At 33.3% G+C, this 57,671-nt stretch carries 43 protein-coding genes and 1 tRNA gene (1 of these 44 running past the window's edge); 20 read left to right on the forward strand and 24 right to left on the reverse strand.

Features of this window, described 5'->3' with window-relative positions; translation table 11 throughout:
• From LBP67_07850 to LBP67_07895, 10 genes are all read right to left on the reverse strand, one after another.
• A partial coding sequence (locus LBP67_07850) for a hypothetical protein (protein MDR2084892.1) occupies window positions 1–929 on the reverse strand: 929 nt, incomplete at its 3' end.
• A gap of 546 nt (window positions 930–1,475) precedes the next feature.
• Window positions 1,476–1,862 (reverse strand): hypothetical protein, encoded by a 387-nt coding sequence (locus tag LBP67_07855; GenBank protein ID MDR2084893.1) that lies wholly within the window; start codon window positions 1,860–1,862, stop codon window positions 1,476–1,478.
• Complete coding sequence (locus tag LBP67_07860; protein MDR2084894.1) at window positions 1,855–2,406, reverse strand: sigma-70 family RNA polymerase sigma factor; 552 nt, start codon at window positions 2,404–2,406, stop codon at window positions 1,855–1,857. Before LBP67_07860 ends, LBP67_07855 begins: the two co-directional genes overlap by 8 nt.
• 75 nt (window positions 2,407–2,481) lie before the next feature.
• Window positions 2,482–2,556 (reverse strand) — tRNA-Pro (locus LBP67_07865).
• Between the two features lie 75 nt (window positions 2,557–2,631).
• A complete protein-coding gene (locus tag LBP67_07870) occupies window positions 2,632–4,401 on the reverse strand; it encodes a hypothetical protein (protein ID MDR2084895.1) in 1,770 nt (589 codons plus the stop codon).
• 95 nt (window positions 4,402–4,496) lie between these two features.
• On the reverse strand, window positions 4,497–5,027 hold the full coding sequence (locus tag LBP67_07875; protein MDR2084896.1) for an RNA methyltransferase: 531 nt from the start codon (window positions 5,025–5,027) through the stop codon (window positions 4,497–4,499).
• 39 nt (window positions 5,028–5,066) lie between these two features.
• Window positions 5,067–6,035, reverse strand: a complete 969-nt coding sequence (locus LBP67_07880; GenBank protein ID MDR2084897.1) for a hypothetical protein — start codon at window positions 6,033–6,035, stop codon at window positions 5,067–5,069.
• A 111-nt stretch (window positions 6,036–6,146) separates the two neighbouring features.
• Entirely contained in the window at window positions 6,147–6,884 is a 738-nt protein-coding gene (locus LBP67_07885) for a mechanosensitive ion channel (GenBank protein MDR2084898.1), read from the reverse strand.
• A 5-nt stretch (window positions 6,885–6,889) separates the two neighbouring features.
• Window positions 6,890–11,956 (reverse strand): AAA family ATPase, encoded by a 5,067-nt coding sequence (locus LBP67_07890; GenBank protein ID MDR2084899.1) that lies wholly within the window; start codon window positions 11,954–11,956, stop codon window positions 6,890–6,892.
• A gap of 37 nt (window positions 11,957–11,993) precedes the next feature.
• Window positions 11,994–12,719 carry a hypothetical protein gene (locus LBP67_07895; GenBank protein MDR2084900.1) on the reverse strand — a complete coding sequence of 242 codons (726 nt, stop codon included), beginning with the start codon at window positions 12,717–12,719 and terminating at the stop codon, window positions 11,994–11,996.
• A 314-nt stretch (window positions 12,720–13,033) separates the two neighbouring features.
• On the opposite strand from LBP67_07895, the gene LBP67_07900 reads away from it, so the two are divergent.
• The 8 genes from LBP67_07900 (at window position 13,034) to LBP67_07935 (ending at window position 20,963) form a co-directional block, all read left to right on the forward strand.
• The gene (locus LBP67_07900) at window positions 13,034–13,585 is read left to right on the forward strand and encodes a hypothetical protein (GenBank protein MDR2084901.1); all 552 of its coding nucleotides are present in this window, start codon (window positions 13,034–13,036) and stop codon (window positions 13,583–13,585) included.
• A gap of 7 nt (window positions 13,586–13,592) precedes the next feature.
• Entirely contained in the window at window positions 13,593–14,501 is a 909-nt protein-coding gene (gene dapA, locus LBP67_07905; protein ID MDR2084902.1) for a 4-hydroxy-tetrahydrodipicolinate synthase, read from the forward strand.
• Entirely contained in the window at window positions 14,491–14,754 is a 264-nt protein-coding gene (locus LBP67_07910) for a hypothetical protein (protein MDR2084903.1), read from the forward strand. Before dapA ends, LBP67_07910 begins: the two co-directional genes overlap by 11 nt.
• A gap of 289 nt (window positions 14,755–15,043) precedes the next feature.
• Window positions 15,044–15,742 (forward strand): hypothetical protein, encoded by a 699-nt coding sequence (locus LBP67_07915; protein ID MDR2084904.1) that lies wholly within the window; start codon window positions 15,044–15,046, stop codon window positions 15,740–15,742.
• A 10-nt stretch (window positions 15,743–15,752) separates the two neighbouring features.
• The gene (gene lpdA / locus LBP67_07920; protein ID MDR2084905.1) at window positions 15,753–17,138 is read left to right on the forward strand and encodes a dihydrolipoyl dehydrogenase; all 1,386 of its coding nucleotides are present in this window, start codon (window positions 15,753–15,755) and stop codon (window positions 17,136–17,138) included.
• Window positions 17,139–17,145: 7 nt separating this feature from the next.
• Complete coding sequence (gene rfbC, locus LBP67_07925; protein MDR2084906.1) at window positions 17,146–17,694, forward strand: dTDP-4-dehydrorhamnose 3,5-epimerase; 549 nt, start codon at window positions 17,146–17,148, stop codon at window positions 17,692–17,694.
• Between the two features lie 9 nt (window positions 17,695–17,703).
• Window positions 17,704–20,508, forward strand: a complete 2,805-nt coding sequence (gene uvrA, locus LBP67_07930) for an excinuclease ABC subunit UvrA (protein MDR2084907.1) — start codon at window positions 17,704–17,706, stop codon at window positions 20,506–20,508.
• 2 nt (window positions 20,509–20,510) lie between these two features.
• Window positions 20,511–20,963 carry an aspartyl protease family protein gene (locus tag LBP67_07935; protein MDR2084908.1) on the forward strand — a complete coding sequence of 151 codons (453 nt, stop codon included), beginning with the start codon at window positions 20,511–20,513 and terminating at the stop codon, window positions 20,961–20,963.
• Window positions 20,964–21,094: 131 nt separating this feature from the next.
• Here the strand turns inward: LBP67_07935 and LBP67_07940 are convergent, their stop codons facing one another.
• Window positions 21,095–23,083 (reverse strand): glycosyltransferase family 39 protein, encoded by a 1,989-nt coding sequence (locus LBP67_07940; protein ID MDR2084909.1) that lies wholly within the window; start codon window positions 23,081–23,083, stop codon window positions 21,095–21,097.
• A 297-nt stretch (window positions 23,084–23,380) separates the two neighbouring features.
• On the opposite strand from LBP67_07940, the gene LBP67_07945 reads away from it, so the two are divergent.
• The 9 genes from LBP67_07945 (at window position 23,381) to LBP67_07985 (ending at window position 32,274) form a co-directional block, all read left to right on the forward strand.
• Window positions 23,381–24,421 carry a PDDEXK nuclease domain-containing protein gene (locus LBP67_07945; protein MDR2084910.1) on the forward strand — a complete coding sequence of 347 codons (1,041 nt, stop codon included), beginning with the start codon at window positions 23,381–23,383 and terminating at the stop codon, window positions 24,419–24,421.
• A 142-nt stretch (window positions 24,422–24,563) separates the two neighbouring features.
• Window positions 24,564–26,111, forward strand: a complete 1,548-nt coding sequence (locus LBP67_07950; GenBank protein MDR2084911.1) for an NADH:ubiquinone reductase (Na(+)-transporting) subunit A — start codon at window positions 24,564–24,566, stop codon at window positions 26,109–26,111.
• A gap of 3 nt (window positions 26,112–26,114) precedes the next feature.
• Window positions 26,115–27,290: an NADH:ubiquinone reductase (Na(+)-transporting) subunit B gene (locus tag LBP67_07955; GenBank protein MDR2084912.1), complete on the forward strand. Its 1,176-nt coding sequence runs from the start codon at window positions 26,115–26,117 to the stop codon at window positions 27,288–27,290.
• 1 nt (window position 27,291) lies between these two features.
• Complete coding sequence (nqrC, locus tag LBP67_07960) at window positions 27,292–28,038, forward strand: NADH:ubiquinone reductase (Na(+)-transporting) subunit C (GenBank protein ID MDR2084913.1); 747 nt, start codon at window positions 27,292–27,294, stop codon at window positions 28,036–28,038.
• Entirely contained in the window at window positions 28,035–28,649 is a 615-nt protein-coding gene (locus LBP67_07965; protein MDR2084914.1) for an NADH:ubiquinone reductase (Na(+)-transporting) subunit D, read from the forward strand. Before nqrC ends, LBP67_07965 begins: the two co-directional genes overlap by 4 nt.
• Before the next feature lie 3 nt (window positions 28,650–28,652).
• On the forward strand, window positions 28,653–29,264 hold the full coding sequence (gene nqrE / locus LBP67_07970) for an NADH:ubiquinone reductase (Na(+)-transporting) subunit E (GenBank protein ID MDR2084915.1): 612 nt from the start codon (window positions 28,653–28,655) through the stop codon (window positions 29,262–29,264).
• Window positions 29,265–29,275: 11 nt separating this feature from the next.
• Entirely contained in the window at window positions 29,276–30,523 is a 1,248-nt protein-coding gene (gene nqrF, locus LBP67_07975; protein ID MDR2084916.1) for an NADH:ubiquinone reductase (Na(+)-transporting) subunit F, read from the forward strand.
• Between the two features lie 31 nt (window positions 30,524–30,554).
• Entirely contained in the window at window positions 30,555–31,229 is a 675-nt protein-coding gene (locus LBP67_07980; GenBank protein MDR2084917.1) for a CPBP family intramembrane metalloprotease, read from the forward strand.
• Between the two features lie 130 nt (window positions 31,230–31,359).
• The gene (locus LBP67_07985; GenBank protein MDR2084918.1) at window positions 31,360–32,274 is read left to right on the forward strand and encodes a radical SAM protein; all 915 of its coding nucleotides are present in this window, start codon (window positions 31,360–31,362) and stop codon (window positions 32,272–32,274) included.
• Window positions 32,275–32,300: 26 nt separating this feature from the next.
• Here LBP67_07985 and LBP67_07990 read toward each other — a convergent pair whose 3' ends face one another.
• The 13 genes from LBP67_07990 to LBP67_08050 all read right to left on the reverse strand — a co-directional run bounded on the left by LBP67_07990 (window position 32,301) and on the right by LBP67_08050 (window position 53,998).
• Complete coding sequence (locus LBP67_07990; protein MDR2084919.1) at window positions 32,301–34,241, reverse strand: OmpA family protein; 1,941 nt, start codon at window positions 34,239–34,241, stop codon at window positions 32,301–32,303.
• Between the two features lie 81 nt (window positions 34,242–34,322).
• The gene (gene folD / locus LBP67_07995; protein ID MDR2084920.1) at window positions 34,323–35,198 is read right to left on the reverse strand and encodes a bifunctional methylenetetrahydrofolate dehydrogenase/methenyltetrahydrofolate cyclohydrolase FolD; all 876 of its coding nucleotides are present in this window, start codon (window positions 35,196–35,198) and stop codon (window positions 34,323–34,325) included.
• Window positions 35,199–35,221: 23 nt separating this feature from the next.
• The gene (gene ffh / locus LBP67_08000) at window positions 35,222–36,556 is read right to left on the reverse strand and encodes a signal recognition particle protein (GenBank protein MDR2084921.1); all 1,335 of its coding nucleotides are present in this window, start codon (window positions 36,554–36,556) and stop codon (window positions 35,222–35,224) included.
• 172 nt (window positions 36,557–36,728) lie between these two features.
• On the reverse strand, window positions 36,729–37,823 hold the full coding sequence (locus LBP67_08005) for a hypothetical protein (protein MDR2084922.1): 1,095 nt from the start codon (window positions 37,821–37,823) through the stop codon (window positions 36,729–36,731).
• Window positions 37,824–38,052: 229 nt separating this feature from the next.
• The gene (locus tag LBP67_08010; protein ID MDR2084923.1) at window positions 38,053–44,760 is read right to left on the reverse strand and encodes a T9SS type A sorting domain-containing protein; all 6,708 of its coding nucleotides are present in this window, start codon (window positions 44,758–44,760) and stop codon (window positions 38,053–38,055) included.
• A 269-nt stretch (window positions 44,761–45,029) separates the two neighbouring features.
• Window positions 45,030–46,505, reverse strand: a complete 1,476-nt coding sequence (locus LBP67_08015) for a hypothetical protein (GenBank protein ID MDR2084924.1) — start codon at window positions 46,503–46,505, stop codon at window positions 45,030–45,032.
• Between the two features lie 22 nt (window positions 46,506–46,527).
• On the reverse strand, window positions 46,528–48,135 hold the full coding sequence (locus LBP67_08020; protein MDR2084925.1) for a DASS family sodium-coupled anion symporter: 1,608 nt from the start codon (window positions 48,133–48,135) through the stop codon (window positions 46,528–46,530).
• Between the two features lie 29 nt (window positions 48,136–48,164).
• Window positions 48,165–48,638 carry a CYTH domain-containing protein gene (locus LBP67_08025; GenBank protein MDR2084926.1) on the reverse strand — a complete coding sequence of 158 codons (474 nt, stop codon included), beginning with the start codon at window positions 48,636–48,638 and terminating at the stop codon, window positions 48,165–48,167.
• Window positions 48,639–48,648: 10 nt separating this feature from the next.
• Window positions 48,649–49,293, reverse strand: coding sequence for a hypothetical protein (locus LBP67_08030; GenBank protein MDR2084927.1), 645 nt, complete (start codon window positions 49,291–49,293; stop codon window positions 48,649–48,651).
• Between the two features lie 174 nt (window positions 49,294–49,467).
• Window positions 49,468–50,757 (reverse strand): lamin tail domain-containing protein, encoded by a 1,290-nt coding sequence (locus LBP67_08035; GenBank protein MDR2084928.1) that lies wholly within the window; start codon window positions 50,755–50,757, stop codon window positions 49,468–49,470.
• Window positions 50,758–50,794: 37 nt separating this feature from the next.
• The gene (locus LBP67_08040) at window positions 50,795–52,168 is read right to left on the reverse strand and encodes an OprO/OprP family phosphate-selective porin (GenBank protein ID MDR2084929.1); all 1,374 of its coding nucleotides are present in this window, start codon (window positions 52,166–52,168) and stop codon (window positions 50,795–50,797) included.
• Between the two features lie 85 nt (window positions 52,169–52,253).
• Window positions 52,254–53,267, reverse strand: a complete 1,014-nt coding sequence (gene gap / locus LBP67_08045) for a type I glyceraldehyde-3-phosphate dehydrogenase (protein ID MDR2084930.1) — start codon at window positions 53,265–53,267, stop codon at window positions 52,254–52,256.
• Window positions 53,268–53,275: 8 nt separating this feature from the next.
• Window positions 53,276–53,998: an FKBP-type peptidyl-prolyl cis-trans isomerase gene (locus LBP67_08050; GenBank protein ID MDR2084931.1), complete on the reverse strand. Its 723-nt coding sequence runs from the start codon at window positions 53,996–53,998 to the stop codon at window positions 53,276–53,278.
• A gap of 272 nt (window positions 53,999–54,270) precedes the next feature.
• Between LBP67_08050 and lepA the strand changes: the two genes are divergently transcribed.
• The 3 genes in view from lepA to hisS are tightly spaced (at most 2 nt apart) and all read left to right on the forward strand, a layout consistent with a single transcriptional unit that may run on beyond the window.
• Window positions 54,271–56,058 (forward strand): translation elongation factor 4, encoded by a 1,788-nt coding sequence (gene lepA, locus LBP67_08055; GenBank protein MDR2084932.1) that lies wholly within the window; start codon window positions 54,271–54,273, stop codon window positions 56,056–56,058.
• A gap of 1 nt (window position 56,059) precedes the next feature.
• Window positions 56,060–57,232 carry a glycosyltransferase gene (locus LBP67_08060; GenBank protein MDR2084933.1) on the forward strand — a complete coding sequence of 391 codons (1,173 nt, stop codon included), beginning with the start codon at window positions 56,060–56,062 and terminating at the stop codon, window positions 57,230–57,232.
• A gap of 2 nt (window positions 57,233–57,234) precedes the next feature.
• A protein-coding gene (gene hisS / locus LBP67_08065) for a histidine--tRNA ligase (protein ID MDR2084934.1) crosses the window boundary here: on the forward strand, window positions 57,235–57,671 show its start. The gene runs 931 nt beyond the window's last position; only the first 437 of its 1,368 coding nucleotides appear in the window; it begins with the start codon at window positions 57,235–57,237; its stop codon lies off the right edge, out of view.

Raw genomic sequence — 57,671 nt, forward strand, 5'->3', positions numbered from 1 at the left:
TTAATATCTCCGTTTACATCTAATTTCTTGGTAGGTGAAAGTGTGCCTAATCCTACATTGCCGTTATTTTCTATATACAAATTATATTTAGTAACATCAATAGCTCCGCCGGCTTCATAAATAAAATGTAAACCAGATGTCTCACGTTTTATATGCCAGCCTACATTTGATGCAGGATCAGCTGCCAACACAATTTCGTTTTTTGCTATTATTTTATCTTCTGACAAAATATTTCCGGTAACATGTAAACGTTCCGAAGGTAATATAGTGCCTATTCCTACTTTTTCATCATTACTTAAAAACAATATCTGTTTTGGTTTACTTCCAATTCCCTCTGTTCTATAATCAAAACGTAAACCGGTATTGTTTGAAAAAACAATCCAAGTGTCGTTTGCAATACTACTATTATACTTAAACTTTAATTCTCCCGAATTAGCAGATGCACTTTCTAATAATAAATTCCCGGCAACACTTAATAACTCTGTCGGTGCTGTAGTACCTATTCCAACATAACCCGGAAATGATGTATTGGATTGGCGTACTATTGTAAGCGACGGCACAGTAGTAACTCCAAGCATTATACTATTGGTAATATTATTTTGAAGATTGTTATACTTGTCGATTCCCAAACCTATAAGAATTGAGTTCGGCAAACCGACTTTTAGATTATTTCCTAAAGCCATACTACCGCCGGCAGTTGATTGTACTATTGCATAATTACCGTATGCAAAACTGTTGGAAGCCAATACTTGTGAGAACGCACCTCCTACAAATGAGTTTAATCCAGTAACTGAGGTTGATGTTCCTATAGATATGGAGGATAAACCTACTGCTTTATTTTCTGTCGGGCAATCCCAACAATTTTGGCCAAACAATTGCGAAACAAAAATAAAAAATAATAAATGGAGCGTTAAAGTTATTTTTTTCATTAGATTTTTTATAAAAGCTGAAAATAATCAAACATTTTTTGAATTTATTTTACTCTTATTTTTTTTAAACAGGGTAAAACATACTAAAATAAAAGAACGCGATTAAACTTAAATCCCCTTGATAAACATATATATATTGTGTATTACATTAAAAAAAAATCTTATATTAATAAATGTTAACGACGTCCGAAGATAACAATCTTATTCTAATAATTTCAATGATATTTAGAAAAAAGTTATCAACATATTGTTAACATTTTTCAAGGCAAAGGAGGAAGACTGCTAATTATTGCTCCCAATATTCACAATTTGCTATATAACAAGCACCTACAACAACATTATAATCCAAGAATAAAGCTGTTAAGACACTTCTTTGAATTATTAAATCATTAAATTTTTGAATTAATCATCAATCTGGAATTTGGGGGATTAGCATTTTGTTCAGCTTTTGAATCATAAATGGGATTTCAGAACTATTAAAAAATTATTGCAATGATTCAAAAGTTCTAAACATCAGGTTTAAGAACCTGATATTTATACATTATTCTAATTATTATTAGATGCTTCCCGTGATTTTCTAGCGAAGAATTGTACTAAGGCGAACATTAATGCCAGACAGGAGATAATTGTCATAATTAAAGACAGATTATTTATTTCTGGCCAGGTAATATTATTAAGGAAACGCATAGCTTTCAGAATATACGGAGCAATAAATTTTTGAATAAAGAAAAGTACATCATCTTTAAAAATTATTATCAATGATGATGACACAACAGCAGCAGCTCCTATTATCAAAACCATAAAAGTTTTTAAAGAAATTTTATTAGGTTGGGCTATATTCTCAACTTTATCCATGACTTTGGCGGAGAAATCAACACTTGGTTCATCCAAATCAATATTTTGAAACAAGTTATATAAATTATCTTTATTCATTGTCATTTTTGTTTAGTTTTGATAATAATTTTTTTCGTGTTCTGAATAGTTTAATTTTCACATTTGAAACACTGATATTCAGTATCTGAGATATTTCTTCAACCGAGTTGTTCATATTATAATATAAACTTAAAAGAAGAGCTTCATCCGCATTTAACAAGCTTAACTCTTTCTTAAGTCTGATTATCATTTCATCAGAATAAACCAAATCGGGATCATCAACATTTTCATCTAATTCATTTTCATTAATATTTTCGATAGGAGTAAAAAATTGCTTATTTTTTCTGGAGAAGGATATTGCTTCATGATAAGCGATACTATACAACCATGTTGAAAATTTCGATTCGAATTTATAACTACTAAGTGATTTAAATGCTTTCACAAAAACATCTTGCGAAACATCTTCGGCATCCTCAACAGCTTTAATTACTTTATGAACAATGGTATAAACCATATTTCGGTATTTTCCGACAATGAAAGAAAAAGCATTAACATCTCCTGAAAGTGTTTTTGCAATACAATCATTATCATCAACCGATCTCATACAAACTTTAGACGCAAATTTAGATTTTGGTTACAAAAAAAGGTCTGTCAAAGATTCTTTTCTGACAGACCTTTGTCGGGATGAGAGGATTTGAACCTCCGGCCTCTTCGTCCCGAACGAAGCGCGCTAGCCAAACTGCGCCACATCCCGATAAATTTTCGACTGCAAAAGTATAAGAATAATTTTTATTATGCAAATATTTTTGCAGTCGAAAACAAAAAAGTTTTATTTCAATATTGCTTTAAAATCGTTGTCGTTACGATATTTTATAAATTCCACATCATTAGCTGCTTTAGTCTTAAACGAGGAATTAACCTTAAACGCGTTGTTCAGATTTTCAATAACTGCGCTTTTCTTGTTATTACGAGCAGCAATAACAGCTTTCAGATAATGAGTTTCATTAGCATTTGCACAAGACAAAGCTTGTTCCGCTTTATTTGCATCACCGTTTGCCAAGAACATTAGAGCAGCATTATAATTACATTTTTCAGAAGCTAAATTCTTATTTGCTTCATTATAATTACCTTCCATTAAATTAAGTATTCCAGTATTATATCTTACATCGGCACCGACCAATTTAGCTTTATCATAATAATTTCTTGCGGTAGCAATATCGCCGGCTTGAGAATATCTTGCACCGAAATTATCAAGAACTATCGGATTGTTAGCCGATTGTTTATTTGCTTTATCCAAATACTCATGAGCCTCTTCACTCCTATTTTGTTTTAGCAGAACTGCCGCATAATTAACGTTTCCTTTCCAATCGTGCGGGAAAAATTCCGAATACGTTTTATATATTTGCTCTTGCTCTTTAATATTATCAGTTAATGTACCCGCATAAAGCAACTCTTTATTCATTAAAGAAGCTGGTCTGTTTAATGCCAGATTTAAAATTTCTTCACTGGATTTCTTTGGTTCGTAGCAATAAACTTTAATCTCAACACGACGCAACGGAGGAAGAACTTCATCTTTCAATTCTTCATAAATTAAAGTCATATTACGAATTTCTTGTTCCTTTTGAATAGGCGATGCTTGAGATCTTACAACATTAAGAATAATGTTTTTGTCTTTAATATTTGAAGCGCTTACAGCTTTGATAAAACCATCCCAATCTTCGCCTAAAGCCTGTGTGTCAAATTTATACACGCTCTCAGGATTCTTAACTTTAACGTTTGAATTATATTCGGTAGATAATTCTTTAAAGATATCATTAACTATTTTTATACCGGTAACGGCTCTTCTTTCAGAAAGTCCTTCATTAAAACGCTCTTCGCCTTCAGGAGAAGCGTATGCCTTAATTTCAATCTTTTCTATTTCCCATCCTTTATCAATAAATCTTTTTATCTCCCTTGTTTGTGAATTTAAGTCATGAGTTTTATTTAACTTCAAGTTTTTATCCAAATTATGAAGATTAACTTGGAAATACGCGGTCATTTCCTGACTAACAATAGTAACAGGTTCATAATATTCGCTAAGATCCATTCCGAACATAGCGGCGGTTTCCTTATTAGCAAAATACAAGTGTTCATCGTGCATTACGTCTGCGTAGGTAGTAACAACTCCGTCAGCCAATTTTACTTCATCCTGATCAATAGTTTTCTTACCTTTAGCAACCTTAGGTTCCACAACCAAAACTGCATTCTCCATACCCGGTTCAAAAGTTATACTTTCTTTATAAGTTAAAGCGGTCGGCTGTTTATAACTAATAACTTTACCTTGTCCGGCAGCTTTTTCACCTTTAAAATATGCGGATTTGAATTCTTTTTCTTTATTCCCATATTTTAATACCGGAGTAAACTCCATAGTAGCTTTTTTGTTAAAAGCTTTAGCAGGTATTTCTGCGTTAATATCAACACTAACCTTGTTATCCGCCAGCACCAAAGGGTTTGGAGTAACATTATACGAATCAGGAAGTTTTACACCAGCACAACCTGTAAAAAGGATGATTGACAAACTTATCAATGCAATAGACTTAAAGTTAAATTTTAAATTCATAACGTTCTAATTTACTATTAAACAATATAAAAATTTTGTACAAAGATATACTATTTGCATTAGATTCAACTTATAAAAATTGTGAAAATTTTTTCTTAACGTAACATTTTCCCAAATAAGTTATAAAGCACTATACCGCAACAAACAGAAATGTTTAGAGAGTGTTTTGTACCGTATTGTGCAATTTCAATACAAACATCAGATTGTTCAATAATTTCATCTTCCACACCATGTACTTCATTCCCGAAAACCACGGCATATATTTTATCTTTTTCCGGGAAAAAATCATCAAGTAAAATACTGTTATCGGTTTGTTCTATAGAGACAATTACAATGTTATCCTTTTTTAATTGTTCAATACACTGTGCAGTTGTTTCATAATACTGCCACTCAACCGATTCGGTTGCTCCAAGCGCTGTTTTATTTATGTCTCTGTGCGGCGGCGTACATGTAATTCCGCAAAGACAGATTTTTTGTACCAAGAAGGCATCGGCAGTACGAAAAACAGAACCAATATTATTCAGGCTTCTGATATTATCTAAAACAACAATTATAGGAGTTTTAGAAGCATCTTTGAAGTCATCAACACTGATTCTGTTCAATTCGGAATTCTGCAATTTACGCATTTTGTTTAGCTTAAATTAGATTCCTTAATTCGAAATGAATTAGTTACATTTAAGAACTTCAGTCATTTTATGAGTTGCCTCTTCTTTAAAGGTTGCGGAAGTAGCGGCTTGACTATAATATTTGCAGGCATTATCTTTATCACCTTTTGCTTCGTATGCTCTCGCTAATTCAAGGTTAATACCATTGCGAATGTCCTTGCTGTCTGATTCTGTTTCAAGGCCCATTAATCCTGCTTCAATAGCTTCATCGGATTTATTAAGTTTATTAAAGCACGAAGCTTTTAAATACCAGGTAGTTTCAATACCGCCATCAATAGAAATAGATTTATTTAAAGCATCTATAGCTTCATTAAATTTATTTTTAGCAATCAATTCTTGAGCTTGATTATTAAAATAGGTTGTTCCGACTTGTTTTGCGGAATTTACAGTTTTTTCATCATTTTTTGCATTGCCATAGCTTACTGCTTTTGTGATTGATTCAACCATTTTGTCTTCATTGTTTAATTCACTGTAAGAAAGCGCATTGAATAAATAAGCTTTTGGAGTAGCAACATTATATTTAATTGCCAAATCAGATAATTTAATCGTTTCCTCCCAGTTTTTTTGTCCGAAAGCACTACCGGCCTGTGAAACATAAACATTGGATATTAACGACTTAGATGAGTTCGCTATTTTAGTCTCACCAAGTTTTTCGGCGTCATCAACAGCTTCCAACAAGTACTTCAAAGCCTCATCAATGTTCTTATTTTGAATTAATTCTTTACCATAATTAACCTTAGTTGTTGGTATCATCTTTTCTATTTTTCCAGCCAAATCTTTTCCGTCTTCGCCGAGTTGATTTGCAATTGAAAGAGCATTTTGATATGATTTCAATGCTCCGTTAAAGTTTTTACTTTTAAATTGCTCGTTAGCTGTGTTAAATAATTCACCTGCTTCATTTAATGATTGTGCTGAAACGGTTGTTGCAAATACTAATAATACGATTGATAAAATTAAGTTTTTCTTCATTTTCATTAAAATTTTTATGTTTTGGTTTATAAAAAGCCTATAAAATTGCAATAATTGAGCAAAAATATAAGAAAAAAATAAGAATTCTAAGCTTTTTAGAAAAATTATGATTTAAACTTCATTAAACTTATCCCTAACTGCTTCCATCACAATATCGTTTCTTTCTTCATCCAAAGAAACAAAAGATATATTAAGTTCAATATGTTTATCAGTATTATTAGCAACTTTGATAACCGGAGCTTTATTTGTTGATACAGAAGGAAATGTCAGTAAATATTTTTTAATTTCCGAAATTTTATTCACACTGTAATTTTCCGAAAAGATTTTTATAGAAAAGCTGAAAACAGAACTTTGTTCAGTATCTGCCCGCCTACTGATTACTCCTTTCATTAAGTTCGAATAATTTACATAAAAAATATCTCCGTTTTTAGATTCCAATTCTATATATTTATTTTTAAAACTCTTTACCCTCCCACTAACATTATTCACTGTTATATAATCATCAAGATAAATATTATAATTTGTTCTGAATATCAAACCGTTTATATAATCTCTAAAATAAAACCATAGAAAATACAGAATCGCTGCCGCAAGTAGAGAAATAATAATTATTTGAGTAACTAAATGCTTGTTGTTAAGTTTATTAATTACATGTATCAAAAACAGCACCCAAGCAATAATTTCGAAAATCTGCGTATGTTTTCTTAACAACTTCCTGAATTTCTCTTTTTTAGGCAGCAAAGGCAAAAACTTTCTTATCAATTTTAAAATAATAAATAATGCTAATGCTTCTATGATTAACAGAACAATGCTTGATGAAGTTATATTTAAAAATTCTTCGGTATTCATAATTATTAAATTATTTCTATTTGTTTTAACTCACTGATTATAAATGGATATAAAACAGTATTAATTGCAAAAATATTTTCAGAAACCTTCTCAATTAATCCGTATCGTATTAAGATATTTATATCTTGCTTAACTTCGTTCATAGATCGTTTGCTTATAGCAAAGATTCTTTCAAAAGACATACTGTTATGGATCACGAATTGAGCCAAGAAAATTATCTGTTGCCTTGTTAATAGTTGAAACGGAATACTTTCCGGAAGTTTGGGCTCATGAATATAGATAGTTTCATCGGTAACTTTATCAATACACGATAACCACAATTTAAGCGCCGAACTAATATTTCCATCGGTAAACCGGTAATATCCCGTAAACAGTTTAGCGTAATTCCATTGATGAAAACTATCTTCGTTTTTACCGTTGATCACAAATTTATAACTGCCAGCTTTATGCCTGCGCATAATAATTGCTTCAAGTTCCTGAGCGTTAAACGGCGACAAACTAACATTCCCGACAACAACTTTATTAATATTCGTTGTAAGTTTCATCGCGTTGAAACCAGTATTATTAGCGGTAAGAATAAAGAGATAATCTTTAGAATATGTTTCAATCATTGATATTAATTTATCAATAACATTATTTCCTCCTTCGTTTCTATGCCACCATTGTTCAATATTATCGAAAATAAATACCGAACCTTTGGGAATATCTTCAATAACTTTCTCAATTACCGAAGTGGGAGCAGCATCTATTGATCTGACAAATGCACGTTCGAATTTATTTACAGAATGACTTCCTCCCGTAACGGATTTAATATTATAAATCTGACTTCCGGGCAAGAGATTTTTTGCTACATGATATGAGAAAAAACTTTTCCCTGTTCCGATATTTCCGGTAATTATAATAGCGCCTTGTCTCAATCGTTGATACTGAGTTAAATAAATTTTGAAATCATTAATTTCCTTAGATTTACCAACCCACAAATCTTTATTATAATGTTGAGAAGCACTATACAGTTGCTTATAAGTATAAGGAAGCTCCTTATCAACACTTTGTTTTAAGGTTACTTTTGAAATATCATTAAAATACTTTCTAAGTCGCTCCTGATCACTGTCACGTTCGACAAGATAATTCGCATAATTTTTCCCCGAACTTCTTTTATACCAGAATTGTGTGAAATTATGACGGAAGAAATTCGAAATCTTTGCCGGAATACTTACAATTTTATCTTTTTTATTAAAAATAGATTCAATATTTACAATGTTCTTTATATTTTCGGCATTTGTGATAAATGTTTCTAACTGAAGTTTTTCAAAAGTAAGTTCATAAACACTAAACACTTCCTCTTTTTCTTCTGCAAAATTATCATTCAACTTATCAATTTCGGCATTAATCATTTCACTGATTTTATCAACAACTGTTTTATAATTATCAATGAAAGACAGTTGAGTTACAATTGATTTTTCCTGTCCGAGAGAATTCTGGCAATATTGCATTAAATTACCAAGCAATGATTTAATGTGTTTATAATAATAATTTTGAAGTATGTAATCCATTAATCTTGAAACAGAAAACTCAAAGAATTTTGGAATTTCTTCGTCCGATGTTTCGTATTGAGTTAGGCTGTCATTACTAATTACGGTTATTGTATTTGTTTGACGTTGAATAACTTTAATAATTCTATCATAAACTTCATTCAATAATGTATAAAGATCTAAACCGCTTTCGGTATCAGATTGACTATCAATATCAATCTGATCAATTGAAGATGTTGTTTTAACAGAATTCAAAAATGATTTATGTTTGAAAACTACAACATTATCAATATAATCTTTAACTCCCGAAATAATTTCCTCAGTACCGACATATAATTTTACTTTCAGAAATGTTAAATCAATATTTACTAATACCCTGTTTAAAATATTCGGAAATACATGAGACAGAGTTTTGTAATCTTCATTAATACTGCTTAACGATTCTTGAACTTTCTTAGATGTGCGTTTAAAATTAAATGAAATGTCACCGAAATTAATTATATTAAAATAATCAATTATTTCATTAAGATATTTTGTTTTGATATTATTAATTTCCGGATAGATATTTTGCCAAGAATTAATTATTCCTTCTTTCAAAACTAATATTTCATTCTGTAACGATTTGATTATTTCTTTGCCGGATACATCATCTTTATTATCAGTTTTTTTAATCAACTGGATATTAACATCATTAATTAAATACACTATCTTAGTAAGATCGTAATAATAATTAACAGTAAGTGCTTTAATCTTCGTATAAACTTCAGAAATAATCTCATTATACATTTGATACAAATAAAATGAAATTGCATTTGAAATATTTACCTTATACTGGTATAAACTTTCCGGGTCAGTATTCTTTTTATAATACTTTCTGATTTTACGTTTTAACTTCAGCAACTCTTTTGAATCATCAGGACTGTCATAAGAAATATCTTGATTATACAGAACCGTAAAATCTTTCGGAATTGAATTACAAATAGAATTAATTTCATTAAAGAAGTCGTTATCAATACTAAGCGTCAGCGAATCATATTCAATAAGTTTATTGTTAATTAAATCAGTAACATTCATCTTAATCATATTAGCCGCAGCAGCCATATATTTTTTAATCTCAACAGGAGAGTCGAGCTTTTTATAATTGATTTCGATAGAATTATTGATATTATCCAATAAAGAAGTAAGATAGGATTGCAATACATCAATTTTAACATTGACGGATTTTCTTGAAGCCTCAGCAAGGTTTTCTTTCAATGTTATCACAAATTCAGCGGCTTCAGGACGTAACGGAAGTGCAATATCATGATAAGGTGTATCCGACGGCTTTGTAATAATATGCTTTGTAACAATATCGAAGTTACTTAATGTCATAAAATCTTTCGAAGCCTCAACAAAAATTATTGTTTTGGCAATCTTACTGATATCATAAATTTTTGAATACGCTACATTCGGATTTTTAGTAAAATCAGGCATTGCAACAAAAATAAGGTCCGAATCGGTACTATGACTTTCTATTAAGCTATGAACGGACTTACCGTCAATACCGTTATTAATAATTCTGATATCGGCAACAATTCTCATCTGATTAATAACAGTATTGAGTTTATTATAAATAAAGCTGTAAGCGCTGTTATTGTTGCTAACAACATTAATTCTGAGCGAACTCTGACTCCAATTTTCGTTAGTCCAGAGTAATTTAACAAGGTTAAGAGTAAAAGCAATATCCTGTTCGCCCGGAGTTATCCAGATATCTATAATCTTTTTATTTCCGAAACCGTTGTCATCATTAAAATGCATCATCAGGATATTCTTACTTAAACTGCTAATATTTGATAACATTTGACTAAATCTTTCATGATCGGCGGTAGTGTTATCAAATCCAAGAATTATAGTATTCGGTTCGATACCGGTAAATCCGTAAGTTCCGGAAATCGTTTCGATTCCTTCATAAATATTCCTGCATTTATATATCTTAGCTTCAATCCATTGATCTTTATTTCCTTCTTCAATAATCGAATTGTCGTCATCAGCAATATAAAACTTATTATCAGTAGTAATTTTAAGATTAAAGTTGCTAAGGAAACCGTGTTTGCCTATAAGCCATTTTCCAAAATCAACTAAATACGGTCGCGAGTCATTGCCGCCACTAAATACAATAACATTTGGCTGCCAATTCCTATTTTCGAGTTTCCTTTTGCTTATTCTTCTCAAAGAATTTCGAGTAATGGTTAGAAGTACGCTCTGCCAGACATCGCCGTATTCAAGTTGAATTTTCTTCCTTCTAATGTATAAATAAAGCAATCCCATTACAAGAAATGATAGCAACATAGCAACTTTGTTAAGTTCAAACATCACAAATATGCAGGCAATAAAACCGACTAATCCTATATATCTGCTAACATTAAAACTCGGACGAAAATCGGTACTCGACCATTTTTCCAATACAAATGCAAGATTGATAAAAGCGTATGACACCATAAAGAACATTGTTGCTATCGGCGCAATAACATTGAGATCGCCTATCAACAAAAAACATTCGGCAAGAATAATTATAAATATGAGCGCATTTCGCGGTTCATTGTTTTTACCATATCCTTTAGCGAAAAACTGCGGAATAATTTTATCATAGCCTATGGCTTGTAAAATTCTCGGAGCTCCTAAAATTGATCCTAAAGCGGTTGAAATTGTAGCACCCCAGATTCCCAGGTAAACAAGAGTTGGGTTCCATGCAACTTTAGTAAGAAAGTTAGTATCGGTGAGCAGCAAGTTTCTATCAACAAAAAAGGCGAAGCAAATTGCTAAGGTAATGTATGTTACAAAACCCGTAGCTATTGCACTCATAACTCCAACAGGTATAGACTTTTTTGGATCTTTCAAATCGCCGGACATAGCAACACCGGTGGTAAACCCTGTTGCAGCCGGAAAGAAAATTCCAAATAATACCATAAACGGCAACTGAGTGTCAATTCCTGACAAATTAGGCGTAACAGGATGAATATCAGTATTGATAATAAATCCTAATATTATCGAAATAATTGACAGAATTACGGCGCCAAGGACAAAGTACTGTGTTTTAATTGCAGAAGACGTACTAATCAAGGCAATTACAGCAATTAGAATCAGTGTAATAGTTCCGATAAGTCTATATGCCGGAATTCCGGGAACCAATCCCAAAAAATTAGCAATAGGTTCTATTGATAAAAACGATTCCGAAAAAGCAATTATTTGCAGAGCAATGGTAAGTATCATTGCAAGAGAAATTGCGATACCGATAGCACCGCCCATAGGTAATCCCAAGCTTCTCGACAGTATATAGTAAATTCCTCCTGATTTTATTCTTTTGTCTGTAGCTATAGAAGATATACTTAATCCGGTTGAAAATGATATAATGTGCGCTATAGCAATTATTATCAAAGTTTTATATAATCCGGCCTGACCAACAATCCAACCAAGACGCAAATACATAATTGCGCCTATGATAGTAAGCAAAGATGGAGTAAATACAGCAGCAAATGTGCCGTATTTTTTCGAATGTGCCATATTAAAAAATTTAAATATTAAAAGATATCAAAGAATATTAATAATAATATCCGTCGGCACTTTGCACATAGCGACGGAAGTAGAACTGAGTGTTTCGAAAGATATTGAAACTAAGACTTATATAATAAACATTAACGCCAAATTCATTGTATTGAATTTCAGGAATATATGGGATATTATCTGTGCATTTTGCATCAAAGAATTGAGTAATATACCATTTAAATTTAAGATTTATGCTATAAGGAAATTCTACCCCCAAAAAGAAAGTATGGATAAAATTAGGGGTTTTGTCACTAAACCATTCTCTATAAATATGTTTTTCATCACCAATAAAAGTTTTTTCCTTGTAATGCAAAGGAAGTTCTATTTCATAGCCGCCATAAAAGAAAAATTTATCGAAACTGCCGAGCTTAATTCCCACCGGTACTCCGAGATTATATGTTCTGAATTTCTTCCTAATTTCGGTTCTTGAAAAAGAGACGTCTATTGTTGACGGATCACTAATTTTATAAATAAATCCAACATTTTTCAAAGAAATACCTGCAAAAAATCCGAATCCGTTAGTAATATCAAAGTTTATACTTTCCTGAATATTAATCCATGGCGCGAATCTGAGAACAGTTCCTTTTTTGCTGTCATAAACATCAAGACTTGACAGGGAAAATGGAAATTCCAGTCCCGAAGTTAAGTAAATATTAGTTTTTTGTGCGAAAACAGTATTCGCTGCAATTACAAATAAGAGAATGAATAGAAACTTTTTCATAGTCATCTTCAATTTAATTTACATTAAATAATTAATTAGTTTTACATCAAGTGCAAAGATAATTTATTTAATTGAGAATGTAGAACCGGAAATTGAGAATTTTATTTAGACTTAGAAAGTGAAATCCTAATAAAAAGTAAATTATGATCGTTAAATATTTCATGAGTTTTTATTTTGAAGTATATTATTTACATAAGTTACTAAGAATAATACCATTAACCATCAAAAGAATGATTTAAAAACAAAAACTTAATAATTCTCAATTGTTACAATTATGAAGCTTACAATAACGTAAATTATTATATCTTTGCAGCATGATAAAAAAAGCATTATCTAAAACAAGAAGCATATTGGGTAACAAGCAATTACACCAAGAATTATCACAACGCAAAACAAGAAATATTAAATATACTGCGGTTGATGATGCTAAAACTATTGCTATTATTAGTGATTTAAGCAACGACTATACATTCAATAATATAATTAATTTTTCCAAGAAATTTTCTTCAGAAGGCAAAGAAGTTACAACATTATTCTGCAATAATGACAAGGAGATTCCCAAGTTTTATAATCGTGAGCCATCTTTAATTGATAAATCATTAATCAGTCGTATCGGCATTCCTGAGAAAAGTGCGATAGAAAAATTTATTAATACCGAGTTCGATTACTTATTTGATTTTTCCGATAATAATTCTTTTACTATTGAATATATTTTTGCATTATCATCGGCACATTTGAAGGTATCCAAATCTTCTTTAAATACATCGAAATTTGCTGATGTTTGCTTAGCTCTACATGGTAAAAATGAAGTTCAGGATTATCTAAATGCAATCAACAATTATTTAAACATATCAACGAAAAAATAGTTTTAAAATGAAAAATTCTAAATTTTTACATGGTACTGGAGTTGCAATTATTACTCCTTTTAATGACGATTTAAGCATTGATTACACTTCTCTTGAGAAGAACATTGAAAATTTGATTGAAAATAATATAGGTTATATTGTTTTGCTTGGTTCAACCGGGGAAGCCTCTTCTATTTATATTAATGAGCAGGATGAAATGATTAAATTCTCTTCTCAGGTAATAAATTCTCGCGTACCATTAATTGTGGGTTGTACGAATAATTCTACGACACATGCCGTAGAAAGAGTTAAGGAAATATCAAAATTCGATATCGACGGAATCTTATCCGCCGCTCCTTATTACAATAAACCGTCACAAGAAGGAATTTACGAACATTATTATGCTATTGCACACGCTACCGAATTACCAGTAATTCTTTATAATGTACCCGGAAGAACCGCATCGAATATTACACCTGAGACTTGCATAATGCTGGCTGAAGATGTCGAAAACATTGTTGCCGTTAAGGAAGCTTCGGGAAATATTTGTCAGGTTATGGAAATTATTAGTAAAAAAGATCATCTTGATGGATTTTTAGTTATTTCCGGAGAAGATTCTTTAAATGTTCCACTAATTTCAATCGGTGCTGCAGGAACTATTTCTGTTATAGCCAATGCATTTCCGCATCAAGTATCCGAAATGGTAAGACATGCGTTAGAAAATGATTTTCAGCATGCATCCTCCATACATTATGACTTGCTCAATGTTACAAATTACATCTTCAAAGAAGGTAATCCGGCAGGAATCAAAGCTTTGCTTTCTTATCAAGACATGTGCAATAATGTCCTTAGACTCCCACTTATGTGTGTTAGTCAATTGTTATATGAATTATTAGCAAATGAATGCGACAAAATATCAGACAAATATGAAGACTAAATATGTAAAATATTTCCTCGTTGCAGTCTTAAGTTTTGTAATGATTTGTTTTTCCGGATGTTCTTCTTCTAAAAACACCGGCAGGCCACATCAAATGAAAACATACAAAGATAAACCTGCCGTAAGCATGCAAAAGAAAGCTAATCCGCCGAAAAAGGATTATAAAGTTAAAGGTTATAAGCATAATACTAAACCTGTAGGTGCAAGAACACCGGAAAATACGAAAGGAAAAAAGGTTAAAGGTAAAAGATAATGAATGGTAATAAAATATGAATAGTAAAACATCGGCAAAATTAAAATTAAAACTTTTTAATTACAGACGGAGAATAAATTCAATATCAATAAAATCCTGAGAAGGCGGCACAATTTTGAGAGTTAAAAAGTTGAAATGGAGAAAGGAGAAAAGGTATATAATTTCGAACATAACAAAATTATTAATCAATAAATTACATAAGGAAAATCTCATCGGATGACGTCAAAGCTTAATACCATATAAACAATACAAACACTTTTAATTGTCAATCACATAAAATTATTATAACATGAAGAAACAAACTTTAATCATTGTATTTACTTTATGTTTGGCACAGATTGCCGGAGCACAAAGTTCGGAAAACTTTAACAGAACGAAAAGCAACACAACTTATAGCGGACAATCTAAATTTGAAATATCAGTTAGTCCGGGATTTTTCTTAGGAGGAAAAATGGATAATTTTAAAATCGGAAATTCAGCTAACTTTACAGTAGGTTTGAGTTTTAAATTACCTTCAAGAAATTCAGATATAGAATTGAGTTATACCGGAGCATTTCCTAAGGGTGAATTAATTCACAACGACAACCATAATATCAATAACTTAAACATGAGTAGTTATATCAGTCTCATTCAAATCGGGTATAGAAATTATCTTACCAACGGCAATTTCAAGCCATATTGGTTGTTTACTGTTGGGGCTTTTAATATCAATTCGAAAACAACGAGCACGTTGCTTTTTGAAAATCCGGATGAATATGATATTAACAAATGGATGTTTGCCGCAGCATTAGGTGTCGGTTGTAAGTATGATATAAATGATAAAATCGCTTTAAAATTGCAAGCGAGATTGTTAATGCCTATGATTTTCACTTTTTCCGGAGTAGGAATCTCTGTTGGTACCGGAGGAATTTATCCGAGTTTAAATATTAATTCGAGCCGACCAATTTGGGAAGGCGATTTCAGTTTAGGTTTTATTTATAAATTATAAAAATATTTTTATGTACGATATAGCAGTTATCGGAAGCGGCCCGGGTGGTTATGTTGCCGCTATTAAAGCAGCTCAATTAGGATTCAGCGTTGTTGTTATTGAAAAAGCCGAGTTGGGTGGAATTTGTTTAAACTGGGGTTGTATCCCTACTAAAGCTTTACTGAAAAGCGCCACCGTTTATAAATATGCAAAAAATGCAAATAATTTCGGTATAAAAATAGATAATGTTGAAGCAGATTTCAATGCAATTATCAATCGCAGCAGAGGTGTAGCCGAAACCATGAGTAAGGGGATTCAATTTCTTCTGAAAAAGAATAAGGTTGATGTTGTTAACGGCTTCGGAAAACTTATCACAAAGAATACTATTGAAGTAGCTAAAACAGACGGCACAACACAATTTATAGAAGCCGGCAAAATAATTTTGGCAACCGGTACTCACTCTCGCGATTTACCTAATATTGTAAAAGACGGCAAGAAAATTATCGGTTATAGAGAAGCCATGACTTTAGATAAAAAACCTGAAACAATGCTTGTTATTGGTTCCGGTGCTATAGGAATGGAATTCGCTTATTTTTATCAAACACTCGGTACAAATGTTACTTTAGTTGAATATATGCCCGATATTCTTCCTTTGGAAGACAGGGAAATAACAAAACTTTTAGGCAGGGAATTGAAAAAAATGAAAATGAATGTAATGACTTCTTCTGTTGTTATTTCGGTAGATACTAATGGTGAAAAATGTATTTCCACAATAAAAACTCCTAAGGGAGAAGAAACTGTTGAAACGGATATTGTTTTGTTGGCCGCAGGCGTTACTACAAACCTTGAAGGAATAGGTCTGGAAAAAATAGGCGTTAATATTGAGCATGGAAAAGTTATTACAGACAAATTCTACAAAACTTCTGTCGATAATATTTATGCTATAGGAGATATTGTTACAGGTCCTGCACTGGCTCATGTTGCTTCGGCAGAAGCTATATGCTGTGTTGAAAGCATTGCCGGATTAAATCCTAATCCTATTGATTACAACTTAATCCCGTCGTGCGTTTATTGTAGTCCGGAAGTTGCATCTATCGGACTCACCGAGGAAAAAGCAGTTGAAGCCGGTTATTCATTACATATCGGAAAATTCCCTTATACTGCTTCGGGAAAAGCTACCGCTTCGGGAAACCGCGAAGGAATGATTAAAATTATTTTAAATGCCGATAATGACGAGATTTTAGGTGCTCATTTTATGGGAGATAATGTAACTGAAATGATTGCGGAAATTTCTTTAGCAATGAAAAACAAAGTTAAAGGAAAAGATGTTATAAAAACGATTCACCCGCATCCTACCATGTCGGAAGCAATTATGGAAGCAACTGAAGCTGCTCACGGAAACAGTGTACATTTATAAGATTATTATGGAAATAATAAAAAAATATACAAAGGGCTTATATGTAATTAAACCTAAGATTTTCGAAGACAATCGTGGATATTTCATGGAATCATATCAAAAGAAAGCCTTCGAAGACTTGGGATTGGAAGCGGATTTTATTCAAGACAACGAATCATATTCGAAAAAAGGAGTAATTCGCGGATTACATTTTCAGAATCCGCCTTTTGCTCAAATCAAATTAGTAAGAGTTATTTCCGGTTCCGTATTAGATGTTGCCGTTGATATAAGAAAAGGTTCCCCTACTTATGGACAATGGTTCGGAGAAATTCTAAGTGCCGAAAACAAACTTATGTTTTGGATAGAAGAAGGTTTTGCGCATGGGTTTCAAGTACTTGAAGACAATACAATATTTCAATATAAATGTTCTGACTTTTACAATAAAAAGAGTGAAGATTCTTTATTATGGAATGATATTGATATCAACATAAAATGGAAAAACATTGATACGATAATTTCAAACAAAGACTTTGAAGCAGGGACATTCAAAAATTTTAAATCAAATTTCGAATATTAGGAGAACTTTATGTCGTTGAAAGAAATCAACATTTCCGGTGCAAGAGTAAATAATTTAAAAGATATCAACTTGGTAATTCCGCAAAAGAAACTTGTAGTGATAACTGGTTTGAGCGGAAGCGGAAAATCTTCCCTGGCTTTCGATACAATTTATGCCGAAGGTCAACGCAGATTTATGGAAACTATGTCGAGATACGCGCGACAATTTATCGGTAACTTAGAAAGACCCGACGTTGATTCTATAACCGGACTTTGCCCGGTAATTTCCATCGAACAAAAAACAACAAATAAAAATCCGCGCTCTACTGTAGGAACAATCACTGAAATATATGATCTTTTAAGATTATTATATGCCCGTATTTCCGATGCATACTCGCCCGTTACCGGAAAGCTGATGATTAAATACACAGAAAATCAAATCATCGAACTTATTTCCTCAGAGTATAAAGATAAATCAATATTGATTCTTGCTCCGTTAATCAAAGGTAGAAAAGGGCATTATAGAGAACTTTTTGAAAACTTTCGCCGACAAGGATTTCTAAAAATTATGGTTGACGGTGAGATAAAGGAATTAAAACCGGGAATGCATGTGGATCGATATAAGATTCATGATATTCAACTTGTTGTTGATAAACTAACTATCAATGAAAAATCGGAAACTCGATTGAAAGAAAGTGTTAAAACAGCGTTCCGACTGGGAAAGGATAATCTTTTAATCATAGATAACGAGACTAATGAACAGAAAAATCTAAGTAAAAGATTGGTTTGTCCCGATACCGGAATTTCTTACAGTGATCCGGAACCGAATCTGTTTTCTTTCAATTCACCTTATGGGGCTTGTCCTAAATGTAACGGATTAGGTTATATAAAAGAAGTTGATATCGACAAAATTTTTCCGAACAAAAAATTAAGTATAAAAAAAGGCGGAATTGCTCCTTTAGGCGAATATAAAAAGAATTGGATATTCAATCAGATTGAAGCTATCGGAATGAAATTCGGCTTTACCATGAATTCAACAATTGAGGAGCTTTCAGAAGAAGCTATCAATGTAATTTTATTCGGAGCAAAAGAAAAGTTTTCCGTAAAAAATTCATATTTGGGAATAAATTTAAATTACGATTTAAATTTTGACGGAATTATTAACTTTCTTGAAGAACAAGATAAAATGCCCGATTATCTCTCGTTAAAGAAATGGGTTAGCTCTTATATGAACGAAATTCCCTGCCCGGAATGCCACGGCAGGCGCTTACAAAATGAATCCCTACATTTCTTAATAGGAGGCAAGAATATTACCGAAGTAGCACATTTAGAGCTAAACGATTTAAGAGAATGGATCAATGAAATCAGGGAATCGGTTGATGAAACAAAAAAACTTATTGCTAACGAGATTTTTAAGGAAATAAACAGTAGGCTCAATTTTATTATTGATGTAGGATTGGATTATCTTTCTTTAGATAGATCGGCGCCGTCTTTATCAGGCGGAGAATCTCAAAGAATCAGACTTGCAACACAAATCGGTTCGCAGTTAATCGGAGTATTGTATATTCTTGATGAACCAAGTATCGGTTTACATCAAAAAGATAATTACAGATTGATACAAGCATTAAAAGATTTGCGCGATATAGGAAACTCGGTAATTGTTGTTGAACATGACGAAGCAACTATGTTTGCGGCAGATCAAATAATAGATATTGGTCCGGGAGCGGGAAGGCTCGGCGGACATGTTGTTGCCCAAGGAACTGTTGAAGACATCATCAAATCCGGCTCTATCACAGGAAAATATTTAAATAAGGAATTACAAATATTACCTCCTGAGAAAACTCGTGAAGGAAACGGAAAATTCATTTCAATAAAAGGTGCTAATGGTCATAATCTCAAAAATATTGACATTGATATTCCACTAAACAAACTAATATGCGTAACGGGAGTTTCGGGCAGTGGTAAATCATCATTAATAAATCAAACCTTATATCCGGTATTAGTAAACAAATTGCATCACGGGAAACGCCATGCGTTGGAATATGAAAACATTACCGGAATAGAGCACATTGACAAGGTAATTGATATTGATCAATCTCCTATTGGAAGAACTCCGAGATCCAATCCAGCAACATATACAAATGTTTTCAGTGATATCCGAAATCTTTTTGCCGAAACTCCTCAGGCAAAGATAAGAGGGTATAAATCGGGAAGATTTTCATTCAACATAAAAGGCGGTCGTTGCGAAGAATGCCAAGGCAGCGGCGAGCGTGTAATTGAAATGAATTTCCTGCCGAGCGTACATATCAAATGTGAGAAATGTCAAGGAAAAAGATATGACCGGGAAACTTTGGAAGTTCGCTATCACGGAAAATCTATTTACGATGTTTTAAATATGACTATAAATCAAGCTGTAGAATTTTTTGAAAATATTCCGAACATTACAAGGAAGATTAAAGTTTTGCAGGATGTAGGATTGGGATATTTGAAATTGGGGCAGTCGTCTACTACCCTTTCGGGCGGAGAAGCTCAGAGAATAAAATTAGTTTCGGAGTTAAACAAACGCGATACGGGCAATACGCTTTACATTCTGGATGAACCTACAACAGGTTTGCATTACGAAGATATTAAAGTGTTATTACATGTTATCAATCGGTTGGTAGATAAAGGTAATACCGTAATTATTATTGAGCACAATTTAGATGTAATCAAATCAGCAGATTACATCATTGATATGGGGCCGGGCGGCGGTTACAAAGGCGGTGAAATAATTGTTACCGGTACTCCGGAAGAAATAAAAAAATCAGGTAAAGGTTTTACATCTCAATATTTATAAATATGAATTACAAAATCAAATTATTAACAATAGATAATCTTGACGACCGTAACGGTTCGCTAAAATATATAAGCGCAAGAATTAACAGAAAAGATATATTATTTCTAATCGACACAGGCGCAACGCGTACATGCGTTAACGAAGAAACTTTAGAATCTTTCCTTAACAGAAAAGAATTAAAACAAATCAAAGAAGGGGCGGATATCCTGGGGCTGGGCACATCAAACCATAAAAGTCAGGAATGTATTATAAATAAAATAAGTTTTAACCGCCTGATTATACATGAGTTTCCTATAATAATTACAAATTTATCCGACATTTTCTCAGCATTGGAGTCAGCTTCAAACATAAAACTTCACGGCATTATCGGAAACGACTTTCTTGTAGAACATAATGCGGTTATTGATTATGAAAAAAATATCCTGAAATTAAAAAAGGAAAAGATTAAGAAGTAATCGTTTTGTGTTATGGAAGAATTATCAGAAGCCAATCGGTTGGTTTACTCATAAACTTTCGCACTTCATTATAAATTACATTTCGGAACTAAAAGTTTGAAATTCGTAATCAAAAACCCGAAGTTTTGAACTTAGTATATTCCAAACCAGAAATCATCAACATAAACTCTTGATTTACCGGGATTATAAAGATATATCGCAAATTCATAATCATCAACGTCCAATTTCGGCACTTCAAATCCTACCGACAAATCTTCCCACTCTTGAGAACATGATAAGGCTTCTTCCAAACTATAATTTTTATAATAAATATTTTCATTATTATGTATTATTGACAATACCAAATGACAATCGGTAATATACTGACACATAAATTTTGCTTTAAAGAAAATAAAGTTATTCTTTTCAGACAAAACCGATAAATCCTTAGTCTTGAAAGTCAATCCGTAAAGCATATCCTGAGCCAATAAACCGGAATGTGAACCCGAATAACTTACTTCAGAAGTAGAAAAAGTATTTTTCCAAAGTTGATGTAACTCATTTTCATAATCAGCGAACATTTCAAAAACCGGTTCCTGGGGATTATCAGCTAAAGTAAAAACAGAAATTTTATCATTTCCACCTATTTTGTTTATTCTATATATTATATCCGAATATTTCTGATAAATTCTGGAAAGATAATATTCGTTTTGTAAAATAATATAATCGTAATTTAATGAATCTAAAGCCAATTTGATTTTTCCCTCATCATATTTTCTCACAACAAATCCTTTTCTACCCATCAAAATAAATGGAATATTAGGCGTCGGACAATCAATAATCAAAATTTTCGAATCATTCGGGATATTCAATTCGCTTAATAAGTTTTTCGAATCAATAAAACTTTTATAAGTCTTTTCCGCCCTACTCCAATCCTTCTCTTCATAACGTCCGTCTTGTGATGCTATTGCTTTGCTGCTCAGCGGATATGCAATAACAAGAAATAGAATTAACCAAAAGCCGTTACTTATTTTTTTATTTTGAAAATCTGGAATAATAGAAATTAAAAATATTATCAGCAGAATTATCGGGAGAAAAAATGTATCAAGGAAATAATAATCGTGCGCCGGAAATTGTCGTATTAAGGCTATAAGAAACATTATGCTACCTATAAATATCGTCAAAATATAAAGAATAAAATACGACTGTTTACTATTTATTTTACGGATTAAGAATCCAAAAACAGACAAAAGTATAATCCCAGCAAATATCAGATAGTGAATTTTAGTGAAATAATCAAAAAGCCAATTTTCAGCAGTTAATTTAATCAGAGAAAAAAATTCCGCGAAATTATCTGCAGGCATAAGCTGACTAAGAAAAATTGAGCCGTAATTATCTTTTAGAATTTTATTATATATAAAATTCAAAGCAATAAATAATGTTGATATAATAACGGGTGCTACTTTTGGTAATAATTTAGAATTATTTTTTATAATCCTGATAAATTCCACACAATAAACCGCTATTAAAGGAATAATAAAAGTTAAGCGGGATAATGCCGCCAAAGTAAAGAAGATTAATGATATATTAAAATTTTTGTTTCTGCTATTTTCAATATACAATGAATAAAAATAAACTCCGATTATTGCGTTTGATAAAGACGGAATTGTAGGCAAGAAACCGCCCTGATAATAAACAAAGACAGGTGAAGTTGCTGCCAATAAAAGAATTATTAATGATTTAAAATAATTTTTTGTCCAGATTTGTGATAATTTAAACAGGAAAAACAATCCCATAAAGCCATACAATAATATGTAAATACGAAAAAATATTACATCATTACTCTTAAACAACTTCATAAAGATTGCCGGAATAAAATCATGTATTGGAAAATCGGCAGCCGTAATTGTAGTTTCGGGATAATCGTGCCAAAGTTCAGGAAATTGATAATAATATACAAAAGTTTGTGGCTTAAAAAAGTTCAAATCATTTTCAACAAATCCGAGTGCGATAGCCAGTCTGTCGGATTGTGTCCATGCATGAATTTGATACGGGAAAGTATTCAGATACTTATAATTAAAAATCAATCCAATGAAAACAATTATAATAATTGCCGATAAATTTTTGTATAAATCTTTCATGCTCTAAAATTAATTTTAGCAAATGCAAATATACATTAAAATGTATACAAGATTTATTATACATAAAGAGGAAATATTCAATAAATATTTAACTTCTGTTTTTCTTTCGGAAAGATTCTACAAATAATAATGAAACTCATTAATTTAATCTTCATTAATATTAAATTAAAATACTTTTGCTTCACAAAGATCAACCACCTATCAGTCAATAAATTAATCTCAAAGCTATAGTTATCACAAATATATTATATGATTAAATTTGCATAAAGTATTCGTATTATAATCAATTGTATAATTATGAAAAAAGAGGGCGTAGAGAATAACCTAATTAAAAAAATATCCAAATTATTAGAAACGGCAAAACAAACTGTTCTTAATACTGTTAATCAAACAATGGCGTTAACTTATTTTGAAATCGGCAGAATGATTGTAGAAGAAGAGCAGAAAGGGAAAGGAAGAGCTGATTATGGAACACAACTTATTTATGAAATTTCAAAAAGATTAACTGAAGACTTCGGCAAAGGATTTTCGATTACTAACATTAAGCAAATGAGAAGTTTTTACTTAATTTACTCAAAAGGTCAGACAGTGTCTGACGAATTACAATCAACTTATTTAACGCCCGTTACAATAGTACAAGAATTTAAATTAAGTTGGTCGCATTATCTAAAATTAATGAGAATAGAAGATGAAAATGAACGAAGATTCTATGAAATAGAAGCCTATAAGAATAATTGGAGTTTAAGAGAATTACAAAGACAATACGATTCCGGTTTATATACAAGGTTAGCTTATAGCCGAAACAAAAATAAAATTATAGAATTGTCGGCAAAAGGACAAATAATTGAAAAAGCTAAAGATGCTATTAAAGATCCGTATATATTGGAATTTTTAGAATTACCTGAATTATCCGGATATTCTGAAAATGATTTCGAACAAAAATTAATTGACAAATTGGAACAATTTATTTTGGAATTAGGAAAAGGTTTTACTTTTGTTGCACGACAAAAAAGAATAACTTTTGATGAAAAACATTTTAGAATTGATTTGGTTTTTTATAATAGAATATTAAAATGTTTTGTATTGATAGATTTAAAAATGGGAGAATTAAAACACAATGATTTAGGACAAATGCAGATGTATGTAAATTATTATGACAGAAACATTCGTCTTGAAGATGAGAACAAAACAATCGGAATTATACTTTGCAAAGACAAAAATGAATCTGTTGTCAGATACACACTACCGGAAAACAACGAACAAATATTTGCCAGTAAATATCTAACAATTCTACCGAGTAAAAACACGCTAAAGAAATTACTTGCAAATAAAGACTGAAATAAAAAGGTCAGACAATGTCTGACCTTTTTATTTTCTTATTTCTTTCGTTAAAAATTTGTTAATAAAAATAAATTATTTTTATTGAAACATAAAAGATTAAGATTAATTTTACCACAAATTTTGTGAAAAGTATTTTTGCATGAAAAGTGTTTTCAAAATAAAAAAAGGTTTGGATGTCAAACTGATTGGCGACGCCGATTTCATTATTAAAGCTCATAAAGTATCTAAAGTTGCCGTTTGTCCTGATGACTTTAAATGGTTAAAGGCAAAGCTAAACGTCAATGAGAGAGATAACGTAAAAATCGGCACACCGATAATCTTCTCGAAAGATAATCCGGAAATTAAAATAGTAGCGCCAATAAGCGGTGAAGTTACAAGTATCGTTAGAGGTGAGAAACGTAAGATTGAACGAATTGTAATAACTTCCGATAATAAATTTGAAAAAGAAGATTTTAATCTAGACTTTAAATTAGAAAGAACCGCCATAATTAACGCCATGCTCACAACCGGTTTGTGGCCCTTTATAAAACAGCGCCCTTTCGACTGCATTGCAGATCCGAATGATATTCCGAAAGCAATTTTCATTTCTTGTTTTGACAGCTCACCATTAGCTCCCTCATACTCTTTTCTCTTGCAAGACAGACAAGAAGAATTTCAAAAAGGTATTGAGATTCTTTCACATCTTACAAACGGACCAATTATTCTCGGTTTGAAAAATAATATAGGAAATTCTTTTTTTGAAGCTACAAAAAACGTTCAATTCAAATATTTCGAAGGACCACATCCGAGTGGGAATATCGGAACTCAAATTCATTATATATCTCCTCTTGCTAAAGGTGAAATTGTTTGGTACGTAAACCCGCAGGATATTGCAATTATCGGAAAATTATATTTAAAAAACGAATTGGATTTTTCAAAGATAATAGTACTTTGCGGCTCCGGAATCGCAGAACCTTACTATCTTAAAACTATTAGCGGCAGTAATATTTTAGATGCGATAATGAAAATGTCTAATATAGAATGCGCTTATGTAAATGACAAATGTATTCATCCGGAATCCGAATGTTCAAACTGCCAGATAAAAGGTACGAACTTGGTAAGCGGAAGAATGCAACTTGGAAAGCTTCGAATTAAAAATTACGGATTTGTTATTGAAGATAAGCGTAATAAACGTAAGAAGAAGTTTAAAGATGTTGATGACAACACCGTTTATATATCAAGTAATAGCGGTCCTACGGATGCACGAATTATCAGTGGGAATGTTTTGACGGGAACGAATATTTCCAAATCAACATTTCTGAGATTTTACCACAATCAGGTTACTGTTATTCCCGAAGGCGGTAAAAGGAGGTTCCTTGGATGGCTATATCCCGGTTTTCGCCTCTGGAGTGTTTCGCACACTTATGTTTCTTGGCTGTATCCCAATAGAAAACACAATTTAGATACTACTCTACACGGAGGAAAACGTGCCATGATCTTATCTGATATTTATGAAAAAGTTTTTCCTTTGGATATTCTTCCTATGGAATTATTAAAAGCCTGCGTTATAGGCGACACTGAATTAATGGAACAACTCGGTATTTATGAAGTAGTTGAAGAAGATTTCGCGTTATGCGAAGTAGTTTGTCCTTCTAAGACAGAATGCCAAAAGATTATTTATGACGGTTTATCACTTTTAAAAGAATAAATTATGGGTTGGCTGATAAACTTAAGTGAAAGATTAGAAAAAGCATTCTCCAGCAGACGCTTACTAAAAAGGTTTTATGCGCTTTATGATGCTGCCGATACCTTCTTATTAACACCTAACGCTACTACAAAAACAGGCAGCCACATTCGTGATGTTGTTGATATGAAACGAATTATGATTGCAGTGATGATAGCTTTAGTGCCTCCTCTGTTATTTGGAATTTGGAATATAGGATATCAACATTTTTTAGTAAACAGCATCGATGCAAGCTTATGGCAAATGTTCTCGTACGGATTTCTGAAATGGCTTCCTATAGTTCTTACGGTTTATGCAAGCGGATTAACAGTTGAAATTATTTTTGCCCAAAGGCTCGGTCACAGTGTTGCTGAAGGATTTTTTGTTTCGGGAATGCTGATACCTATGATTGTTCCTCCTGAAATTCCTTTATGGATATTAGCTCTGGCTACAATTTTCGCAACATTATTCGCAAAAGAAGTTTTCGGCGGAACAGGCTATAATTTCCTAAATGTTGCCTTAGTTGCCCGGGCTTTTATATTCTTTGCATATCCGAGTGTGATTTCGGGAGATAATGTTTGGATTGCCGGCAAACCTGATAGTATCTCTGGCGCCACTCCATTAGCACAATTATCCAATGGTAATATCACCGATATGCCAAGCATTTTCGAAATGTTTATCGGAACAATTCCGGGCAGTATAGGCGAAACTTCAAAATTAGCGATTATTCTCGGAGGAATTTTTCTCGTATATACGCAAGTGGCCAGTTGGCGGATAATGTTATCGGTAATGTTTGGCGGATTGAGCATGGGATTTATTTTTAATTTGATTGGCACTACTCCGATAATGCAAATTCCGCCATACGAACATTTGCTCATGGGAGGATTTATGTTCGGGGCGGTTTATATGGCTACCGATCCCGTTACTTCACCGCATACAAATTGGGGAAGAGTTATTTTCGGCTTCCTCATAGGCGTTATAGCAGTAATGATTCGCGTCATCAACAAAGGATATCCCGAAGGAATGATGCTCGCAATTCTTCTGATGAATGTATTCGCACCGCTAATAGACTATATTGCTATTCAAAATAATATCAGAAAGAGAAAAAAACGACATGCGAAATTAAGTTTGAAAAACATTACTTCACAACCAAATATTAATTGATATGAATACCGATAGTAATAAATATGTTTTTCTATATATCACAATACTTGTGTTGATTGTTGCTGTAGTTTTATCCCTCTTTTCAATTAAATTGCAACCCCTGCAGAAAGCAAATACGGATATCGAAAAAATGTATCAGATTCTAACGGCAGCAAATTATAAAAACATCAGTAAAGAAAACGTAATAAACCAATATGAAAAATTAACTACGGAAATCATTATCAATAATGATGGAAATGTAGTATCTGTTTACTATTTCAAAAATAATGCAGATGAAGTTCGTGCCTTCAATTTATCCGTAGCAGAAGAATATCAAAAAGCATTCGACGGAAAAACGGATTATATTTTACCTGTTTTTGCAGTAAAAAATCCTGATAACTCGATTACAAATGTAATTCCTGTTGCCGGTAAAGGTTTGTGGGGACCGATTTGGGGATATGTTGCAATTGCTTCCGACGGAAATACAATTACGGGAGCAATCTTTGACCACAAATCCGAGACTCCCGGACTTGGCGGCGAAATTTCTACTGAGAAATTCGCATCAATGTTCGAAGGGAAAATGCTTTTCAATAACAAGGGTGAATATGTTGCGGTAAAACTTGTCAAAGGTGGGATTTTAAACAGTAATATTGATCCGAAACACGGAGTTGATGCTATTTCCGGAGGAACTATCACTTCTCAAGGAATTGAAAAAATGATACATGATTGTTTAAAACTTTACATTCCATATATAAATAATAAATTATGAACATCAGAAAATATTTAGGTCCGTTAAATAAAAACAATCCGATTACAGTGCAGGTATTAGGAGTTTGTTCGGCTTTGGCGGTTACTGCACAAATGAAACCGGCAGTTGTTATGTGCCTTGCCGTAACCGTTGTATGTGGAATTTCAAACCTCATAATTTCATTAATCAGAAAAACTATTCCAAACAGAATAAGAATCATCGTCCAGCTCGTTATAGTAGCAAGTTTGGTAATTATTGTCGATCAGTTCCTGCAAGCATATTTCTACGAAATTAGTAAAATGCTTTCCGTTTTTGTAGGTTTAATAATCACTAATTGCATAATCATGGGACGTCTCGAAGCTTTCGCTCTGGCTAACAAACCGGTACCTTCTCTAATAGACGGATTGGCTAATGGATTCGGTTACGGAATTGTTTTGATAATTGTAGCTTTTTTCAGAGAACTTCTCGGTTCCGGTACTTTATGGAATTATCAAATAATTCCCGCAAGTTTTTATGAATACGGCTATTTAAATAACGGTTTGATGACTTTACCGAGCATGGCGTTAATTATCATCGGTATCATGATATGGATTCAACGTACCAAAGAAAGTGAATTACAAGAAAAACAATAATTTATGGAATCATTAACAGAAATATTTGTACGTTCGATATTTACGGAAAATATGATTTTTGCATATTTCTTAGGAATGTGTTCATATTTGGCGGTTTCAAAAAATGTAAAAACCGCGTTCGGACTTGGGATTGCCGTTTGTTTTGTACTTGTTGTAACAATTCCTGTGAATTATTTAATATATAATTTCCTGCTGAAAGCCGGAGCATTAACTTGGATTTCAGCACAATTAGGAAATATTAATCTATCTTTCTTATCATTAATAATTTATATTGCAGTCATCGCATCTATAGTACAATTACTCGAAATGATAATCGAAAGATATTCTTCAGCATTATACAATTCGCTCGGAATTTTTCTTCCGTTAATAGCAGTAAATTGTGCGATTTTAGGCGGTTCGCTTTTTATGCAGGAAAGAAATTTTCCGACAGTCGGACATAGCCTTGTTTATGCATTAGGCTCAGGAATAGGTTGGTTACTCGCCATTGTTGCATTTGCAGCGATAAGAGAAAAAACGAGATATTCAAAAACGCCAAAACCATTGCGCGGATTAGGAATCGCTTATATTACAACAGGTTTAATGGCATTGGCATTTTTAGCGTTTTCCGGAATTTAAAATCAAGAAACATGAATGGATTAATCATTATAATTTCAATAATAATCTTTCTGATAGTTATCTGGTTATTAGTTATTGTATTACTTTTTGCAAGGAAAAAACTTATTCCTGGCGGAAAAGCAACAATACACATAAACAATGATGAGAAGAGTGTTGAAAGCGACAAAGGAATAACTCTCCTCAATGCTTTGTCCGGCAATCAAATTTTCATGTCGTCTGCATGTGGTGGCGGCGGAACATGCGGTGCATGCAAGGGAATCGTACTTTCGGGCGGCGGAACTATACTTCCAACTGAAACATCACACATAACCAGAAAAATGCAGGAAGAACAATACAGATTATTCTGTCAGGTGAAAGTTAAAGAAGATCTTGATATAGAAATTCCGCCTGAAATTTTCGGAGTGAAGAAATGGCAATGCGAAGTTATCTCTAACAAAAACGTTGCAACTTATATAAAGGAATTTATCGTAAAACTTCCCGATAATGAAACATTAGATTTTCGTTCCGGAGGATATATACAGGTGGATGTTCCTAAATGTAATATTCCTTTCAGTAGTTTTGATATTGCCGATGAATACAGACAGGAATGGGACAAATTAAATCTTTTCGATTTAAAAATGAAAAATAACGAAAGTGAAGTTGTTCGTGCATATTCAATGGCAAATTGTCCGGCAGAAAATAATATCATAACATTGAATGTGAGAATTGCAACTCCACCTTTCGACAGCAAGAAGAAAGCTTTAAAGAAAGTTAATCCTGGAATCTGTTCATCATACATTTTTTCATTAAAATCCGGCGATAAGATAACTATTTCCGGACCCTACGGCGAATTTTTCATTAAGGATACCGATAATGAAATAATGTTTATCGGCGGCGGTGCCGGAATGGCTCCGATGAGATCTCATATCTTCGATCTTTTCAAAACGAAACAAAGTAAACGTAAAACAACATTCTGGTACGGAGGAAGGTCTCTGAAAGAATTATTTTATATTGACGAATTTCAACAAATTGAAAAAGACAATGACAATTTCTCTTTCCATGTTGCTCTATCAGCTCCATCGCCAGAAGATAATTGGACAGGAGACACAGGTTTTATTCATGAAGTTATTTTGGAGAAATATTTAAGTAAGCATCCTTTTCCTGAAGACATAGAATATTACATTTGCGGTCCAGGATTAATGTTGGATGCTGTTCTAAAAATGCTTGACAATCTTGGTGTTCCAAAAAGTATGATTTTTTATGATGACTTTGGGAACTAATTTATAATAATAAATATCCGAATTATATAAAATGAATAAACGTAAAACAATTTATGCAATTATAGTTTTTTACGCAATTGCTATCTGCTCAAGATATATCACCAATAAAACCGGAATTTTATCCGGAATGGATAATTTTTTCTTAAAAGCTGTTTTAGAAGGAATGGGGCCGGCAATAGGAGCCTTAGTTGCAATGCTTATTTTTAAAATCCCAATGCAGATGAGCCTCAAAGGAAATTTCAAAAATATTATTATTCCTCTTTCAATTTATTGGTTTCTGCCTATAATTTTAATTACAGCGGTAGCCTATTTTACAAACCTAACATTTCCTGTTATAGGAGTTACAACAATTTTAATTTACGGATTATTGGAAGAAATAGGATGGCGCGGATTTTTGCAACAATTATTAAAACCATTACCAAAATTTATCGGAATACTGATAATAACTATTTTGTGGTTTATTTGGCATTTGGATTTTAGTTTAACCATAGGTAATCTTATCTTTCTGGGAATATTGTTCTTAGGAAGTTGGGGTATCGGTTTAGTTGCAGACAAAACTAATTCTTTATTAGCCGTTGCTGCTTTTCATTCTTTGAATAATTTCTTCACAGAATTGAATACACAAAAAATTATCATTTTAGTTATACTTATTGTTATTTGGATTTTAACAATTGTATATAGAAGAAAATTGAAAGTTCTAACATAGTTTGATAATAGATAATATCGGTTAGTATTATGAGGTGCACAAGGAAATTATTAATTGAAGAAATTCACTTATTAATTCAATCTTCTATCTATTTCGAAATACTTTATAAAAAACATTTAACTCACAAACCATGAATCATACTTGCAATTTTTGCGCTCACAACTGCAACGTCAACAGAAACAATGAATCAGGCTTCTGTAAAATAGATTCTGGAATGTATATTTCCACTATTTGCGTTCATAAAGGTGAAGAACCTGTAATTAGCGGTGAGAAAGGAATTTGCAATGTGTTTTTTAATCACTGTAATTTGCAATGCGACTATTGTCAGAATTATCAAATCAGCGATAATAAAGGCGATTTACATCAATTCTCTATAGACTTAGAAAGTGCTTATTCTCAAATTGCTAAAATATTGGATAGCGGAATAAAGTCTCTCGGATTTGTTTCCCCAACTCCATACATTTCGAAAATTCACGAACTTGTAAATCTTCTTCATTCGCGGAAGTATTTTCCTACAATTGTTTACAACACTAATGCTTACGAAAACCCGCAAACTATATTAGACTTAGAAAGTATTGTAGATGTGTATCTTCCGGACTATAAATATGCAAACGAAGAAATAGCAAAAAAATATTCTCACATAAATAACTATCCGGAAACTGCTTTAGCAGCCATTAAAGAAATGTATCGGCAAAAAGGTTCTGATTTAATTTTAGATGAAACCGGTTTAGCTAAACAAGGTTTAATAATCCGTCATTTAGTTTTACCTTCAAACATAGAAAATTCCAAATCGGTTTTACTGAATATAGCTTTAGAAATATCTTCCAAAGTACACATTTCCTTGATGTCCCAGTATTATCCGATTTATAAATCTTACAAACATCCTGAAATTAATCGTAAATTAAGCGAAGAAGAGTATAATAGTGTAATAGATTTTATGGATGATTTGGGCTTGAACAGCGGCTGGGTACAAGAGTTAGAAAGTTCGGAAAATTATTTACCGAATTTTGAAAACGAAAAAGCGTTTGGAGAAAACAAAAAATAGCATAATTACACTACTCCACATCACTCTTAATTCTTAACTCCCAACTTAACTCTAAACTCCGTTCTTCGATTCAGAGCCCTCCCCTCTTCGGACGCATTATCGGCTATAGGGAATTTTGAACCGTAACCTTTATAGATTAATCTTGAAGAAGCAATTCCTTTGGAAACTAAATAGTCGTAAACAACCTTTGCCCTGTTTTCAGAAAGTGTGAGATTATAAGCATCGGAACCTATATTATCCGTATGACCGCGTATTTCAAAATTTATTTCGGGATTTTTAGCCATCAAAGAAATCAATCTGTTTAATTCCACATAAGAAACACTTTCTAGCTCATAACTATCGTGAGCAAATACAATATTCCTTGCTATAATATCCTTTCCGTCTTCCAAAGGATGTAATCCGATTTCAAATATTTCGGAAATATTCTTTGCCGAAAGAGAATTATCGGAATAAATCATATATCCGTCAGCAGAAACAGTAATTCCGAAATCGACTTTATCTTCGATGCAAATAACAAAATGTCCGTCATTTGCTGTATTAATAGAACTTAACAGGTTAGAATTACTTGTTGAGACAAGCTCAACTAAGGCATTTAATTTTCCCCCTGTAACAATGTCAAAAACATAACCTTCAATGCAAATAACAGGTACAGGGCGAATTTCTTCCGGAATCAAATAACAATAAATATCAAAATTGCCGCTTTCTGCAGCCGAAGAAACATAAGCTGTAGTTCCGTCCGGACTTACCAAGAAACATTGTTGATCGCTTTTGTCATTAATCGGATAACCGAGATTAGTTGCTTTATCTTCATGATTTTTAAGATCAATTTTAAACAAATCCATTCCTCCCAAACCGGGATGACCATCAGACGAGAAATATAAAGTTCTGGCATCAAAATGTATAAATGGAGTTCTTTCGTCGCCGGAAGTATTTACGCGGTCGCCGAGATTCTTTGCTTCACCGAAATTTCCATCTTCATCCATAACGGAATACCAAATATCTGATTTTCCATAACCTCCGGGGCGATTGCTCACAAAATAAAGAGTGTATCCATCAGACGACATATAAGGTTGGGTTTCCCAATATTTTGAATTTACATTACTTCCTAAATTTACGGGATTTGTCCAATTATTCCCGATACGATATGAACAATAGATATCACAACTTCCGTATCCGTCTCTCCAACCGCAACCGACAAAAAAAATCGTATTGCCGTCTGGAGAAATAGTAATTCCGCGTCCATCCGCAAATTGCGGATAAAATTCATCAAATTTATAAACAGTATCCCAAATACTTAAATCTTCCGTTAAATTACGTTCTGCAATATAGGCAACTTCATCAACAATTCTAATTATCTGTTCATTACCAATATATGTAGTATCTTCATAACTTCGCGTAAAAAACAGCTTCTTTTCATCGGCAGAAATTGCAGTTATATATTCATTAATATTAGAATTTACCGGATAATCAATTCTTTTCATTTCAATCTGCAAAGGATTTTTCATAATCTCAAGTGCTGCACTTGTAATTTCAAGCAAAGAATCAACTAATTGGACAGGATATCTTCTTTTATCACTTTCATCTTTCATCATCAACAGCTTTTCCTTAGCTTTTTGATAATCACCGCATTCAACTGAAAACCTGTATAAATCGTATAAATTTCCGGCATATTTTAGATTTAAAACTTCGGCAGCTTTATCAAATAGCTCAACAGCAGCACAATAATCATTCAGATCGACCATTATGCTGGCTTTCATTATATAAGCATCGCCAAAGAAAGGATCTTCCTTAATACAATTATCAACAGCAGTAATTGCTTTATCTAATTCATTTTTAGAATAATATTTTTTTGCTGTTTCAAATTCTTTTTGAACTTTTTTGGATGGGATATAAATAGATTCGGATTTTTGAGCGAAAGAGATTTGAAACATTAATATAAAAATTAATGATAATAGTGAATGTTTCATAATTGAGATTTTGAGTTTCATATTAAATATCGGCTTTTATTCATTATCAACTCTCAATTGCCGCTCGTACTGCCTTGTGCTTTATCTTTCGCGTTTATAAGCTTTAAGTGTATTAAGAATCAATCCGGTTATTGTCATTGGTCCTACACCTCCGGGAACCGGGGAAATGTAAGATGCTTTCTTTGATACTTCTTCGAAATCCACATCACCTACGAGAGCAAATCCTGATTTAGTTTTATCGGATGGAATTCTGTTTGTACCGACATCGATTACAACGGTATCTTTTTTAATCATATCACCGGTAATAAATTTGGGACTACCGATTGCTGCAATAAGGATATCCGCCTGCAAACAAAAATTCTTGATATTTTGTGTTCTGCTATGACAAAGTGTAACGGTACAATCGCCGGGATAAGCTTTACGAGAGAGCAAAATACTTGCAGGAGTTCCTACTATATTGCTTCTTCCTACAATAACACAATGCTTTCCGGAAGTTTCTATTTTGTAATACTCCAGCAATTTAAGAATCCCGAAAGGAGTTGCAGGTAAGAAAGTATCTTCACCGGCTACCATTTTTCCTACATTCACAGGATGGAAACCATCAACATCTTTTGAAGGATCGATTGCGTTAATAATCAAATCTTTGTCAATATGTTTCGGAAGAGGGAGTTGTACAATCATTCCATCAACTTCATCATCATTATTAATAAAATTAATTGTTTCAAGAAGATCCTCTTGCGTAATATTAGCCGGCAATTTGTATATTGTGGAAGTCATTCCGACAGATACACAGGCTTTTTCCTTATTATTAACGTAAGTATGACTTGCAGGATCGTCGCCAACAAGGATAGCCACAAGATGCGGAGCTCTTTTTCCGGAGTCAATAATTTCGCTTACTTCTTTTTTTATTTCTTCCTTTATTGCCGAAGAAACTTCTTTACCATCAATTAACTGCATATATCTTTATATTTTATGTTAGATTACGCTCCACCTTTTCGCATCGCATTCATCATTCCTGCTCTTCCGGAACTTGAATTCATCATTTTCATCATTTTCTTAGCGTCTCCGAATTGCTTCAAAAGTTGATTAACTTCCTGAACAGTAGTTCCGCTGCCTTTAGCTATTCTCTTTCTTCTGCTACCGTCTATCATAATAGGATTCTCACGTTCTTCGGGAGTCATCGAATGTATCATAGCCTCAATTCCTTTAAAAGCATCATCATCAATATCAAGATCTTTGATAGCTTTTCCCATTCCGGGAACCATTGCCATTAAATCTTTGATATTACCCATTTTCTTTATCTGTTTGATTTGATTTAGGAAGTCATCAAAATTAAAAGTATTCTTAGCAATCTTTCTTTGCAGTTTTTTAGCTTCTTCTTCATCAAATTGTTCCTGTGCTTTTTCAACAAGAGAAACAATATCACCCATTCCGAGAATTCTATCAGCCATACGCTTCGGATAGAAAACATCAAGAGCATCGACTTTCTCGCCGATTCCGACAAATTTGATAGGTTTATTTACAACTGCTTTTATTGTAAGTGCCGCACCGCCACGAGTATCACCATCGAGTTTAGTAAGCACAACCCCGTCATAATCAATCTTATCATTGAATGCCTTTGCTGTGTTAACCGCATCCTGACCTGTCATGGAGTCAACAACAAACAAAGTTTCATGAGGCTTAACAGCATTTTTTACGTTTGCTATTTCGTTCATCATTTCTTCATCTACAGCTAAACGACCGGCAGTATCTATGATAATTGCCGTAAAACCTTTTTCTTTTGCATATTTGATTGCATGTTGTGCAATTTCTACAGGATTTTTATTTTCCGGTTCCGAATAAACCTCAACACCGATTGATTCCCCTAGAACTTTAAGCTGGTCAATTGCGGCGGGACGATATACGTCGCCGGCAACTAACAATGGTTTTTTTGATTTTTTATTTCGAAGATAATTTGCAAGTTTAGCAGAAAAAGTTGTTTTACCGGAACCTTGGAGCCCGGCGATAAGAATAATTGCCGGATTGGCTTTAACATCAATTTCCGAATGTTCGCCGCCCATAAGTTCAGTAAGTTCATCATGAACTATTTTAACTAATAATTGGCTCGGAGAAACGGCGGTAAGTATTTTTTGCCCCATTGCTTTTTCTCTCACTTCATCGGTAAAAGATTTGGCAACTTTGTAACTTACGTCGGCTTCAAGCAAAGCTTTCCTAACATCCTTAATTGTTTCCGCAACATTAATATCCGTAATATATCCTTGTCCCTTTAATATCTTAAAAGACCTATCTAATCTATCACTTAAACTTTCAAACATAAAAATTCAATTTTGCCTGCAAAGGTAGTTATTTTAATTGAGAATGAAAGACAGGGAGTGTATAATTTTTACACTTGAAGGAAAAAGACGATAAAGCAAAAATATAATTTAAAACATAAACATTCGTCCTTTCATAATAGGATTTTCGAATATTTTAAACTTGAAAAATATATTAATTAAAACTAACAATAGTTTCCGACGGTTCAGCAGTCATCGGGTAGTTTGTAGTTCTTACTCTTATTTGATATTTGTTGCCGGCTTTAATTTTTTCTTTTGGAATTTTTCCTGAGATGACACCGGAAATATCAGATTCTACACTTCCTAATACTATTGCGGAAGTAAAATTTCCTTTATCATCCGAAAGTTCAGCAATAACTTTATTTTTAGCATTATTAAGATTATACGGAGACATTGTTCCGATAAGGGAGTACGGAATATCAACCGGAATATATTCCGAATAATCAGAAATTTTATAATTTGCCATTGATAATTTCTCGGTTTTTAAAGTAGGATTATAAACAAGAAGCACGTCATCCATAAAGAGTTCATCAGACTCATTGCCTTGTCCGGCGTTATTATTTGTTGAAAACGATGCCAAAATATATTTAGAATCATCATGAGTACACTCATGATCGCTAATAAACGGCACCGACATTCTTTCCCAGATATAATCATTACTTTTAGGAGAACTTTTGGCAATAGTGTATCCATCTCCTTTTGCAACTAATAAATCCGAAGGATGATATGTTCCGTCGCTAACCAAACGACAATTATAATTGCCATGAACCGAGCAATGAATGAACGCGGAATCTGTTTTGGAGTCGGATCTAAAACAAAACCATATTGTAATAGAATCCGGCACACAATCAATAGGAGTATTAAAAGCAGGATTTGATGTCTCAGTGAAAAAATAATTTCCTTTGCCATTAGCCGACATGCTTCCGGCATTCATTCTTCCGTTAACCAAAGTACCGTTAGCTTTAACTCCTAAAACTTTTTTAACTTGTACTTTTGCGCTAAATTTTCCTTTTGAACCCGGACGAATTAATTCTGAACGACTGACGCTATTCGGAGTAAAAGTTATTAATGAACCTACACCCGATTTAAAACTATGCCAATAAAGCGGTTCATATTTGTTGCCATTATTATCCCAATGCGCCCAGTCTTCAAAACCCATATTTCTAAATTGTTTGCCGTAAGGTTCCTGAGCATGAATACATGTAAATATTGAAACCGATAATATTAGTAATACAAAGTTAGTTTTCATGTTTATATAACGAATATTTTATTAATAATACTATTTTATAATTTTAAAAATTTATCTGTTTGATGTAAATTATATTATAAATTGCGATTAACAAGATTATTTGACTTGTAGTTTAATGATTAATCTCTTATAATCATATCACTTCTTATATACTTTTCATAAGATTTCATTCATATAAAAAGAGCCCGCAAAAAACACGGGCTCCTTTCAAATAATTAGTTTTTTTATTCTATTTTGTAATTATGATTTTCTTATTTATAAAATTATTTTCAATCTTTATCTTTAGAATATAACTGCCGTAAACAATATCGGAAACATTTATTCTTGTGTGATTTGTGTTAACAGTTACTCTTTTCACAAGCTTTCCTGATAAATTAAATATTTCAATATATTCTATATCATAAGGTGCGTCGATAATAATATATTCGTTAGCAGGATTCGGATATACATTCAAATTTTCAATAATATAATCTTCAATGGAACTATATTTAAACATTACACTAAGATTCATATCCCTCTCAACAACAATATTAAATTCAGGTTGATTTGATATTTCAATACCATCTTCATACCATCCTACAAATGTGTAATTAGTATAAGGAACCGCAATAAGCGTAATTTCCGTTCCTATTTCATATTCACCTGCACCGATTACTGTTCCGGCATCAGGATTTTGGATAGTAACTTCAATTGAATGATATTGTATTTGCTCAAAATTAGCTGTTAAGTTTCTATTGCTCTCAATAATGAAGACATAATCATTTAAAGTGGAAACAATTGCACCATTCTCAGTCCAGTTTATAAATCTATAACCGTCATTTGCAACGGCAACAACACTAACTTCCACATCGGGAGAGAAAGTACCGCTACCGCTTACAATACCTCCATCTGCAGGATTAGCCAAAAGGCTAACAGTATATAAAGTATTTTCCTCAAATTTTGCTACAAGAGATCTGTTATTATTAATAACAAATTCATAAGCAGCGGTTGTTGCAAGTATATTTCCGTTTTCAGTCCAATTTACAAAGACATAACCGTCATTAGCAACAGCAAGTATGCTTACTTCTGTTCCTTCGGTGTAGGTACCTTCGCCCATAACAGTTCCGCCTTCTTCCGGATTAGCGGAAAGTTCTACTGTATAACTATAATTTGTAACGAAGTTAGCAACAAGATTTCTATCTTCCGAAATTACAAAAGTATAACCTGTAGTTGTTGAAATAACATTTCCGTTCTCCGTCCAATTTACAAAGATATAGTTATCATTAGCTTCAGCAAGTATTGTAACTTCAGTATCTTCATCATAAGTACCGGCGCCAATAACATCACCGCCGTCAGCAGGATTAGAAGATAATACAACATTATATTGTATGATTTCATCAAAATTTGCAACTAAATCAGTGTTTTCAACAATAATAAACTCATAAACATTATCTGTTGAAACAACATTTCCGTTTTTAGTCCAGTTAACAAAGGTAAAATTCGGATTTGCAGTAGCAGCCACGGTAACACTTAAACCGGAAACATATACTCCATCGCCGACAAGTGTACAGCAATTTGCAGGATTTGCAGTTAAAGTTACTGTATATTGAATTATTTCTTCGAAATTTGCAATTAAATTTCTGTCACCATTAATATTGAAAGTATATATTGATTGTGAAGAAACAACACTTCCATTTTCTGTCCAATTGATAAAGTTGTAATTATCATTTGCAGTAGCTATTATAGTTACTTCGCTGCCACTAATATAGTCACCTTCTCCTGAAACACTACCGCCTTCAACAGGATTTGCAGTTAAATTGACGTTATATTCGGTTATTTCTTCAAAGTTCGCCACTAAGTTTCTATCTTCGGAAATAACAAAACTGTAACCTGCATTATCGGATACAATATTTCCATCTTCTGTCCAATTAATAAATTCATAATAATCATTGGGTACAGCTAAAACCGTAACATTTGCACCAGAGACATAATTTCCATCACCGGAAACCGTACCTCCTTCAATCGGATCAGCAGTAAGGCTTACGTTAAAAGTAGTTATTTGAGCAAAATTTGCAACCAAACTTCTATTTTCTGTCAATGTAAAACTTATTTCATCTTCGCTTGAAATAACATTACCATTTTCAGTCCAATTGACAAACTCGTAACCGGTATAAGCAAATGCAGAAAGAGTTACATCATGACCTTCTTGATACGTTCCCGCACCTGAAACATAACCACTATTTTCAGGATTAATTTCAACAGAAACCGTATATTGTGCTTTAAAATTAGCAAAATAATGAACATCTTCTTCAATAATAAAATTATAGACAGAGTTTGTAGATATTATTTGATCGTCAGTATCCTTCCAATTATTGAAAACAAAACCCGAATTAGGAGTTGCGGTAATTGTTACTTCGGAACCGGATATATATTCTCCCGCACCCGACACGCTACCGGCATTTTCAGGAACAACATCCAAGCTAACAAGATAACTGAATATTTCATTAAAATTAGCTGTAATGCTCCTACTTTCATTAATAAAAATTGTATGAGAATAAGAAGTAGATATTACATTGCCATTTTCTGTCCAATTCACAAATTCAAAACCTTCTTCAGCAACTGCCATTATTGTTACTTCATTACTTAAATAATAAGTTCCATGACCATAAACAGTTCCGCCATTTATTGGGTTTGCTATTAACTCCAATGTGAATATCTCCACAAAGTTGGCTTTCAGTATTCTATTTCTATTAACTGTAAAAGAATAATTTAAGTTGGTTGAAACCTGATTTCCATTTTCTGTCCAGTTAACAAATTCATAACCTTCATTAGCTATTGCAGAAACTGTAATTGGTGTTCCTTCTTGATAATTGCCATCTCCCGTAAGAATTCCGCCTTCTGTTGGATCAGAAATCAGGGTAATATCATAATAATTTATTATATAATTGAAATTGGCAACAAGTGTTCTCTCACTTTCAACTATAAAAGAATAATTTGCATCTGTTGAAACTTCAAGGCCATCTTCAGTCCAATTAACAAATTCGTAATTAGCATTAGGAGTCGCAATAACTTCTATACCTGTTCCGCTGTCATAATTACCACCGCCTGATACATTCCCGCCATTAGTCGGATTAGCACTAAGGATAATATCATAACCAACTGAAATACTAGTGAAATTTGCTACCAAATGTCTATTTTCACTTGCAATAAAAGAATAAATATTATTGGTAGAAACTTCCGTACCTTCTTCTGTCCAATTGACAAATTCATAACCAGAATTAGCCGTAGCGGTAAGATTTACATCCGCCCCTTGTCTGAATGTTCCGGCTCCTGATATTGTTCCGCCCGCAGCTGGTGAAGATGCGGTAGAAATAACATATTGCGGAATCAATTCAAAGTTGGCTGTTAAAACAGTATTTTCCATTATTTGGAAAGTATAGGCCCCATCTTCTGAAACAATGTTACCGAGTTTAGTCCAATTTTGGAAAGTATAATCACTTTCAGGAGTTGCGGTAACTGTTACATTTGCGCCTTGGGTATAAGTTCCGTTACCGGTATAAGTACCGGCACCTTCGGGATTAACTATTATACTCAAAGTATGACGCGGTAAAAAGTTAGCTACTAAGTTAATGTTACTGGAAATATTAAATGAATAGTTTGCCGTGGTTGAAACAACATTTCCATCGACTGTCCAATTAGAAAACACAAATCCTGTGTTAGCTATTGCAGCAACTGAAACAGCCGAACCATTTGTAAAAATACCCGTACCGTTCGTAATACCGGCACCGCTTACAGTTCCGCCATTTGCAGGATTTGCACTAATATTTATTGTATATAATTCTATAAAATTAGCAACCAATTCTCTATCTTCCACAGCGATAAATGAATATGTAGTACCTGAGTGTACTATAACACCTTCTTCAGTCCAATTTTGAAATTGATAACCGGAATTTGCGGTTGCTCGCAAAGTAACCGGTTCATTAATTTCATAAACTCCGGTACCGCTGATAGTTCCAGCACCATCAGGATTTGTTGTTGCCGAAATATTATATGTTGGGATTAATTCGAAATTAGCTATTAAAGTTCTATTTCCTGTAACTTGGAAAGTATAATTCAAATCTGAGGAAACAATTTGACCGTCTTCAGTCCAGCTTGCCAAATAATAACCGCTATATGGTAAAGCTCTTACGGTAACTGATGAATTTTCATTAAATGTACCGTCGCCGGAAACGTGACCGCCTTCTGCAGGGTTAGCTGAAACGCTTATTGTATACTTCGGAACAAAGTTAGCTACAAAGGTTTTATTTGACGTAATGTTGAACGTATATTGCTGCGTAGTAGCTATTTCTTGTCCATTTTCTGTCCAATTAATAAATCCGAAATTATTATTGGGCGTTGCGGTTATTGTAACTTCAGCATTGGGTTGATAATGCCCGGTACCTGATTTACTGACAGTACCGCCATCAGCAGGATTTGCACTTAAATTTACAGTTAATAATTGATTGAAATTAGCAATAAGACTTGTGTTTTCTGTTACTGTAAAAGTATAATTAGCCGAAGTACCTACAATATTTCCATTTTTTGTCCAATTCAGAAAGTAATAACCAGTGCCGGCAGCTGCATTAACTGTAATTTCAGTACCGCTCGCAAATGTTCCGCCACCTGATACATTACCACCCGCTGTAGGATTTGCCGATAAACTTACATTGTAAAGATTAATAAAATTCGCAATTAATGTTCTGTTACTATTTGCAATAAAATTATAAATATAATTAGTAGAAACCACATTACCATTTTCAGTCCAATTAACAAACTGATATCCTGAAGCTGCAACTGCCGTAAGTGTAACTTGTGCGCCGCTTGCAAAGCTGCCACTACCTAAACCACTGATAGTACCCGCTCCTACCGGATTTACGGTTGCAGAAATCGCATAATAAACATTTTGAGTAAAGTTAGCAACTAATGTTCTATTTTGAGAAACTGTAAATGTATAACTTGCAGTAGTTGAAACTACATTGCCGCTTTCAGTCCAATTCTGGAAAGTATAACCGGAAGCAGCTATTGCAGTAACTGTAAGGGAGTGGCCGTTTTGATAGTTTCCACCGCCACTAACAGTACCGCCTGAAACCGGATTAGCTGATAGTGAAATATTATATGAAATAATTTGCGTAAAATTAGCAACTAAATTTCTGTTTGAAGTTACCGCAAAAGTATAATTAGCATTGGTTGATACTATATTACCATTTTCAGTCCAATTTGTAAAACTATACCCTGAACTCGGATATGCATTAACAGTAATCTGTGTACCATCAAGAATATTAGTTCCGCCACCACTGACAGAACCGCCAGCTACAGGATTGGCAGAAAGATTTACAGTATATAATGCTATGAAGTGAGCAACTAAATTTCTATTTTCAGTTGCATTAAATGAAAGTAAAGGGTTAGTTGAAACAGTTTGTCCGTTCTCAGTCCAGTTAACAAATTGATATCCTGTATTTGCTGTTGCTTGCAAACTAACCTGAGCACCATGAGTATATTGTCCGGCACCGGTAATAGAACCTCCCGCGACAGGATTAGCCGTTGCAGCAATAGTATATGTTGATATTTGATTAAAATTCGCAACAAAAGTTCTATTAGAAGATATTGTAAAATTATAATTGCTGTTTGTAGAAACTATATTTCCACCTTCAGTCCAATTTACAAAACTATATCCAGAATTCGGAGTAGCAATAATTGTAACCGATTGCCCGGAGTTATATGTTCCGCTACCTGAGTATGTACCTCCGACAGTAGGATTAGCCGTAATAGATACCGCATATTGTTGAACTGCTGTATTTATTGTAATTGTAGAAGTTGATACTGTTGTCATAGGATAATTTGTCGTTCTCACGCGAACTTTATATCCGGCACCATCTGGTACCGAAGCAGGAATTATACCTGAAATAGTACCGCTAACATCAGTAATAATGGGCGAAATTAATTGTATAGGATTACCCCAATTTCCGTTCGCATCAGATAATTCCGCGATTACTTTATTAGCATCCGCATTAAGATTATATGGAGACATTGTACCTTGTATATTATAAGGTATAGAAATGGATACTGCCCCACCGCCAACAGGCCTTGTATAAGTAGTTGTTGCAAGAGCCGGAACGGTTAAAGCCGGATTGTAAACGAGGAGAACGTCGTCAACATATAGAAAATCTCCTTCCGAAGTATTGCTCGGGTTGGTACTTGTACAGAAGCTTGCAATAACATATCTGGGATTATTACTCACGCAATCACCATCTCTGGTAAAAGGGACAGACTTTCTTTCCCATGTCAAGGAAGAACTTGAGGCACATGTACGGGAAAATTCTAAATCACCTTTAGCAACTAACATATTAGCAGGGTCATACGATCCATTACTCACTAATTTAAAGTCAGCATCATCATGAACAGCACAATGTATAAATGATTTATGAGATGAATTGTTTGTCCAAGAAGCTACCCAAACGGTTATCGAATCAGGGATTGATGTTACCGGAGTATTAAAAACATCATTACTGCGTACTGTGCGCATGTAATTATTTGCATTAAGAGGAGTAGTGCTACCTGCGTACATTCTACCGTTAGTCAATGTCCCAACAACCTGAGCAACAGTAATACCGAATACCTTATATGGTTTAGTTGTCAATAATACCGATCTCGAACCGCTACTACCTGGGCGTACTGTTGTTGATGATGTAAGAACTCCATCAGGAACTGCACTCGCCCAAGTTCCATCAGCTGACTTCAAACCGTGCCAATTGAGTGGTTCGGGTCTGGAAGAGCTGTTATTCCAATTTTCCCAAGTTTCAAAGCCCATATTCTCAAACTGAGGTCCATATGTACTTTGTGCATTAACAATATTACTATTTAAAGTAATTAAACAGGAAAAAGTAATTAACGCTAAATATAAAAAAATAGATTTCTTCATTTTATAAATTTTTAAATTAACGCGCAAAAGTAATTATATTTTTTTAATTTCGACTTATTTTTTAAAAAAATTCGACAATAAATATATAATTATCAGCATGTTTTATGTTTTTGCACTAATTTAGTTTAGTAGTCAAAAACACAAAACAAAGCTAATGAGCGTATAAAATACTAATTATAAAATTATGGAATAAATTATTAAACAAAAGTTTATTAAAAGTAGAACTTAATAGATGATTTTTCTTTGAAAAATATACTATTTTAATATAATTATTTCGAATTATCCAATTCAATTATATCAAGAATCCCATCTCTACTCATTACCACCCTGAACCCTTTGTACTCTGAATGGTCTTCAAATTTAAGTTGCATGACTATGTGAATATTATAAATCTTTCTTGTGGGTAAACTTACTACTTTTCCGTTTTCATCCAAAGTTTCAAGAGAAACTTCCGGATTATCCATTTTTTGCGTAAAACTGTTGATATACAACCTTATAATATCATTGATTCCTGATATTCTGTATTGATAATGACTTCCTAAGTCATTGTTATTAATATAAGCTTTCTTTCTGTATAACAATATCTTTTCATCAAAAAATTCATTTTCAGCCTGTAAGAGATTAGACCTGTTTCTAATTTCCAAAACTTCCGAAGGAGTTTTTTCGTCGGTAATAAAATCCACACCTTCTTTAATCCATCCTACTTTGTCATTTTTTACATGAATTATAGATTTATTATCGAAAAATCTATCTTTCATTTTATATGCAAAATAATGTCGCATTAAATCTTTTATTCTGTCTTTCAACATATAACTTACAACTAAGGCAACAAACAAAGGCATTGAAAAACTTCCATAAGTTTTTTGAAAATAAAATGCGATTATAGTTGCAAAAACCATTGCTATGCCCGCTGCAAGACTAAAATAAATCTGCTGTACAGACACCCCGTCTTTCTTTTTATTCAATTTTACATATAAATCGCTTTCAATATATTTTTTTAAGATGCCATGTCTCAGAATCATATTTCTATTATTTTCCTTATCATCCTTTTTAGCAACATAATAGCCTCGTAATTTTCTATGATCATTTATTTCATTAATAAGAGTTGAAAATTTATTTTTTATGTTATTAATATCATCATTATTTTCCATTATTTGAAGATTTTGTAATATCCTCATTGAGTAGAAATTAATAATATGACATAAATATTCGTCTCCGAAGGAAAAATGATTTTTATCTTCGTCCTTTACAATAGGAACGTTTATCACATTCCAAAGTTCTCTATATTTAAAGATAATATCATTCACATTATCAATATAATTCTTACATAAAAACAATTTATCTCTAAGATTTGTAGTACTAATAATATGTTCGGATTCATTTCTCAGTGAACTTTTTAAAATAGCACAAAACATTTTTATCTGATAAATATAATCCGCTATAGTTGTCCTCAAAGGGTTTGATGCCGCATTTTCAAATGCAGTTTTCAGATAATTATAAGGCACACCATTATTACCGGTAATATCTCTAAGAAGAAAAACCGGAGTTATTAAGCGAACATTAGATTTTATATCTCTATAAAACTGTGTTTTATCGTAAGTTGTAGAATTTATATCAAGGCTATTAGGCACGAACAACCAAGTATTTATAATAAAATTATTATCTTTCATACTTCGCCTAACAACAAATCCTACTTTGAATTCAACAGAAAATTTATCATGTATTTTTGTTTGTACGTAAATCATAATAGATTAATTAAGTATTAAATTAGAAGAACAACCCATTTGTATAGCCTAACCATCTGAGAACAGTTTCACCCCAAATAATTATCATAATCCAAGTAATAACCATCATAGTTATTCCGAATTTAAAAGTATCACTCCAGCTATATTGATTGGTTGTATAAAGTAAAGCAGCAGGTTTACTATTAAACGGCAGAACATACACATGTTCAATTAATAATGCCGCGGGAAAAGCCAAACTTAAAGTAGGAAATCCGAATCTTTGTTCTATACCTAAAGCTATGGGTATAAATATTAACGTTCGCATTGTTTTGGACTGAAACACTAATGCGCTGAAAAGCATCAAAAAAGTAATCAATAAAAACAAAACCCAATAAGGAGTATTATTAGTAATTCCGAGATGATCAAAACCTACATCTACTAAAGTTGCAGGAAGTCCGGTAACATCAAATCCGACTCCAAGAACATAAGCGCCGGCAGAAAATATCATCAAATGCCAAGGAATATCCACATCATTCCAATTAACAATACCAATTTTAGGCAGTAAGGCTAAGATTGCACCGCCGAACGCAACGGTAGTTTGACTGATACCGTGCTGTTTATCAGTTGCCCATAGCACTAAAACAGCTACAAAAATTGCAATTGCTTTATATTCCTGAAAACTCATTTTACCCATTTTGTCGAGTTCCTCTTTCATACGTTGCATTCCACCTTCGATTTGAGGTTTGCGTTCTTCGGGTTTTAAAGGAAAAATTACTTTTGTTCCGATAAGCCAACCTAAGATAATTAGTATTAATGCCAATGGAAAGGCTGCAACAAACCAATCCTGATAACTAAATATTGATGTTCCCAAAGCTCCCGCCATCATTGCGGCCGCAAGAAGGTTTGCTCCGGAACCGGTTAAAAAACCGGAAGCACCTACGTTTATTTGAAATAAATTTTGTAAAACTATGTTTCTGCCGAAATTATTTCTGTTATCGCCGCCGGTTGCGCCGTATATGGCAGCTATAACCATAAAAATAGGTAACAAGATAGCAGCCTTAGCCGTAGTTGCGGAGATAAAAGCCGACAATACTATGTTTATAACTACAAAACAGAGAATTATTGAAGTAGCGGATTTACCGAATTTTACCATCATCCATAGTGCAAAACGTTTGGCTACTTTTGTTTTCACCAACATACTCGCAAGTATAAATGATAAAATATTCAACCACATTACAGGATGACCTAATTGTGCAAAAGCTGTTTTTTCTGTGGTTACATGGCAAAGCACAACAGCTAAGATTACGAATAATGAAGTGAGGTAATTCGGTATAGCTTCTGTTATCCAAAGCACAATGGACGCCGCAAAAATTGCAAGCATTGCGTAATTTATACGTATAAATGCTTCCTGACCAAGTATCTCAAAACGGGCAAGTGCTGTTGTATCCAATCCTTCGGAAGAAATTGTGTTTAAAAAGGGTATATCAACAACCCAGTATATCAAGATAAACACTAACAGCGCCAATGGTCCGCCTACTATTGCCATCCATTTTTCAAATCCCGATTTTTTCATTTTCGGGAGTTGCTCTATTCTATAATTATTCATATCCAGCGGATCGAAATTCGCCGGACGAGTATTGTTGTCATTCATATTTTTCAGTTCTTAATTTATATTTACGATTATTTCCAATTTTTATATGGATTTTTCATCAACATTGAGTTGAAATATTTTACGTCACCGGTAACTTCTTCACCAAGCCAATCAGGTTTTGAAAATTGTTCGTCCTCCGATTTCAATTCCAATTCGGCTACAGTTAAACCTTCATTATCTTTATAAAATTCATCAACTTCAAATGTATGACCGTCAACCGGAACAAGATAACGGGTTTTATCAATTACGCCGGGTTCACATATTTTCAAAAGTTCCTCAACATCACTAACAGGAATTTCCTTTTCCCATTCAAATCTACTTGCTCCGCTATCGTTTCCCATTCCCTTTACGGTAATATAACCTTTATCACCTTTGATACGTACACGAACGGTTCTTTCGGGAACGGAACTGAGATAACCTTGGGTAATGCGTGTTGCTTTAGTTACATAAGGCTTAAAATCTCCTGTAACTAAAAACTTTCTTTCAATTTCTTGTAATGCCATAATATTAATTTTATTCGTTAGCTAATTTTTTTGAACTCATTCCTATAACACGCTTGATTGCCTGTAAGTAATTGATATTTTCAACACTTTCAAGACCAATATCTTTGATTGTTTTTTTGATGTCTTCAATTTCTGTTGACTCCGAATTGATTGTAACAATTTTAGCACCATTAATAAGCACGTTTCCTACTTCACAGATTGTATCATTAACCATATACCCGAACCGTTGTTTATGTACTCTTACGGCAATTAGATCTGGATGATTATTTACCATTTCGATAAATTCATCGTAGGTATAAGATTCTTTTGTAAAATTTGGAGGGACAACCATAAATGCAGTAAAGACTTCCTTTTTAAGGATGTTGGCAGATATAGGAAATTCACCTTTCATCAGCGGATTCCATTGTTCAAGTCCGTCAACCGTTTGTACAAATGTTTTAATATCCATTTTGCCGTCGCGAATCTTGGTATTGTTAATATCGTTTGTACGAGAGATGATATATACCTCATCGCTTGTGCGTTCCCAAACTTTTTCAGGGACAGGAACCGAGAGGCGCGCCATTCTTTTGTGTGCTGCTGTAAAATCCTGTCCAAATGAACGAAATTCAAATCTTGGTTTTGAAATTGCTCCTATTTCAAGTTTTTCTTGTGACATATTATATAAATTTTGATTTTGATTAATTCTGATAATTAAAAATTATGATTTTCTAAATAATTCAAGCATAAAACCGATAAAAAATTTAATTTTTCTATTTTACCGGTTTTATGACTTAATTATTTTTATTATGTATAACACCTTAAAATAAAGGAAAATATACAAACTCGCAAATTATTCTTGAGGAATTTCATCTCCGGTTGCAGGGTTAGCTGTACCCGGAGTTGCCTCTTCAACTAATTTCCAATCACCGCCATCGGGAGTGCGAGCCATAGATTTAGAACCTAAATCTGATAAATTTGTTACATTCCATGGTTCAGGACCTCTTGTAAACACATCACGAGATGTACCGTCTGGCATAAACAACTCAATTTTAACCGATTTCTTAGCAGATAATCCGCTGCCGAAAATCTGATTTGCCGGATGTGTAGGATGAGTTGAAGCAACATCTTCGCTATATAACAACAAATATCCATTGGCAGGAATAACTATATCCTCGGAAGTCCAAATAAGTGTACTACCGTCTTTTTCCATATACATATCTTTTAATGACAGTTCAACATTGCCCTTATTGTAAAGTTCGATAAATTTAAATCCGCCGTTTAATTCATTTAAAACCAAATTAGTATAATCGGGAGTCGGGATAACACCGCCCTCAAGTCCTTCAACTATTTCGGTACCATCAACATTTTGAGCACCGGGAGTAGCTACCGCATGATACCAAACACCATCGGCATTTCTACTATAGGAATTTGGGGCTGTAATTACAAGAGTTGTGAGATTAAAGTCATCAATACTAACGCCACCCGGAGTAAAGAGCTGTACCCTTACTTCTTTTTTCGCAGAAAGCCCGCTGTTGAAAAACAGATTTTCAGGATGTTCCGGATAATCGGCCTTAACATCAACACTATATAACAACAAATATTCACCCGCGTTAACTATTATAGTTTCATCGGCTCTCCAATTTTCCAGACCGTCTTTTTGAATATAAACACCAGTCATTGGAATAGCAATTGTTCCTCCATTGTATAACTCAATAAACTTATCGTTTCCATTAAGTTCATTCAATCTTAATTTTGTATAATCAATAACCAAAGCACCAACTTCATAATCTAATTTTGTAGATTCTACAGTTTTTTCATCACTATTTGCAACAATCCAATAAACAATTTTTGCATTAAGTGCTTGTTCGGGAATTGCTGCAATATATTCTTTATCATTTGAAGAATTAGAACGGTTCATTTCAACAATATTTTCCTGTCCTTCATTTACGGTGTAATACAATTTTGCCGTAAAATCAACAAAAGAAGTAATATCTGCCGTAACAAAAACTTCATCATTATCTGTTATTGTTTCCGGAGAATGTTTGATATTAGTAATTGTTATTCCATCATAAATAGGGTCTTTAACACAGGCAGTAACGCAAATAACTATTGCTAATACTGCGAATAATATTTTTTTCATATATTTTTCTATTTTAAATTAAATAATAAATTAATAATTAGAATGCTACCTGGAATCTGCATGATAACATGTGATAATCAACTCCTGCTTTTCCGTCGGCAGCGACAACCTTTGTATAATCTTTAGTCGGATTTCCATCAGCATCATATCCGACAAATAATTTACCTCTACCGTTTGCATAACGGTCGTTATTATTATATTGATAATTAACAGCAAATTTGAAATTTTTACCGAAATAAACATTAATGCCTGCGGTATAAGCTTCGGCCGAACCGCCATAAACGCCACCTTCAAAATCATTTAAATCGATAAATTCATATCTCAAACATAACTCAATGTCACCCCATTTTCTACCTCCGGATATTTTACTGTACTTTGCTCCGCCTACGTCATAGCTTTGGGTACCTCCGAGCAGCAGATAACCTGCTTGAAAATACCAGCCTTGCATAAGTTTTGTTTCGGTATTATACTGAGAATCTTCTTTAATAAAAACATTATCCCAAATATAAGCACCTTCATATCTTAAACCTTTATAATGACCGGCAAGTTCGACTGTGTACAACAAATCAAATTTAGTATCTCTTATAAGGTCTGTGTCTAAATATTTTTTACGGTTAACAGTAGTGCTGTTACGGGTGCTGAAGCGAGTAGATCCGTAATCGCCGGTACTTACACTTGATTTAGGATTTCTGTAAGAAATTGCTCCACCGATATGTAAACTTGCATCAGACATTTGATATAAGGGACGAACAACTATTTTTCCGGTATATGATAAACCGGAACCGCGACCGTAATCTTTATTGTTATCTTCTACATAAATACGCTCCTCCGAACCTGCAATTTCCTGGAAAGCAATACCTGCCGACGCCCAAAACACAGGAACAGAATATTTTACATTAAGACCAATGAATCTACTTGGGGTTAATGCTTGAACAACCATAGGCCGTTCCATAAATTGCAGGTATCTTGATGTAGTATTACGAGATATCGAAAAATTTTCCTTAAAGTTACCGGCCTGTATTTCAAGATTTTTCACCCCTGTATAGCGAATAATAGCATCTTTTAATTCGAAAACACCATCGGCAGCATCAATATCAATTTCGCCATACCAATCCGGTGTGATCTGAGCCTTAACGGCAAATCTGGCCCTTCTTATAGAAGCGCCGTCACCGATTTTATCAAAATCCGGATTTTCACCGAAGTAACCAGAAAAATCCGCTTGAATACGAGTATCCAACCAGATTCTATATTTATCACCTCTGAATACTAGAATACCGTCTTCTTCAAAAACACTAACAGGTTTTGAAGTAACAGTAATACCATACTGGTCTTTTTGGGTTGTTGCTTCTTGAGCAAAACCGGTCGCAGCAAATATTGTTACAACGACTAAAAAAAGAATAATTCTTTTCATAAATTTTAAATTTTAATTACGTAATAATGTTTATTTAGTGTATATAAAAAAGGCGATGAAAATAATTCGTCGCCTTTATTTTTTATTATTTGATCAACTTTTCAATTAAATCAACTACTCTTTCCGAGTAACCCCATTCGTTGTCATACCAAGAAACGACTTTTGCGTTCCGACCTCCTTCCATAACCATTGTTAACTGTGCATCAAAAATTGATGAATGCGGATTATGAATGATATCACAAGAAACAATAGGATCTTCTGTGTATTGAAGAATTCCTTTCATAGGGCCTTCGGCAGCTTTTTTCATAGCAGCATTTATTTCTTCCTTAGTAACAGGTCTGCTTAATGTTACACTAAGATCTACAACTGAACCTGTAGGAACCGGAACTCTCATTGCTAAGCCATCAAGTTTGCCTTTGAGCTCAGGGATAATTTTACCTACGGCTTTAGCAGCGCCTGTAGTTGTAGGAATAATGGAGACCGCAGCGGAGCGAGCTCTTCTCAAATCGCTGTGAGGAGCATCCAGAATTCTTTGATCATTTGTGTATGCATGAATTGTATTCATCAAACCTACTTCAATACCAAAATTATCTTGAAGAACTTTAGCAATCGGAGCTATACAGTTTGTGGTGCAAGATGCATTGGAAACACATTGGTCGGAATCTCTGAGCGCGTTGTCATTCACTCCAATAACTATCATGTTGTCTATTTCATCTTTAGCGGGTACAGTAAGAAGAACTTTTTTAGCGCCGTTTTTCAGATGGTCGCCGTAACCGCCTTTTTCAGATTCGCGTTTTGTAAATACACCTGTTGATTCAACAACAACATCGGGAGTTTTTGACCATTTGATATTTATCGGTGCCTTTTCCGCATAAACGGGAATCGCTTTTCCGTTTACGATAAGTTCGGTATCTGTATAATCAACAGTTCCATCAAACTTTCCTTGAGTAGAGTCATACTTTAAAAGATGAGCAAGTACTTTAGTACTCGTAAGATCGTTTATGCCAATAATTTCGATATTGCCTCTTTCAAGGGCAATTTTAAAAACGTTTCGACCGATTCTGCCGAAACCGTTAATTCCTACTTTAATAGTTGTCATGATTTTATTTATTTTAAAATTTCAAGTAATTCTACTTCAAAGATTAATATTGAGTTTGCCGGAATTAATCCGGTAATTTCTCTATCTCCGTAACCAAGTTGCGGCGGAATTGTAAATTCATAAATCGAACCAACAGGCATTAATTGTAAACCTTCCGTCCAACCGGAAATAACTTGATTTAAAGCAAATTCAGCGGGCATTCCATGATCTTTTGAACTATCGAAAACCGTACCATCAATTAACCTGCCTGTATATTCCACACGCACAACCTCTTTATCACTACCCGGTTTTTCACCTTTACTTTCTTTAATTACTCTATATTGCAACCCGCTTCGTGTAGTTTTAATTCCGTCTTTTTTGGCGTTTTCACCTAAATATAAAATATTATCTTCGTCTGTTGGTTGTTCCATTGCTTCAAATTGTTGTTGTTCGCTTCTACGTTCTGCCATAAGTTTTTCAAAATGAGCATTCAAAATATCATATGCTTTATCTTGATCTATTTTAGGATTCCCTGCAACATAATCCGAGAAACCCACAGCAAAGAGATCATTATTATAAGTTTCACCAGTACTCGCCATTCCCATCAAAGCATTAGCAGCATAGTCAACTCCGAGAGCATAACTAATACTATCATTGTAATTGGTAATCTTATTGTTTTTTCCTGAATTACAAGACGTAAACAAAACACTTGCTGCGACAGCAACAACTGCCAATAAAAATATTTTCTTCATATTTAATTTTAATTTAATTATTTGCAAAGATAGTTTTAATAATTGACAATTTACAATTGAAGATTAAAATAATTTAGATGTGTTGAAGTAATTCCAAATTTTGAATCATTGTTATCGAGCTATAAATGTGAATTTTAATATCGAAAATCTAAAAAATTAAAGATATTATTTATTCACTCATCATATCATCTAATATCTTAACCATTAACCATTAACAATAAGCGGTTAATTGTTAATGGTTAATTATGAATTATTTCGTATCTTTGCAAGTTATGAAGAAAATTAGAAATTTTTGTATTATCGCTCATATAGATCACGGTAAGAGCACTTTAGCCGATAGGCTTTTGGAGATTACAGGTACAGTTTCAGGAAAGGACCTCCAAAATCAGACTCTCGACGACATGGATTTAGAGCGGGAAAGAGGAATTACTATAAAAAGCCACGCCATTCAGATGAATTATAAGCACAATGGCGAAGAATATATATTAAATCTTATTGACACTCCCGGCCACGTGGACTTTTCCTATGAAGTCAGTCGCTCCATAGCTGCATGCGAAGGCGCACTACTCGTAATAGACGCCACTCAAGGTATTCAAGCCCAAACAATATCAAATCTCTATCAAGCAGTTGACAACGATTTAGTTATTATCCCCATAATGAATAAGATGGACATGGGTAATGCGATGCCTGATGAAGTAGAAGATATGATTATTGATTTAATAGGCTGCAGTCCGGATGATATAATCCGTGCAAGCGGTAAAACCGGTATGGGCATTGAAGAAATTCTCGAAGCTATTATAACCAAAGTACCTCCGCCGGAAGGAGACCCGGATGCTCCATTGCAAATGCTTGTATTTGATTCGGTTTACAATCAATTCCGCGGAATCATTGCTTATTTTAAAATTGTTAACGGAACTATCCGTTCTAACGATTTTGTAAAATTCATGAGTACTAAAAAAGAATATCATGCCGACGAAATCGGAGTATTAAAACTTAAACAGCAACCCGCTAAAAGTTTGAGCGCCGGAAATGTCGGTTATATAATCTCCGGAATTAAAACTTCTTCGGAAGTTAAAGTCGGCGATACGATTACTCATGTCGAAAGACCTTGTGATAAACCGATAGAGGGATTCCAGAATGTTAAGCCAATGCTCTATGCGGGTGTCTATCCCGTTGACGCTGATGATTATGAAGAATTACGTGCTTCTTTGGAAAAATTACAACTCAATGATGCAAGTCTTTATTATGAATTAGAGTCTTCGGCTGCTTTAGGATTCGGCTTTCGCTGCGGATTTCTAGGATTACTTCACATGGAAATAATTCAGGAACGACTTGATCGTGAGTTTGATATTGATGTCATCACTACTGTTCCCAACGTTAATTACAAAGCTTATTTGACAGACGGAAGTACAGTTGAGGTTTATAATCCGTCTGGAATGCCTGAACCGACCAAAATGGATCATATCGAAGAACCATATATTATCGCTGAAATAATTACAACTCCGGAGTTTGTAGGACAAATTATGAAATTATGTCTTGATAAACGCGGAACTATTAAAAATCAGGTTTATCTGACGGAGACACGTATTGAACTTACTTTTGATTTACCTTTAGGTGAAATTATTTTTGATTTTTACGATAAACTTAAAAGCATCTCAAAAGGTTACGCTTCTTTCGATTATCATATTTCAGGTTACAGACCTGCCAAATTAGTTCGTTTGGATATTCTTTTAAACGGTGAAATGGTTGATGCGCTCTCTTCTTTAATTCACGTAGATCACGCATATTCCTTCGGCAGAAGAATTTGTGAAAAGTTGAAAGAATTGATCCCAAGGCAACAGTTTGAAATTGCAATTCAAGCCGCAATCGGTTCAAAAATCATAGCAAGAGAAACTGTTAAAGCTATGAGAAAAGATGTAACCGCCAAATGTTACGGAGGCGATATTACGCGTAAAAGAAAACTGCTTGAAAAACAAAAAGCAGGTAAAAAACGTATGCGTCAAATCGGAAATGTTGAAGTACCGCAATCGGCATTTCTGGCCATACTTAAAGTCGACTAAAATGAAAATATTAGTATTACTTTCTCGCGTTCCTTATCCTATCGAAAAAGGGGATAAACTTAGGGCATATAATTTCATCAGAGAACTTTCCAAGTCTAATGAAATTCATTTGTTCGCAGTTGACGACTGTAATACTAAAGCTGAAAATATAGAACATCTGAAACAATATTGCAAAACAATAACAGTTGTTCCTATTTCAACATTCAGTAAATTCTTTAATGCAATTGTAGCTTTTCTTAAAGGAATACCATTACAAGCAGGATTTTTTTACTCAAAACATATCAATAAGATTTTTAAATCTAAATTGGAAGAGATAAAACCCGATCATATTTTTTGTCAGCTGATTCGCGTAAATGAATATGTTAGGTTTATCGACCTGCCAAAAACCATTGATATTCAAGACACAATGTCTTTGAATTTCGGTCGTAGCGCAAAGCAATTAAAATCGATAAAGAAATACGTTTACAAATTCGAATCGAAACGTTTAAAAAAGTACGAACATAATATTTTTAATATCTACGATAACAAAATCCTTATTTCCGAATCAGACAAGAGAAACTATCCTCACAAAAACCGTGATGAAATAAGAATAATCCCAAATGGCGTTGATTATAATTTCTTTAAACCTGTAGAACATGAGAAGACTGTTGATGTAATTTTTACAGGAAACATGGGTTACATTCCTAATGTTGACGGTTCTATATTTCTTGTCAAAGAAATTTTACCTATTCTAATTAAGGAGAAACCTGAGATAAGAGTTATGATTGCAGGCGCAAATCCGCATTCGGACGTTAAGCACCTCGAATCTAAAAATGTTATTATAACCGGCTGGGTTGAGGATATTCGGAAATGTTATTCGAGTGCAAAAATTTTCATTGCTCCAATGCGTATCGGCACAGGACTTCAAAATAAACTTCTGGAAGCAATGGCAATGCAAATGCCCTGTATTACCACTTCCTTGGCAAATGAATCGCTGAAGGCAAAAAATAATGAGGAAATTCTAATTGCAGATGATAAAACAGGTTTGGCAAAACACATAATCAATCTTTTAAACAATGAAGTTCTGGCAAGTAAAATAGCTTTAAACGGATATGACTTTGTTAAAAGAAATTATGATTGGACAAAAGCAGGAGATGAGTTAAATAATATTATTCAATCAACTAAAAGGAAATAAAAATGATAAAGCCTTCCATTCCAAAAGGAACAAGAGATTTTGCACCTGAAATAATGGTAAAAAGAAATTTTATTTTCGATACTATTAAGCATGTTTTTAATTTATACGGATATATGCCTATTGAAACTCCGGCAATGGAGAATTTATCTACTCTTCTGGGAAAGTACGGCGAAGAAGGCGATAAGCTTATTTTCAGAATATTAAATTCCGGTGATTTTCTTTCGAAAACGGATAAAAATGACTTGGATAATATTAATTCTTTTACAAATAAAATTTCCGAAAAAGGTCTAAGATACGATTTAACAGTTCCTTTCGCAAGATTTGTTGTAATGAATCGTAATGAAATTGTTTTTCCTTTTAAAAGATATCAGATTCAAACAGTTTGGAGAGCCGACAGGCCACAGAAAGGCAGATACAGAGAATTTTATCAATGCGACGT

This window comes from Bacteroidales bacterium, from assembly GCA_031276035.1.
Taxonomy (GTDB): domain Bacteria; phylum Bacteroidota; class Bacteroidia; order Bacteroidales; family BM520; genus RGIG7150.

Excerpts from the sequence above, each read along its gene's own strand:
- LBP67_07980 (MDR2084917.1), top strand. The coding sequence starts at position 30,555 with ATGAATAAACGTAAAACAATTTATGCAATTATAGTTTTTTACGCAATT.
- dapA (MDR2084902.1), top strand. The coding sequence starts at position 13,593 with ATGAAAAATTCTAAATTTTTACATGGTACTGGAGTTGCAATTATTACT.
- LBP67_07950 (MDR2084911.1), top strand. The coding sequence starts at position 24,564 with ATGAAAAGTGTTTTCAAAATAAAAAAAGGTTTGGATGTCAAACTGATT.
- LBP67_07945 (MDR2084910.1), top strand. The coding sequence starts at position 23,381 with ATGAAAAAAGAGGGCGTAGAGAATAACCTAATTAAAAAAATATCCAAA.
- LBP67_07985 (MDR2084918.1), top strand. The coding sequence starts at position 31,360 with ATGAATCATACTTGCAATTTTTGCGCTCACAACTGCAACGTCAACAGA.
- nqrF (MDR2084916.1), top strand. The coding sequence starts at position 29,276 with ATGAATGGATTAATCATTATAATTTCAATAATAATCTTTCTGATAGTT.
- LBP67_07855 (MDR2084893.1), bottom strand. The coding sequence starts at position 1,862 with ATGAATAAAGATAATTTATATAACTTGTTTCAAAATATTGATTTGGAT.
- ffh (MDR2084921.1), bottom strand. The coding sequence starts at position 36,556 with ATGTTTGAAAGTTTAAGTGATAGATTAGATAGGTCTTTTAAGATATTA.
- lpdA (MDR2084905.1), top strand. The coding sequence starts at position 15,753 with ATGTACGATATAGCAGTTATCGGAAGCGGCCCGGGTGGTTATGTTGCC.
- LBP67_08015 (MDR2084924.1), bottom strand. The coding sequence starts at position 46,505 with ATGATTTACGTACAAACAAAAATACATGATAAATTTTCTGTTGAATTC.
- LBP67_08020 (MDR2084925.1), bottom strand. The coding sequence starts at position 48,135 with ATGAATGACAACAATACTCGTCCGGCGAATTTCGATCCGCTGGATATG.
- LBP67_07990 (MDR2084919.1), bottom strand. The coding sequence starts at position 34,241 with ATGAAACATTCACTATTATCATTAATTTTTATATTAATGTTTCAAATC.
- uvrA (MDR2084907.1), top strand. The coding sequence starts at position 17,704 with ATGTCGTTGAAAGAAATCAACATTTCCGGTGCAAGAGTAAATAATTTA.
- LBP67_07915 (MDR2084904.1), top strand. The coding sequence starts at position 15,044 with ATGAAGAAACAAACTTTAATCATTGTATTTACTTTATGTTTGGCACAG.
- lepA (MDR2084932.1), top strand. The coding sequence starts at position 54,271 with ATGAAGAAAATTAGAAATTTTTGTATTATCGCTCATATAGATCACGGT.
- LBP67_08040 (MDR2084929.1), bottom strand. The coding sequence starts at position 52,168 with ATGAAAAGAATTATTCTTTTTTTAGTCGTTGTAACAATATTTGCTGCG.
- LBP67_07860 (MDR2084894.1), bottom strand. The coding sequence starts at position 2,406 with ATGAGATCGGTTGATGATAATGATTGTATTGCAAAAACACTTTCAGGA.
- rfbC (MDR2084906.1), top strand. The coding sequence starts at position 17,146 with ATGGAAATAATAAAAAAATATACAAAGGGCTTATATGTAATTAAACCT.
- LBP67_08035 (MDR2084928.1), bottom strand. The coding sequence starts at position 50,757 with ATGAAAAAAATATTATTCGCAGTATTAGCAATAGTTATTTGCGTTACT.
- LBP67_08005 (MDR2084922.1), bottom strand. The coding sequence starts at position 37,823 with ATGAAAACTAACTTTGTATTACTAATATTATCGGTTTCAATATTTACA.
- LBP67_07965 (MDR2084914.1), top strand. The coding sequence starts at position 28,035 with ATGAACATCAGAAAATATTTAGGTCCGTTAAATAAAAACAATCCGATT.
- LBP67_07875 (MDR2084896.1), bottom strand. The coding sequence starts at position 5,027 with ATGCGTAAATTGCAGAATTCCGAATTGAACAGAATCAGTGTTGATGAC.
- nqrE (MDR2084915.1), top strand. The coding sequence starts at position 28,653 with ATGGAATCATTAACAGAAATATTTGTACGTTCGATATTTACGGAAAAT.
- gap (MDR2084930.1), bottom strand. The coding sequence starts at position 53,267 with ATGACAACTATTAAAGTAGGAATTAACGGTTTCGGCAGAATCGGTCGA.
- LBP67_07880 (MDR2084897.1), bottom strand. The coding sequence starts at position 6,035 with ATGAAGAAAAACTTAATTTTATCAATCGTATTATTAGTATTTGCAACA.
- LBP67_08050 (MDR2084931.1), bottom strand. The coding sequence starts at position 53,998 with ATGAAGAAAATATTTTTATTGGCAGTTGTTGCTGTCGCAGCAAGTGTT.
- LBP67_08010 (MDR2084923.1), bottom strand. The coding sequence starts at position 44,760 with ATGAAGAAATCTATTTTTTTATATTTAGCGTTAATTACTTTTTCCTGT.
- LBP67_07870 (MDR2084895.1), bottom strand. The coding sequence starts at position 4,401 with ATGAATTTAAAATTTAACTTTAAGTCTATTGCATTGATAAGTTTGTCA.
- LBP67_07935 (MDR2084908.1), top strand. The coding sequence starts at position 20,511 with ATGAATTACAAAATCAAATTATTAACAATAGATAATCTTGACGACCGT.
- LBP67_08030 (MDR2084927.1), bottom strand. The coding sequence starts at position 49,293 with ATGTCACAAGAAAAACTTGAAATAGGAGCAATTTCAAAACCAAGATTT.
- LBP67_07885 (MDR2084898.1), bottom strand. The coding sequence starts at position 6,884 with ATGAATACCGAAGAATTTTTAAATATAACTTCATCAAGCATTGTTCTG.
- nqrC (MDR2084913.1), top strand. The coding sequence starts at position 27,292 with ATGAATACCGATAGTAATAAATATGTTTTTCTATATATCACAATACTT.
- LBP67_07940 (MDR2084909.1), bottom strand. The coding sequence starts at position 23,083 with ATGAAAGATTTATACAAAAATTTATCGGCAATTATTATAATTGTTTTC.
- LBP67_07895 (MDR2084900.1), bottom strand. The coding sequence starts at position 12,719 with ATGAAAAAGTTTCTATTCATTCTCTTATTTGTAATTGCAGCGAATACT.
- LBP67_08060 (MDR2084933.1), top strand. The coding sequence starts at position 56,060 with ATGAAAATATTAGTATTACTTTCTCGCGTTCCTTATCCTATCGAAAAA.
- LBP67_08025 (MDR2084926.1), bottom strand. The coding sequence starts at position 48,638 with ATGGCATTACAAGAAATTGAAAGAAAGTTTTTAGTTACAGGAGATTTT.
- LBP67_07910 (MDR2084903.1), top strand. The coding sequence starts at position 14,491 with ATGAAGACTAAATATGTAAAATATTTCCTCGTTGCAGTCTTAAGTTTT.
- LBP67_07955 (MDR2084912.1), top strand. The coding sequence starts at position 26,115 with ATGGGTTGGCTGATAAACTTAAGTGAAAGATTAGAAAAAGCATTCTCC.
- LBP67_07900 (MDR2084901.1), top strand. The coding sequence starts at position 13,034 with ATGATAAAAAAAGCATTATCTAAAACAAGAAGCATATTGGGTAACAAG.
- LBP67_07890 (MDR2084899.1), bottom strand. The coding sequence starts at position 11,956 with ATGGCACATTCGAAAAAATACGGCACATTTGCTGCTGTATTTACTCCA.
- folD (MDR2084920.1), bottom strand. The coding sequence starts at position 35,198 with ATGCAGTTAATTGATGGTAAAGAAGTTTCTTCGGCAATAAAGGAAGAA.